General features: G+C 72.3%; 46 protein-coding genes and 1 tRNA gene (2 of these 47 cut by a window edge). 23 read left to right on the top strand and 24 right to left on the bottom strand.

Annotation, left to right across the window (positions count from 1 at the left end; all coding sequences use genetic code 11):
* From ACG83_RS06555 to ACG83_RS45250, 3 genes are all read right to left on the bottom strand, one after another.
* Nucleotides 1–530: the 5' portion of a sigma-70 family RNA polymerase sigma factor gene (locus tag ACG83_RS06555; protein ID WP_235497699.1), read on the bottom strand. 283 nt of this gene lie to the left of the window's left edge; 530 of the gene's 813 nt are visible here — the first part of the coding sequence; the start codon lies at nt 528–530; its stop codon lies beyond the left edge, outside the window.
* A 222-nt stretch (nt 531–752) separates the two neighbouring features.
* The gene (locus ACG83_RS06560; RefSeq protein WP_235497701.1) at nt 753–1514 is read right to left on the bottom strand and encodes an alpha/beta family hydrolase; all 762 of its coding nucleotides are present in this window, start codon (nt 1512–1514) and stop codon (nt 753–755) included.
* The gene (locus tag ACG83_RS45250; protein WP_158230848.1) at nt 1511–1666 is read right to left on the bottom strand and encodes a hypothetical protein; all 156 of its coding nucleotides are present in this window, start codon (nt 1664–1666) and stop codon (nt 1511–1513) included. The genes ACG83_RS06560 and ACG83_RS45250 overlap by 4 nt, the downstream gene beginning before the upstream one ends.
* Nucleotides 1667–1794: 128 nt before the next feature.
* Here ACG83_RS45250 and ACG83_RS06570 point away from each other — a divergent pair, with 128 nt between their 5' ends.
* From ACG83_RS06570 to ACG83_RS06595, 6 genes are all read left to right on the top strand, one after another.
* Nucleotides 1795–2607, top strand: a complete 813-nt coding sequence (locus ACG83_RS06570; RefSeq protein ID WP_054565132.1) for a methyltransferase domain-containing protein — start codon at nt 1795–1797, stop codon at nt 2605–2607.
* A 26-nt stretch (nt 2608–2633) separates the two neighbouring features.
* Nucleotides 2634–4001 carry a 3-phosphoshikimate 1-carboxyvinyltransferase gene (gene aroA, locus ACG83_RS06575; protein ID WP_054565133.1) on the top strand — a complete coding sequence of 456 codons (1368 nt, stop codon included), beginning with the start codon at nt 2634–2636 and terminating at the stop codon, nt 3999–4001.
* A gap of 4 nt (nt 4002–4005) precedes the next feature.
* Nucleotides 4006–5073, top strand: coding sequence for a ribosome small subunit-dependent GTPase A (gene rsgA, locus ACG83_RS06580; RefSeq protein ID WP_054565134.1), 1068 nt, complete (start codon nt 4006–4008; stop codon nt 5071–5073).
* A 320-nt stretch (nt 5074–5393) separates the two neighbouring features.
* Entirely contained in the window at nt 5394–6173 is a 780-nt protein-coding gene (locus ACG83_RS06585; RefSeq protein ID WP_054565135.1) for a hypothetical protein, read from the top strand.
* A 9-nt stretch (nt 6174–6182) separates the two neighbouring features.
* Nucleotides 6183–7025, top strand: coding sequence for a histidinol-phosphatase (gene hisN / locus ACG83_RS06590; protein WP_054565136.1), 843 nt, complete (start codon nt 6183–6185; stop codon nt 7023–7025).
* A gap of 96 nt (nt 7026–7121) precedes the next feature.
* Nucleotides 7122–7880: a glycerophosphodiester phosphodiesterase gene (locus ACG83_RS06595; RefSeq protein WP_054565137.1), complete on the top strand. Its 759-nt coding sequence runs from the start codon at nt 7122–7124 to the stop codon at nt 7878–7880.
* 439 nt (nt 7881–8319) lie between these two features.
* Here ACG83_RS06595 and ACG83_RS45760 read toward each other — a convergent pair whose 3' ends face one another.
* The 3 genes from ACG83_RS45760 to ACG83_RS06610 form a co-directional block, all read right to left on the bottom strand.
* Nucleotides 8320–8517: a hypothetical protein gene (locus ACG83_RS45760; protein ID WP_006544926.1), complete on the bottom strand. Its 198-nt coding sequence runs from the start codon at nt 8515–8517 to the stop codon at nt 8320–8322.
* 447 nt (nt 8518–8964) lie between these two features.
* The gene (locus ACG83_RS06605) at nt 8965–10098 is read right to left on the bottom strand and encodes an alpha/beta fold hydrolase (protein WP_054565138.1); all 1134 of its coding nucleotides are present in this window, start codon (nt 10096–10098) and stop codon (nt 8965–8967) included.
* Nucleotides 10099–10131: 33 nt separating this feature from the next.
* Entirely contained in the window at nt 10132–11631 is a 1500-nt protein-coding gene (locus ACG83_RS06610; protein ID WP_054565139.1) for a gamma-aminobutyraldehyde dehydrogenase, read from the bottom strand.
* Nucleotides 11632–11949: 318 nt separating this feature from the next.
* Here ACG83_RS06610 and ACG83_RS06615 point away from each other — a divergent pair, with 318 nt between their 5' ends.
* Entirely contained in the window at nt 11950–13392 is a 1443-nt protein-coding gene (locus ACG83_RS06615) for an FAD-binding oxidoreductase (protein WP_054565140.1), read from the top strand.
* 111 nt (nt 13393–13503) lie between these two features.
* On the opposite strand, the gene ACG83_RS06620 is transcribed toward ACG83_RS06615, so the two are convergent.
* Entirely contained in the window at nt 13504–14907 is a 1404-nt protein-coding gene (locus ACG83_RS06620; protein ID WP_054565141.1) for an aspartate aminotransferase family protein, read from the bottom strand.
* 190 nt (nt 14908–15097) lie between these two features.
* Here ACG83_RS06620 and ACG83_RS06625 point away from each other — a divergent pair, with 190 nt between their 5' ends.
* From ACG83_RS06625 to ACG83_RS06635, 3 genes are all read left to right on the top strand, one after another.
* Nucleotides 15098–15586, top strand: coding sequence for an Lrp/AsnC family transcriptional regulator (locus tag ACG83_RS06625; RefSeq protein ID WP_006544921.1), 489 nt, complete (start codon nt 15098–15100; stop codon nt 15584–15586).
* Between the two features lie 113 nt (nt 15587–15699).
* A complete protein-coding gene (locus ACG83_RS06630) occupies nt 15700–15960 on the top strand; it encodes a hypothetical protein (protein WP_054565142.1) in 261 nt (86 codons plus the stop codon).
* Nucleotides 15961–16322: 362 nt separating this feature from the next.
* Nucleotides 16323–18347, top strand: coding sequence for an ABC transporter ATP-binding protein (locus tag ACG83_RS06635; protein WP_054565143.1), 2025 nt, complete (start codon nt 16323–16325; stop codon nt 18345–18347).
* 46 nt (nt 18348–18393) lie between these two features.
* On the opposite strand, the gene ACG83_RS06640 is transcribed toward ACG83_RS06635, so the two are convergent.
* Together ACG83_RS06640 and ACG83_RS06645 are read right to left on the bottom strand one after the other, a co-directional pair.
* Nucleotides 18394–18467 (bottom strand) — tRNA-Met (locus tag ACG83_RS06640).
* A gap of 272 nt (nt 18468–18739) precedes the next feature.
* Complete coding sequence (locus tag ACG83_RS06645) at nt 18740–21742, bottom strand: UPF0182 family protein (RefSeq protein ID WP_054565144.1); 3003 nt, start codon at nt 21740–21742, stop codon at nt 18740–18742.
* Nucleotides 21743–21832: 90 nt separating this feature from the next.
* Between ACG83_RS06645 and ACG83_RS06650 the strand changes: the two genes are divergently transcribed.
* A complete protein-coding gene (locus tag ACG83_RS06650) occupies nt 21833–22339 on the top strand; it encodes a PPA1309 family protein (protein WP_054565145.1) in 507 nt (168 codons plus the stop codon).
* 151 nt (nt 22340–22490) lie between these two features.
* Here the strand turns inward: ACG83_RS06650 and ACG83_RS06655 are convergent, their stop codons facing one another.
* From ACG83_RS06655 to ACG83_RS06665, 3 genes are all read right to left on the bottom strand, one after another.
* Nucleotides 22491–23540: a PDZ domain-containing protein gene (locus tag ACG83_RS06655; protein WP_054565146.1), complete on the bottom strand. Its 1050-nt coding sequence runs from the start codon at nt 23538–23540 to the stop codon at nt 22491–22493.
* Between the two features lie 254 nt (nt 23541–23794).
* Nucleotides 23795–24091: a hypothetical protein gene (locus ACG83_RS06660; protein ID WP_054565147.1), complete on the bottom strand. Its 297-nt coding sequence runs from the start codon at nt 24089–24091 to the stop codon at nt 23795–23797.
* A gap of 59 nt (nt 24092–24150) precedes the next feature.
* Entirely contained in the window at nt 24151–24621 is a 471-nt protein-coding gene (locus ACG83_RS06665) for a molybdenum cofactor biosynthesis protein MoaE (RefSeq protein WP_054565148.1), read from the bottom strand.
* A 99-nt stretch (nt 24622–24720) separates the two neighbouring features.
* On the opposite strand from ACG83_RS06665, the gene ACG83_RS06670 reads away from it, so the two are divergent.
* The 3 genes from ACG83_RS06670 (at nt 24721) to ACG83_RS06680 (ending at nt 30017) form a co-directional block, all read left to right on the top strand.
* Nucleotides 24721–26079 (top strand): zinc-dependent metalloprotease, encoded by a 1359-nt coding sequence (locus ACG83_RS06670; RefSeq protein ID WP_054565149.1) that lies wholly within the window; start codon nt 24721–24723, stop codon nt 26077–26079.
* 1132 nt (nt 26080–27211) lie between these two features.
* Entirely contained in the window at nt 27212–28402 is a 1191-nt protein-coding gene (locus ACG83_RS06675) for a ThiF family adenylyltransferase (RefSeq protein WP_054565150.1), read from the top strand.
* Nucleotides 28403–28457: 55 nt separating this feature from the next.
* Nucleotides 28458–30017: an AarF/ABC1/UbiB kinase family protein gene (locus ACG83_RS06680; RefSeq protein ID WP_054565151.1), complete on the top strand. Its 1560-nt coding sequence runs from the start codon at nt 28458–28460 to the stop codon at nt 30015–30017.
* Nucleotides 30018–30092: 75 nt separating this feature from the next.
* Here the strand turns inward: ACG83_RS06680 and ACG83_RS06685 are convergent, their stop codons facing one another.
* Both ACG83_RS06685 and ACG83_RS06690 read right to left on the bottom strand, forming a co-directional pair.
* Nucleotides 30093–30386 (bottom strand): WhiB family transcriptional regulator, encoded by a 294-nt coding sequence (locus ACG83_RS06685; protein WP_035954849.1) that lies wholly within the window; start codon nt 30384–30386, stop codon nt 30093–30095.
* A gap of 690 nt (nt 30387–31076) precedes the next feature.
* Entirely contained in the window at nt 31077–33347 is a 2271-nt protein-coding gene (locus ACG83_RS06690) for an ATP-dependent DNA helicase UvrD2 (RefSeq protein ID WP_054565152.1), read from the bottom strand.
* Nucleotides 33348–33674: 327 nt separating this feature from the next.
* Here ACG83_RS06690 and ACG83_RS06695 point away from each other — a divergent pair, with 327 nt between their 5' ends.
* Together ACG83_RS06695 and ACG83_RS46505 are read left to right on the top strand one after the other, a co-directional pair.
* A complete protein-coding gene (locus ACG83_RS06695) occupies nt 33675–33914 on the top strand; it encodes a mycoredoxin (protein WP_006544268.1) in 240 nt (79 codons plus the stop codon).
* Nucleotides 33915–34027: 113 nt separating this feature from the next.
* On the top strand, nt 34028–35515 hold the full coding sequence (locus ACG83_RS46505; RefSeq protein WP_054565153.1) for an ANTAR domain-containing protein: 1488 nt from the start codon (nt 34028–34030) through the stop codon (nt 35513–35515).
* Nucleotides 35516–35539: 24 nt separating this feature from the next.
* On the opposite strand, the gene ACG83_RS06705 is transcribed toward ACG83_RS46505, so the two are convergent.
* The 3 genes from ACG83_RS06705 to ACG83_RS06715 all read right to left on the bottom strand — a co-directional run bounded on the left by ACG83_RS06705 (nt 35540) and on the right by ACG83_RS06715 (nt 38830).
* A complete protein-coding gene (locus ACG83_RS06705; protein WP_054565154.1) occupies nt 35540–36955 on the bottom strand; it encodes a pitrilysin family protein in 1416 nt (471 codons plus the stop codon).
* Between the two features lie 20 nt (nt 36956–36975).
* Nucleotides 36976–38274, bottom strand: coding sequence for a pitrilysin family protein (locus ACG83_RS06710; protein WP_054565155.1), 1299 nt, complete (start codon nt 38272–38274; stop codon nt 36976–36978).
* Between the two features lie 292 nt (nt 38275–38566).
* Nucleotides 38567–38830 (bottom strand): hypothetical protein, encoded by a 264-nt coding sequence (locus ACG83_RS06715; RefSeq protein ID WP_054565156.1) that lies wholly within the window; start codon nt 38828–38830, stop codon nt 38567–38569.
* 161 nt (nt 38831–38991) lie between these two features.
* Here ACG83_RS06715 and ACG83_RS06720 point away from each other — a divergent pair, with 161 nt between their 5' ends.
* Together ACG83_RS06720 and ACG83_RS06725 are read left to right on the top strand one after the other, a co-directional pair.
* Nucleotides 38992–40239 carry a CdaR family transcriptional regulator gene (locus ACG83_RS06720; protein ID WP_054565157.1) on the top strand — a complete coding sequence of 416 codons (1248 nt, stop codon included), beginning with the start codon at nt 38992–38994 and terminating at the stop codon, nt 40237–40239.
* A gap of 57 nt (nt 40240–40296) precedes the next feature.
* The gene (locus ACG83_RS06725) at nt 40297–41076 is read left to right on the top strand and encodes an endonuclease/exonuclease/phosphatase family protein (RefSeq protein ID WP_054565476.1); all 780 of its coding nucleotides are present in this window, start codon (nt 40297–40299) and stop codon (nt 41074–41076) included.
* Between the two features lie 10 nt (nt 41077–41086).
* On the opposite strand, the gene ACG83_RS06730 is transcribed toward ACG83_RS06725, so the two are convergent.
* Complete coding sequence (locus ACG83_RS06730) at nt 41087–44518, bottom strand: ATP-dependent DNA helicase (protein ID WP_063792982.1); 3432 nt, start codon at nt 44516–44518, stop codon at nt 41087–41089.
* Nucleotides 44515–48054, bottom strand: a complete 3540-nt coding sequence (locus tag ACG83_RS06735) for an ATP-dependent DNA helicase (protein WP_063792983.1) — start codon at nt 48052–48054, stop codon at nt 44515–44517. The genes ACG83_RS06730 and ACG83_RS06735 overlap by 4 nt, the downstream gene beginning before the upstream one ends.
* A 187-nt stretch (nt 48055–48241) precedes the next feature.
* Between ACG83_RS06735 and ACG83_RS06740 the strand changes: the two genes are divergently transcribed.
* Nucleotides 48242–49177: an SDR family NAD(P)-dependent oxidoreductase gene (locus ACG83_RS06740; RefSeq protein WP_083473080.1), complete on the top strand. Its 936-nt coding sequence runs from the start codon at nt 48242–48244 to the stop codon at nt 49175–49177.
* Here the strand turns inward: ACG83_RS06740 and ACG83_RS06745 are convergent.
* From ACG83_RS06745 to ACG83_RS06755, 3 genes are all read right to left on the bottom strand, one after another.
* Nucleotides 49144–49539 (bottom strand): MGMT family protein, encoded by a 396-nt coding sequence (locus ACG83_RS06745; RefSeq protein WP_054565159.1) that lies wholly within the window; start codon nt 49537–49539, stop codon nt 49144–49146. The two genes, ACG83_RS06740 and ACG83_RS06745, sit on opposite strands and share 34 nt — an antisense overlap.
* Before the next feature lie 112 nt (nt 49540–49651).
* On the bottom strand, nt 49652–50824 hold the full coding sequence (gene moeZ / locus ACG83_RS06750) for an adenylyltransferase/sulfurtransferase MoeZ (RefSeq protein ID WP_054565160.1): 1173 nt from the start codon (nt 50822–50824) through the stop codon (nt 49652–49654).
* A gap of 357 nt (nt 50825–51181) precedes the next feature.
* Nucleotides 51182–52243 carry a Ku protein gene (locus ACG83_RS06755; protein ID WP_054565161.1) on the bottom strand — a complete coding sequence of 354 codons (1062 nt, stop codon included), beginning with the start codon at nt 52241–52243 and terminating at the stop codon, nt 51182–51184.
* Between the two features lie 262 nt (nt 52244–52505).
* Between ACG83_RS06755 and ACG83_RS06760 the strand changes: the two genes are divergently transcribed.
* From ACG83_RS06760 to ACG83_RS06770, 3 genes are all read left to right on the top strand, one after another.
* Nucleotides 52506–52706 carry a hypothetical protein gene (locus tag ACG83_RS06760; protein WP_054565162.1) on the top strand — a complete coding sequence of 67 codons (201 nt, stop codon included), beginning with the start codon at nt 52506–52508 and terminating at the stop codon, nt 52704–52706.
* A gap of 154 nt (nt 52707–52860) precedes the next feature.
* Nucleotides 52861–53562: a TetR/AcrR family transcriptional regulator gene (locus ACG83_RS06765; RefSeq protein ID WP_054565163.1), complete on the top strand. Its 702-nt coding sequence runs from the start codon at nt 52861–52863 to the stop codon at nt 53560–53562.
* Nucleotides 53563–53801: 239 nt separating this feature from the next.
* Nucleotides 53802–54029, top strand: coding sequence for a DUF3107 domain-containing protein (locus ACG83_RS06770; RefSeq protein ID WP_006543213.1), 228 nt, complete (start codon nt 53802–53804; stop codon nt 54027–54029).
* Nucleotides 54030–54256: 227 nt separating this feature from the next.
* On the opposite strand, the gene ACG83_RS06775 is transcribed toward ACG83_RS06770, so the two are convergent.
* Nucleotides 54257–54976, bottom strand: coding sequence for a ferritin-like fold-containing protein (locus ACG83_RS06775; protein ID WP_054565479.1), 720 nt, complete (start codon nt 54974–54976; stop codon nt 54257–54259).
* Nucleotides 54977–55720: 744 nt separating this feature from the next.
* Here ACG83_RS06775 and ACG83_RS06780 point away from each other — a divergent pair.
* On the top strand, nt 55721–57454 hold the full coding sequence (locus tag ACG83_RS06780; protein ID WP_347280161.1) for a DEAD/DEAH box helicase: 1734 nt from the start codon (nt 55721–55723) through the stop codon (nt 57452–57454).
* A 142-nt stretch (nt 57455–57596) separates the two neighbouring features.
* Here the strand turns inward: ACG83_RS06780 and ACG83_RS06785 are convergent, their stop codons facing one another.
* Nucleotides 57597–57671, bottom strand: partial view of a hypothetical protein gene (locus ACG83_RS06785; RefSeq protein WP_054565164.1) — the 3' portion only. The gene runs 366 nt beyond the window's last position; only the last 75 of its 441 coding nucleotides appear in the window; the start codon falls outside the window, past its right edge; its stop codon occupies nt 57597–57599.

The following is a 57671-nucleotide window of genomic DNA, read 5'->3' on the forward strand; positions in this document are numbered from 1 at the left end:
CCGGTCGACGTGTGTGACTCGGCCTCGGCGAGCTGCCAGTCCTCGACCTGCTCGGTCGGACTCTGCAACGGCTGGCGCTGGCGCTTCCGGTAGGTGTTGATGAAGGTGTTCGTCAGGATGCGGTACAGCCAGGCCTTGAGGTTGGTGCCCTCCTGGAACTGGTGAAACGCCGCGAACGCCTTGACGAAGGTCTCCTGGACGAGATCCTCCGCGTCCGCGGGGTTGCGCGTCATCCGCAACGCGGCCGCGTAAAGCTGGTCGAGGAACGGCAGCGCATCCCGCTCAAAGCGAGCGCCGCGTGCCTCGGCTGTCTCGTCGCCGGTCTCGTCGACCAGGATCACTCCTTCACCGTGCCCGGGACCAGTCACCGGCCCACCGACGACTGCCCGGACCGCCCAACTCTCCGCGCCGGACGATACCCCTGCCACGGACCATGCGCGTGGCGGCGCCGCGGCGTTACCTCCGTGCCCCGGGCGCGTCGCACGACATTCCGTCGGCGGCGCAGCCGAAACAATGTGGTGGGACCTCATCGAACCTCCACGACGCGGCCACCGTGGGAGACGCACCACCTCGGTGCCCCTCGCCCGGTGCCTGCCTCTTGCCCTTCCACTCCGGCAAACCAGCGAACGCCGGTCCCAATTCCCGGTTCCAGCGACGCGAACCTGGGTACCAGAGGTGGACGTGAGCACACATCCGGGGCGCGCCACGCTCTCCTGCGGGCCGCCACGGCCTTCGGCCCTTCCGGGGCCGTCTCAGACCTCGGCATCGGTGCCACCGCCGGCACCGCCAACGCCACCAGAGCCACCGCCGGCAGCAGTGGCCTCGACGCCGGCAGCGCCGGCCAGCTGCCCGAGCAGCCAGGACGAACCGAGATCCGCGGCCTCGTCGGCCACCTCGCCCACCGTCCTCGCGTCACGGACCCGAACCCGGAACGAGTGGTCGGCGCCAGCCACGATCCGCACCTCGACCTGTCGGGACGGGTCGGCCGCCGGGGTTCCGAAGGCGTCACGTTCACCCTGGATCACCAGCACCGGCACACCGGCGTCGGCCAGCTCCGGCTCGCGCGAGGGCCGCCCACCCGGCGGCTGCAGCGGGAAGCCCAGCGCCAGCACCGCGCGGGCCCCGACCGTGCGGGCACAGCGGACCGCCACCCGGGACCCCATCGACGCGCCGGCGAGCCCGAGGAACGCCGGGGAGCCCAGGGCCGCCACCGCGGCCGTGAGGACCCCGTCCAGCCGGCTCGGGCGGTCCGGCGCGCGGCGACCGGCCACCCGGTAGGGCATCTCCAGCGTGGCTACCCGTGTTCCGGCCGCCGCCAGGCGGCCGGCGAGCGCGGTCAGCACCGGCGTGTCGGTGCCGCTGCCAGCGCCGTGCAGCAGCACCACGGTCGCTCCGGGGGGTGCGGCGACACCCGCGAACGTGGCGCCGGCCTGGGCAGACACCGGATCCCCGTCCAGCGGAGCGGGAACTACCCGCAGGCGTCCACCGTCGACAGAGATGAGTTCCCCGATCACCGCGAGCGCTCCGCCGGGCTGGCGTCAGTCACCGGCCTGCCGGCCACCGGCCCGCCGGTCACTGGCCTGCCGGTCGTGGCCCGCGCCGGGCGGGCCTTCGCGGCGAGCGGGGAAACGGCGAACAGGGGAACCGGAACGTGCACGAACGGCACGCGGGTCTCCCTGTTGCCCGAGCCGGTATGGAAGGACACTGCGTGGTCGGCCCGAACATCTGTCAGAATTTCACCTTGCGTGTGTGACATGCCTCGCATCATTGCCCCTCGAAGGGTAGGAACGGTCCATGCTGTCTGGCGCCGACGCCGACGCTCACTCGTCCCGGGCGAACACGAACACGCTGGTCTGTGAGGCCCCGGCCAACAGTGACGACCCCTACTGGGCCTTCTACGAGGAAGTCGCCTCGGCCCAGCTGCGGGAATGGCTGCCCACCGGGCCGGTCCGCGTCCTCGACGTCTCCGGACCGCGTGCCAGGTTCGCACGCCAGATGGCCGCCGCGGGTCACGAGGTGGTGCGGGTGGTCAGCAGCCTGACCATTGACGACGCACCGGGTGCGAGCGACCCGGCGCCCGGCTCCGGCCCCGGCCGGCTGCAGCGGGTCGTCGGTGACGCGCGCTCGCTCGACTGGTTCCGGCCCGGGTCCTTCGACGCCGTCCTCGCCGAGGCACGCGCCCTGTCGTTCTGCCTGGCGACGGAGACGACCCTCGAGGAGATCTACCAGATGCTGCGGCCAGGTGGCCGTCTGCTGCTCTGTGTCGACTCGCTGCTGCTGGGCCTTGCCCGGCTCGCCGAGCAGCACCGGTGGGCGGAGCTTTCGGACGTGCCCCGCGCGGATGTCGTCCTGGTTCCGGCCGAGGACGGCAGCATCACCCGCTGCTTCTGGCCCGAGGAGCTGCGTGCCCTGCTGACCAGCGCCGGGCTGGAGGTCGACTGGATCCGCCCGCGCACCGTGCTCTCGGCCGAGGCGGTCCGCCGGGCCGTCGCCGAGGACGTCTCCTGCTTCCCCACCCTGGTCCGTACCGAGGTCGAGCTGGCCGCCGAGCGCGAGGGCGAGTCGATCGGCATTCATCTGATCGCCTCGGCCCGCCGGCCTGACTGACGGCCGGAATCCGGCATGCTGGCACCGTGACCACCACCACCCGCGAGCAGCGCGAGCAACACGACCCGTGGCCGGCGCCGGTAGCGACCGGGCCGGTCAGCGCAACCGTCGCGGTACCCGGCTCCAAATCCGGCACCAACCGCGCGCTGGTCCTGGCCGCCCTCGCGGACGGGGTCTCCCGGCTGCGTGGTCCGCTCCGCTCGCGGGACACGCTGCTGATGGCGGCCGCACTGCGCAACCTGGGCGCGCAGGTGACGGACCCGCCCGCCACCGACCCCGGTCCGGGCGGCGCCGACCTCGTCGTCACCGGCCCCGTCGGGGCGATCCACGGTGGGCTGGCCTCGATCGACTGCGGCAACGCCGGCACCGTCGCGCGCTTCACGCCGGCACTGGCCACCCTGGCCAAGGGCGACGTCCACTTCGACGGCGACCCACGCATGCGGGAGCGCCCGCTGACCCCGCTGCTGGCCGCGCTGCGGGAGCTCGGCGCGCGGATCGACGGTGATCGGATGCCGTTCACGGTGCGGGGCGGCGGCGGCATCGCCGGTGGCGCTGTGACGGTGGACGCGTCGACGTCAAGCCAGCTGGTGTCCGGGCTGCTGCTCGCGGCGTCCCGGTTCGAGCGCGGCGCGACCGTGACGCACGCGGGGCACCGGCTGCCGTCGGGCCCCTACCTGGACATGACGGTCGCCGACCTGCGCGCGGCCGGGGTGACGGTGCACGTCGACGTCCCCGGGCCGGGCGACCGGCCGGCGGGTACCGCCGGCGCGGCGTCTATCAGGCGTTGGCGAGTGGAGCCCGGCGGCCCCGCGCCGCTGGACCGGGTCATCGAGCCCGATCTGAACAGCGCGACCGCCTTCCTCGCCGCCGCGGTCGCCACCGGCGGCCAGGTCACGATCCCGGGCTGGCCCGCCCACACCGAGCAGCCCGGGCGTCTCTTGCCCGAGCTGCTGGTGGCCATGGGTGCCGCGGCGGAGCTGCGCCCGGAAGGGCTGCGGGTCACCGGCGGCGGGCGGATCACCGGTATCGACGCCGACCTCTCCGACTTCGGGGAGGCCGCCCCGGTGCTGACAGGCCTCGCGGTGCTGGCGGATTCCCCGTCCCGGCTGCGTGGCATCGCCCACCTGCGCCTGCAGGAGACGGACCGGCTCGCCGCGCTGGCCAGCGAGCTGGGCAAGCTCGGCGCACGGATCGCCGTCACCGACGACGGCCTGCGGATCGATCCGGTGCCGCTGCACGGTGCGCGCCTCGACCCGCACGCCGACCACCGGCTGGCGATGACCTTCGCCGTCGTCGGCCTCGCGGTGCCCGGGGTCACCATCGACGACATCGCCACGACCGGCAAGACAGTCCCCGATTTCGCCCGGATGTGGACCTCGATGCTGGCCGGCTGACACCGTGGCACGCGAACTGGACGAGGACGACGTCCGCACCCGACCCGGCCGGGGCTCCCGGCCGCGGACCCGGATCCGGCCCGAGCACGCCGACGCGACCCGGGCCGTCGTGGTCGCGGTCGACCGTGGGCGCTACACCTGCCGGCCGGGCGGCACGGGCGCGTCAGGAGCGACCGGGGCGTCACGTGGCAAGGCCGGCCGGCCGGGCGGGCGGGCTGGTGCAGGCGAGGCCGACGGGGCGGGCGCCGAGCTGGTCGCCGCCGTGCGCGGCGGGTCGATGCGCCGGACCTCCGTCGTCGTCGGCGACCAGGTCGAGCTCGTCGGTGACCTGTCGGGGCGGCCCGGTTCCCTGGCCCGCATCGTGCGCCGCGAGGAACGAAGCAGCCTGCTGCGCCGGACCGCGGACGACGCCGACCCCGTCGAGCGGCCCATCGTCGCGAACGCGGATCTGCTCGTCATCGTCTGTGCCCTGACCGACCCGCCGCCCCGCACCGGTCTGATCGACCGGTGCCTGGTGGCCGCGTACGACGGCGGGTTGACACCGGTGCTGTGCCTGACCAAGACGGACCTCGCGGATCCCGGCCCGGTGCGGGAGTCCTATGAGCCGCTCGGGCTACCGGTGGTCACCACCCGTCCGGGCGGTGACCTGGACCCGCTGCTCGCCCTCCTGCACGAGGCCACCAGCGTCTTCTTCGGCCACAGCGGGGTCGGGAAGTCGACACTGGTGAACCGACTCGTCCCGAACGCCGACCGGGCCATCGGCGTGGTCAACGCGGTCACCGGCCGCGGCCGCCACACCTCCTCGGCCGCGGTGGCGCTCGCCCTGCCCACCGGGGGGACGGTGGTCGACACTCCCGGGATCCGCTCGTTCGGGCTGGGTGCCGTCCAGCCCGAACGGGTCCTGCTGGCCTTCGACGATCTGGCCGCCGCGACGGTCGACTGTGAGCCCGGGTGCGACCACCTGACCGCTCCGGACTGCGGGCTCGACGCGGCCGTCCAGGCCGGTCGGGTCGACCCCGTACGGGTGGCCAGCCTGCGGCGGCTGCTCGCCACCCGCGTCACGCCCGGCTGACCCGGGGGCACGTGCCCGGCACCGAGTGCCGATGTCCGGTGCCCAATGTCCGATGCCCAATGTCCGATGCCCAGTGCCCAGTGCCCGGTGCCGACCCCGGGCATCGGCACTGGTGCTGGTGCCGACGCCCGCGCCGGCACCGGTCCCAGGGCGGCCGGCCCGGACAACCGAGGCAACGGTGCCGCACAACCACTGGCGTCCCAGAACTGCGCGCGGTCGCGCAGGGCTAGCTTCAACCATGTGATCAACAAACCCTGATCCCGATCGGGTGATCATGCTAACGGGGCACCTAGTCTCGGGCTGTGATTGATCAAGGGACGGTGCCGCGCGCGAGCGAGTTCGCCCGCGTAGCCCGCCGCCGGCGCCGGCAGCCGGTGGAGGCCGAACGCGAGATCCTGCGGGCCGCGACGGAGATGATCGGATCCGCCGAGACCAACGTGCCGATCACCGTGGCCGCGCTGATGGCACGGACGGGGCTGGGGCGGTCGGCGTTCTATGCCTACTTCCGCGACCTTCCCGATCTGCTGCGCCGGCTGCTCCACGAGATAGAGGGCGAGCTCTCGGCGACGTCGTCCGCCTGGTTCGACGGCAACGGCGACCCGGCCGAGGACTGCCGGCGTTCCGCGCAGACCCTGGTCGACGTCTACCAGCGGCACGGGCTCATCCTCAGCGCCATCGCGGACGCCGCCGCGGCGGACCCCGACCTCGCGGCCCGCTACCAGCAGGCGACGGTGGACGGATTCGCCGCCGCCGTGGCCGAGCGGGTCGACCGGGAACGCACCCGCGGCGCGGTTCCCGGCGACCAGCACCCGCAGAGCCCACGGGCGCTGATGGCGATGACCGATACATATCTGCGCGAAACGCTCGGCCGCCATCCGCGGGCGGATCCCGCCGTCGTAGTGAGAACGCTCACGCTGGTGTGGTCCCAGGCCCTCTACGGGCGGACACCTGCCGACCCGGCGGAGCCGCCGACCCGCACGGCGACACCAGATAACAGCGGGCCAGCGGCCCCTGACGATGTGCCCGCGGCCCGAGACGGCCGGATCGAGGCCGCACGCCCGGTGGGCGCAGGGCTGATCCCGCGACGTCGAAACTCGTAGTCTTCCCTCGTGACTCCGTCAAACCCGAGCCCCGTCAGCGCCAACCCGGCCGGGGCGGTCGACCCCACCGGCTGGCTGGCCGACGACCTCGCGCTCGCACTGAGCCTCGCCGACGCCGCCGACCGGATCACCCTCTCCCGTTTCCAGGCGGTGGACCTCCACGTCGAGTCGAAGCCCGACAACACCCCGGTCTCCGACGCGGACACCGCCGTCGAGTCCATGATCCGTGAGCGCCTCGCCGTCGCGCGGCCCGGCGACGGCGTGCTCGGCGAGGAGGAGGGCCTCGTCGGTGAGAACACGCGCCGGCGCTGGATTCTCGACCCCGTCGACGGCACCAAGAACTTCGTCCGCGGGGTGCCCGTATGGGGAACCCTGCTCGGTCTCGAGGTCGACGGCGAGATGGTCGTCGGTGTCGCGAGCGCACCGGCGATGAGCCGGCGCTGGTGGGCCGCCCAGGGCATGGGCGCCTTCACCCGGAACGCCACCGGTGACACCCGCGCCCTGCGGGTCTCCTCCGTCGCCCGGTTGTCCGACGCGTTCCTCTCGTTCGCCTCGATCGAGGGCTGGCGGACGGCCGACCGGCTGCCGGAGTTCCTCAGCCTCGCCGAGCAGGTCTGGCGCAGCCGGGCCTACGGCGACTTCTGGTCGCACATGATGGTCGCCGAGGGCGCCGTCGACCTCGCCTGCGAGCCCGAGGTCTCGCTGTGGGACCTCGCCGCCCTCCAGATCATCGTCGAGGAGGCCGGCGGGCGCTTCACCGACCTGCGCGGGCAGCGCGGGCCGTCCCACGGCACGATCCTCACCACGAACGGCCACCTGCACGACCTCGCCCTGAAGCACTTCACCAGCTGAGCCGCCGGTGACGCGCCCGACGCACCTGACGCGACCTGCCCGGACCTCGGCCCGCCCGGTGCGGCTCCGGGTGGTCGGCGTGCGGCCGGCACCATCATGGTGATCGGCTTCGCGCACCGCGGCGCGCCGGCTCTCTGCCAGCGGGAGAACGCCCTGCCGGCTTTCCGGCGCGCGCTGGCGGCGGGTGCGAACGGCCTGGAGTCGGACGTCTGGCTGACCGCCGACGGCGTCCCGGTGCTGCGGCACGATGCGACGCTGGGCCCGGCCTGGCTCCCGTGGCGGCGGCGGGTGGCGGAGCTGCGCCGGGCCGACCTGCCGAGGTGGATGCCCACCCTCGCCGAGCTCTACCAGGACGCCGGCCGGCCCTTCGAGCTCAGCCTGGACCTGAAGGGCCGCCCCGCGGGGATGTCCACGACGGCGGCCGCCGAAGCGGTTCTCGCCGTCGTCCGGGCCGAGGGCGGCCAGGCCGCCCTGCGGCGGCTGTGGCTGTGTGGCCCGCTGTCCGACCTACGGGCGTGGCGGCGGCTCGACGGCGATGTCAGGTTGGTGAACTCCACCTCGGCCGCGGAGGTGGCCGCGAACGGCGGTGCCGCCGCGTATGCCCGCGTCCTGCGGGACGCCGGCGTGGACACCCTGAATCTGCGCACGCGGGAGTGGACGCCGGCCCGGGCCGGCGTCGTGGCCGACCTGCACGCGGCCGGAATCCTTGCATTCGGGTGGGACGCACAGTCCACGGCGACGCTGCGGCGGTTGCTCGGCTACGGTCTCGACGGCCTCTACTCGGACCATCTGCACCGGCTGGTCGCGGTGACCGCCACGCCGAGGCCACGGCGACCACTTACCTCGGACGGCTGACCACTTACCTCTGATGGCTGACGGCCGGTCCTTGAGGGCTGCCCGGTTCCGGACAGCCACCGGGCACGGATACCTAACGGGAATCCGATCATCCGGAACCGCTCGCCCGCAATAAGTGACACACACGAGAACAAAGAGTCACCCGATTGGGGGTGACTCACAGGCCGAATGTGACTGTACCACTACTAGGACGATTGACCTGACCGCCCCAATTCAGTGAAGTTCTCAGAGTCAGCCAGAGCGGAAGACCACACATCGTGGCCAAGACGTACGCGATGAGGCGCCGACAGCAGACACGCTCGGACGCTTTGTTGACACGGTCGGCAACCGGAACCACAGGCCCCTGCCCGACTCGAAGGATCTCGACGACTCCGAACACCCGGAAGCATGCCCACAGCACCGGGCCCGCGACTCCACGAACGCCGGGATGAAGGACTAGTCAGTCTTTGACGGCGACGTCGAGCATCTTCGCGGGAAAACCTGTCCGTTCCGCGACGTTCTCGATGGAGTACCCCTGCTCGACGAGGTCACGAGCCTGTTCGAGGGTCCAGCCCCGACCGGGGTCGACCCGACGGACGACCACCTCACTCGCCTGATGATGTTCCTGCGGCCAGCTCAGTCGCGCACGGCGTGCCAACGGTCGACCTCCGAGGTTTTGACGGGCATTAGCGTTACCAGCCAAGGATAAGCCAGAAACGCGCCTTCCCGCTCCATGAACTTCGCGATAGCGGCCACGCCAGAGTAATGCGCAACCGTCACGGGGACACCCCCGTGTCCCCCACCACCTCCACACCATCATCTGGTCGCCGGACGGAGCCACCCGTCGGCACCGAAGCAGCCGCGTTACTTCGACCGAGGTCGGCATGGCGGGATGTCGGTTGGACATGTCCACTTAACTTGCCCGGCCGGTACTTGTCGGGCGAGTTGTTGTCCGGTAATGTCCACGGCTCGCCTGAGACAGATGAGGACAAGTACACCCGGCACGTTGCTTCGCCGAGGCATCTCGCGCCCAGATCCCGCCGCCGCGGCATGAGCGCCCATCGCACCGTACCCCGCTGCGAACGGCGCCCGGCGGTTACGAAGGTCATCCGCCGCCGACAGCGGTACCTCCGCCAGCGGGAGCCGGTCGCACCCCTGGCGGGGGTGCCAACGGCTGCGGCCGGCCCGCACCGCGGTGACCGCCCGCACCGCGGCGGCCGACGCCCTCACCACGGCCCCCGCCCTCACCACGCCTGTCTTCAGCGCGCTCGCCCTCACCGCGCTCGCCCTCACCGCCCTCACCGCGCTCGCCACCCGAGCCGTGGGAGCGCAGCAACGCGCGCCACTGTCGATCCGAGTGACTGGCCGGCCGGGTGGTGGCCAGAAAATCCTCCAGAACAGCTTGAAATCGGACCGGATCCGAGTGGTGCGGATAATGTCCGGCGTCTGGAAAGATCTCCAGGCGGCTTCCCGGCATGGCCGCGTGCGCGATCCTGGCGTGTTCCACCGGGATGACACCGTCGTGCTCACCCCACACGATCAGCGAGGGCATACCCGCAGCGAGATAGCACCGGTCGAGCATGGTGATCGCCTGTCCCCTGCCGTCCACGGCGGAACGCAGGGTGCGCAGGAACGCCTGCCGGGCCGTCGACACCTGCAGCGAGGCGAAGACCCGCATCAGATCGTCCGCGTCCCGGCCCACATCGGTGTGCAGCAGCCGCAGCGCGCCCACGACCATCGGGCTGACCCCACGGACCGGCGCACTGGCCAACAGCGACAGCACATGACCCGAGCCCGGGACCGTCGCGGCCCGCAGGAGCGGGTGCAGGTCCGGCCCGACACCTCCGGCCGAGACCAGGACGAGCCGTTCGCAGCGGGCCGGGAACTGGTAGGCGAACTGCATCGCCACTCCCCCGCCCAGCGAATGGCCGACGACGGTCACGCGCTCGATGCCCAGGACGGTGAGCAGGTCCCGCATCCCGCACGCATAGCCCGCGACCGAGTAGTCACCCCGAGGCTTGTCCGAAAGGCCGTGCCCGAGCAGGTCCGGGGCTATCACCGTGTGGCTCCGTGCCAGCTCCGGGATCAGGTCACGCCAGGTTCCCGAGTTGTCCCCGATACCGTGGATCAGCAGGAGTGCCGGGCCCCGGCCCGCCCGCAGATAGGCGCGCCGATATCCGTGCACGGTCACGAAGCGGCTGCGTAGATCCTTCCCGGCTCCTGGGCTCCGCGTGACCACCCGCCGCTCTTCCCGACTTCCGGCCACCGACCGTCACCGCCGCCCGCCCTGGAATGCGAAGTTGTGCATGACGTGCTTGATACGGGTGTAGTCCTCGAGCCCGTAGACGGACAGATCCTTTCCATATCCACTCTTCTTGAACCCTCCATGCGGCATCTCCGCGACGATCGGAATGTGCGTGTTCACCCACACGCAGCCGAAGTCGAGCCGCCGGGTGACACGCATCGCGCGCGAGTGGTCAGCTGTCCAGACGCTGGACGCAAGTCCGTACTCCACGCCGTTCGCCCAGGTCACAGCCTCGTCCTCGGACGAGAACGTCTGGACTGTCACCACGGGGCCGAACACCTCCTGCTGGACCAGCTCGTCCTCCTGGCGCAGCCCCGCGATGACGGTGGCCGGGTAGAAGTACCCGGGCCGGTCATCGGTCGTCCCGCCGGCGAGCAGGCGGGCGTGCTCCGGCCTGCGCTCGACGAACCCGCTGACCCGCTCGAGCTGGCCGGCACTGTTGAGGGGCCCGAAGTCGGCGTCGGCGTCGGCGCCTGAGCCAGCGCGAGCGCCAGCGCTGGTGCCGGGGGGCGCTCCCGGCTGGCGGGGCGGGCCGGTGACGGTCACGCGCGCGGCCTCGGCGAGCGCGTTCGCCAGTTCGTCGGCTATGCCTGGCCCGGCCAGCACCCGGGTGGCCGCCGTGCAGTCCTGCCCCGCGTTGAAGTACGCGGCACCGGCGATGGCGGGCGCCACCTCCGCCGGGTCGACGTCGTCGAAGACGATCACCGGCGCCTTGCCGCCGAGCTCCAGATGCACCCGCTTGAGGGAGTCCGCCGCCGCCCGGGCGATCTCCATCCCGGCCCGGACGCTGCCGGTCACCGAAGCCATCGCGGGACCGGGATGGGCGACCATCGCACGCCCGGTATCACGATCACCACAGACCACATTGAGCACACCCGGTGGCAGGAACTCCGCGGCGATCTCGGCCAGCAGCAGCGAGCTGGCCGGCGTGGTCTCCGCCGGTTTGAGCACGACCGTGTTCCCGGCGGCCAGTGCGGGCGCGATCTTCCAGACCGCCATCATCAACGGGTAGTTCCACGGCGTGACCTGAGCACAGACCCCCACCGGCTCACGCCGGACGTAACTGGTGTGGTCCGCCAGGTACTCCCCGGCGGCACGTCCCTCCAGCAGCCGGGCGGCGCCGGCGAAGAACCGGATCTGGTCGGCCGACGGCGCGATCTCCTCATCCAGGGTGAGCTGAAGCGGTTTCCCGGTGTTCGCGCACTCCACCGCGGCGATCTGGTCCGCCCGGCTCTCGACGGCGTCCGCCAGCCGCAGCAACGCACGGGACCGCTCGCCCGGGGTGGTGTACCGCCATTCCTCGAAGGCCTCCGCCGCGGCGCGTACGGCCGTGTCGACGTCCACCTCCGCGGAGATCGGCGCGTGGGCGAGGATCTCACCGGTGGAGGGATCCAGTACCGGCATTGTCCGGCCATCCCGCGACGGCACCGACTTCCCGCCGACGAAGTTGTTCAGCGTCCGGTCCATCCGCCTTCTCCCTCTGCTGGCGTTCAGTGCGCGCTTCCTCGGGTCCAAGGCCCCTACCCATCGGACCCGATGGTTCCACGAACCTTTCGACGCGGATAGCGTGCCGGGCCGACTCCTCGACAATCGAAACCTTCGTTTATGGGCGTTTTGGAAGTCGCTCAGAAACCCGCTGTCGGCCCCGGCATCGGGTGGATGCGACCCTGATGCGGGTCCCGGGACGGATGCGGGGCCCGGGGACCGGGGACCGCGGTGGTTGCGGTCGCGCGCCTGGACCGGCAGCCACGACGACCGGCACGTCCCAGCGGAGGCACGGACACCGTGAGCGACAGCGACACCCGCCCGTTCGAGACCGGATCAGGCGAGAACGGGCCAGGCGAGACCGGATCGGACGAGACCGGATCGGACGACGCCCGACCAGGCGACAGCGGCGCGGACCGCGCGTTGGTGAGCCCGACCGGCTGGTCGCTATGGGCCGGCGCCCCGGACGAGCCGGGCCGCCCGCTCGGTCCCCGCGCCCGCGGCGCGCTCACCGCCGACGTCTGCGTGGTGGGTGCTGGTTACACCGGCCTTTGGACCGCCTACCACCTCGCCCGCACCCATCCGGCGCTGCGGGTGGTCGTCGTCGAGAAGGAGACCGTCGGCTTCGGCGCGTCCGGGCGCAACGGGGGCTGGTGCTCGGCGCTGTTCCCGACCGCCGCGCTCGCCGCGCAGATGCGTCCCGCGCTGGCGGCGACCATCGACGAGATCGGGGCGATCGCCCGCGAGGAGGGCATCGACTGCGACTTCGTCAAGGCCGGGACGCTGCGCGTGGCCACCACGCCGGCCCAGGCGACCCGCCTGCGCCGCACCGCCGGCACCGAGTGGCTGGACGCGAACGAGGTCGCCGGGATCGTCCGGGTCGCCGGGGCCGAGGGCGGCGTGCTCGACCCCGACTGCGCGGTGCTGCATCCGGGCCGCCTCGTGCGCGGGCTCGCGGCCGCCGCCGAGCGCCGCGGGGTCACGGTGTTCGAACGCAGCCCGGCCCGCCGCATCGTTCCGGGGCGGGTGGTCCTCGACGGCGGGGTCGTGCGCGCCGACGTCATCGTGCGCGCCACCGAGGGCTACACCGCCACGTTGCCGGGGCTGCGCCGCGAGGTCGTGCCGATCTACTCCCTGGTCGTGGCGACCGAGCCGCTGGGCCCCGCGACGTGGGACGAGATCGGCTGGGAGCGCAGGGTGGCGGTGACCGACGACCGACACATGATCATCTATGCGCAGCGCACCGCCGACGGACGGATCGTGCTCGGCGGCGAGGGCACGCCGTACCACTTCGGCTCCCGGATCAACCCGTCCTTCGACGTCGAGCCGGCCATCTTCGACCAGCTGCGGCAGACCCTCGCCACGTTGTTCCCAACCGCGGCGACGGCTCGGATCACGCACCGCTGGGGCGGGCCGCTGGGCGTGCCCCGCGACTGGACGCCATCGGTCCACCTGGACCGCGCGACGGGGCTGGCACACGCCGGCGGCTACGTCGGGGACGGGGTGGCGGCGAGCGCGCTGGCCGGCCAGACCCTGGCCGAGCTGATCACCGGGCGCAGCTCGGAGCGGACCGGCCTGCCCTGGGTGCGCGGCGAACGGCGGCGCTGGGAGCCGGAGCCGCTGCGATGGCTCGGCATCACCGGCGGCACCCGGCTGGCCCGCGCGGTCGACGCCAGGGAGAACCGCACCGGTCGGCCGTCCCGGCTCGGTTCCGTCCTGGCGGCGCTCACCGGGGGCCACTGACCGCGGGAGGCCGTACGGGCCGCTGCATGTGACGCGGCGCTGCCGGCAGCGGCTGCCAGCGGCACTGTCAGCGGCCCGCAGCCAGCGGCACTGTCAGCGGCGGCGGCACTGTCAGCGGCGGGCGAGGTCTCCCGCCATCGCGTCCAGGCTGTCCAGGTAGCGGTCGACGTCCGCGTCGGTGTGCTGCACGGACAACGTCCACTCCTCCTCGCGGCCGGGAGCCATCAGCACCGCCCGGTTGGCGTTGTAGAGCCAGGCGAGCTCCGGGAGGGCCGCGTTCTGGTGCGCCATGAACGAGGTGTAGTCGCGGATCGGGGCGTCGGTGAAGTGGACGCAGCCCTTGGAGCTGATCCCGACCGGGTAACCAGCCAGGCCATGCCGGGCCAGGATGTCGCGGCAGCCCGCCATCAGCCGGTCGTTGAGCCGGTCCAGGTGGGCGTATGCCTCGGGGGTCAGCACCTCCAGCAGGTTCGCGCGCGCCGCCGCCATCGCCAGGGGGTTCCCGTTGTAGGTACCGACCTGCTTCACCTTGTCCGAGGCGACCACCGCCATCAGCTCCTCGGTGGCGCCGATGGCACCGGTCGGCAGCCCGCCGCCGAGCGCCTTGGCGAGGGTCACCATGTCCGGGAGCACGCCGAACCGCTCGACCGCGCCGCCGGCGGCGACGCACAGGCCGGTCTTGACCTCGTCGAAGATCAGCACGATGCCGTGCCTGCGGGTGATCTCACGGACGGCCTGCAGATACCCGGGCTCGGGCAGCACGACTCCCAGGTTCATCATGGCCGCCTCCATGATCACACAGGCGGGCTTGCGGCCCTCGGCCTCGAGCGCCTCGATCCGTCGCTGCATCGCGGCGGCGTCGTTGAACGGCACCGCCACGGTGAGGTCGACGACGGCCTGCGGGATCCCGGCGCCGTAGCTGAGGGAGTTCATCCGGTCGGGCGGGCCGATGTCGTCGTACGGCGCGCCGATGGAGACCATCACGTAGTCGTGGTGCCCATGGTAGGAGCCGAAGATCTTCATGATGGGGTCGCGGCCGGTCACCCCGCGGGCGATCCGGATCGCGTCCATGGTCGCCTCGGAGCCGGAGTTGACGAAACGCCACTGCGGCAGGCCGAAGCGGCGGGCCAGTTCCTCGCTGACCACCACGGAGTCCTCGGTCGGCATGGCGAAGTGTGATCCGAGCGGGATCCGTTCGCTCACGGCCCGCACGATCGCCGGGTGCGCGTGGCCCTGCACCATCGAGCCGTACCCGTTGTGGAAGTCGGAGTACTCGTTGCCGTCGACGTCCCACACCCGCGAGCCACTGCCGCGGGTGAGATAGATCGGCCAGGGCTCGCGGGCCTGGTAGGACGACGGGACCCCGCCGGTCATCGTCCGCGCCGCCCGGATGTGCAGGGCCCGCGACCCCTGCGTACGGCTCTCCAGCGCGCGTTCCTCGCGCGCCATCAGGCCGGCGATCGTCTCGGCGGAAACGTCGGGACCAGAAGACAGGGTCGTCGCGTCCGGAACCATCACCGCGCCCTCCTCTGCTGTCGCCTACTGAAATCGTAGACCCAGGATGGCGTTTACAATGGAATCGGTGGAAAGCAAGGGTTGTGAAGACCGCATCCCTATTGGTGCCACGACCGCAATACGATGACGCACAGCGAGTAACCACCCCACGATCGACGTCCGTCGGACGAACCATCCAGGAGGATGTCGCGTGCAGCCACGCCGGTCGCCCGGTCAGCGCCAGGCAGCCGAGCCGCTGCTGGATGACATCAACAAGGCGATCATCGAGCAGCTCCAGCAGGACGGGCGGCGCTCCTACGCCTCGATGGCCGCCAGCGTCGGCCTCTCGGAGGCGGCGGTACGCCAGCGCGTCCAGCGCCTCCTCGACGCCGGCGTCATGCAGATCGTCGCGGTGACCGATCCGCTGCGCGTCGGCTTCCGCCGTGAGGCCATGGTCGGCGTCCGGGTCTCCGGCGACACCCGCGAGGTCGCCGACGCGCTCGCCCAGCTGCCCGAGGTCGACTACGTCGTGCTCACCGCGGGCACCTTCGACATCCTGGTCGAGCTGGTGGCCGAGGACGACGAGCACCTGCTGTCCCTGATCAACGATCAGATCCGGGCACTGCCGCAGGTCAGGGAGACGGAGACGTTCGTCTACCTGCGCCTGGTCAAGCAGACCTACTCCTGGGGCGCCCGCTGACGGCGGGGCGTCGACAAAACGACAAGAACCACCCGCGAGCAACCATGAAGAGCCAACGGGAGTCCAACCCTTCACGAGAACTGGTTGCTTCCGGCTCGATCGAAGAGGAGACCATGGCGCTCGTCCACCATGACCCGCGGGACGGCATCCTGATCACGAAGATCGGGCAGGCGGAGATCACTGTCCGGCCTGAGCCTCCCGCCAGCACAGGCGCGGCACCCGTCGTCCTGCTGCGGGTCGACGCCCCGATGCTCGACAGCCTGGCCGCGGCCTATCTCGACCCCGACGAGGCCCGCGCCCTGGCCCGATCACTGCTGTGGGCAGCCGACCAGCTGCGCCCGGCAAGCCCCTGGCGGACGCCCCCACGACCGTGACAGGCGCGCGTCCGACCGGCGCGCCGGTCGGACGCGGTCAGCGATCCAGCCGAGCGGTCAGCCGTCAGCCGTCAGCCGTCAGCCGAACTCGTAGCGGATCGGCAGATGGCTGCGCCCGCCGGCCACGATCAGGGAGTCGTTCCATCGCCGGCCCGCGCGCGCTCGGGCCGGCAAGCCGAGCCGAGCGGGGCGACCGGCCACTGCCAGACGGCAGCCGGGTTCGTTCCTGGAGCGCGATTCTCGCCCGCACGACCCGACTACCGATCTTGACCGGGCATCAGCGCCAGTACGCGGACCTCGCGGAATGTCGTCCCGGTAATTATTCAGATGCGGAGAACCGGTACCCGCGCCACTGTTTCGCAATGGCCGTCACGTCCACACCCCCGCCCGCCGGCGCGGTCGATTCGGCGGGCGCGGCTGGCACCGTCCGTCCGCTGACGCCGGCGGACGGACCACCACCCACCCGTCGTCGCCATCCCGGGCTGCATTCGTTTTTCGCCCATATCCATGGTTATCGCTGGCGCGCGGCGGCGGTTCTGCTCGTGTTCGTTCTGTCGAACGCGCTGCTCGCCGTGGTACCGGCCGTTGTCGGCAGGTTTGTCACGGCCCTCACCGGGACGTCGGTCGACCACTCGACGGCGTTCGGCTGGGCCGCCGTGCTGATCGGCGCCAGCGTGGGCCACGACCTGCTCTACCGCGGCGGCGAGCTGCTGTGGGTGCGGCTGATCCTCCCCCATGGCTACGAGTACGAGGACCTCGTCTTCACCAAGGTGATCAACCAGCCGTATCCCTATTTCGTCGGCACGTTCACCGGCAAGATCAGCAGCTATGTCACGACGCTCGGCCGGGAGTACCGCCAGTTCCTGGACGCGGTGTACTGGCAGTACTGCGAGGAGATCGTCCGGGTCCCGGTACTCGTCGCGATCATGTTCACCGTCAACCTCCCCACCGGCTGTGTGTTCGCCGGCGGCCTACTGTTGATGATCTTCCTCGGCCGGGCGATGGTGGCGCAGGTCGCGGCCCGCGAGCGGACGTCCGCCGACACCTCCTCCGACCTCGAGGGCCATGTCATCGACGTCATCGCGAACTTCGTCGCGGTGAAGTCGTTCGGGCGGGAACGCGCCGAGCACCACGGGGTGCGCACCAGACGGCGCGGGGTCGCCCGGGCCGCGGCGTCCTCCTACCGGTGGAACCTCGTCTACTTCGCGTCGATGAGTCTTGTGGTCCGGTATGTACTCTGGCCGGCGACGGTGCTTTTCAACCTGCACCTGTACCTCGACGGCGAGCTGACCCTCGGCCAGTTCGCGACCTTCCTGGCCGCGCTGATGGCGTTCTCCGACTACATCTGGGCGACGGTGTGGATCGTCTCCCAGATGAACCTGCAGTTCGCCCGGGTCGAGGAGGCCTACCGGTATCTCTTCGGCGACCGCGACATCGTCCGCGAGCGCCGCGAGGATCACGAGGACCCCGCCGGCCGCGCCGGCCGCGAAGACAAGGAAGACCTGGAAGACCTGGAAGACCTGGAAGACCTGGGAGACCACAAGCACCGGGAAGACCACGACGAGCCACAGCGGCCGGCGGCGCCGGTCGCCATGTACACCCGCGTGCTGCGCCTCGACAACCTGTCCTTCGCCTACCCGGACGACCCCGACCGGCCGGTCCTGCGGGGCATCACCCTCGACATCGCCCGCAACGAGAAGATCGGGGTGGTCGGCCAGAGCGGCAGCGGCAAGTCGACCCTGCTGAAGCTGCTGCTCGGCTACTACCCGCTGCCGACCGGCACCCTGCTCCTGGACGGATCACCGATCGACGACCGCCAGCTCGCCCGGCTCATCTCCTACGTGCCGCAGGACGTCACCCTGTTCCACCGCTCGATCCGGGAGAACATCATCTACGGCAACGCCGCCACGGCGAGCCCCGACGAGGTGATGGCGGCGGCGCGTCGAGCCCACGCCCACGAGTTCATCGTCGCCACCAGGGAGGGGTACGAGACCCTGGTGGGCGAACGGGGCATCCGGCTGTCCACCGGGCAGCGACAGCGCATCGCCCTGGCCCGGGCGTTCCTGAACCCGGCGCCGATCCTCGTGCTCGACGAGGCGACCAGCGCGCTGGACAGCGAGAGCGAGCGGCTCGTCCAGGACGCGCTGGAGGACCTGTGGGCCACCCGGACGGTGATCGCCATCGCCCATCGGCTGTCGACCCTGCTGACGATGGACCGGATCGTGGTCCTGGACGGCGGGCGGATCGCGGAGCAGGGCACCCACGACGAGCTGCTCGCGGCGGGCGGGCTGTACAACCACCTGTGGTGCCGGCAGAGCGGCGGGCTGATCGGTTCTCTATCACCTACAGAACCAGTTAGGCAAAACCGGCAAACAACCCACAAATGAAATCTCCCCTCAGAGAACTTTCTCTCTGAGGGGAGATTTCGCTTTGTAGCGGGGGCAGGATTTGAACCTGCGACCTCTGGGTTATGAGCCCAGCGAGCTACCGAGCTGCTCCACCCCGCGTCGGTGTGTCTTTACTATACAGGGACGCTGAGGCTGGATGTCAAATCGGTGGCCCCACCAGTTTTTCCGCCTGCAGCAGAGGAGACTCGGCGCTCCGTGCTCCCCCTGTGTCCGCGGGCCCCGGGCGGTCAGCCGCGGTCGCCGACCCGGACCGCAGCCGGACCGCAGCCGGACCGCAGCCGGACGGATCGTCGGCGTGACCACGACGGCGACGGGCTCCACCGACGTCGCCGTGGCCGCGGGGGCCACGGCGACCGAGGGGCCGCGGGGCCCTAGCCGGGCGAGGGTGAGGGCGACACCGCGGCTGGCGGCGACGACGCGGCACCCGCGCCTGGCGAGGCGCTCGCTCCCGGCGTGGCCGCCCCGCCCGTCGCCCCCGCCGACGGTGCCGACGTGGGCGGGGCGGTGGTCGGCGAGGCCACTGCCCGCAGCCGGTCGAGCGCGGCCTGCAGGTCCTGCTGGGCCTTGCCGTAGGCGGCGAAGTCCGGCGGGCTCTTCGCCAGCGCGTCCTCACCGGCCTGGTAGGCGCGTTCGGCGGCGGCGACGGCGCTCGCCAGATCACCGCCGCCGGGCGTGGTCGTCGTGGTTCCCGGCCCGGCCCCGGAACCCGTTCCGGACTCCCCGGTCGTCGGCGGCGCAGCCGAGGTGCCCGCACCCGCGGCAGCGTCGCCGGCACCGGCGCCGAAGAGGTCGTTCAGCGCGTCGGCCAGCGTCGAGCCGAAGCCGATGCCGTCACCGAAGGCCGCCGCCACGCCCTGCAGGGTCGGGTAGCCGGTCGAGCCCCGGGCCTGCACGTAGTAGGGCTCCACATACAGCAGGCCGTTCGCCACCGGCAGCGTCAGCAGGTTGCCTTCGATCGTCTGCGAGCCCTGGCCGCGCCAGAGGGTCAGCTTGCTGGCGACGTCGGCATTGGCCTCGATGGCGTCATGCACCTGCACCGGCCCGTTGATGGTGGCGCCCCGTGGTAGTTGCAGCAACGTGAACTGCCCGTAGTTGTCCGGGTCCATCGACACCGCCATATACGCGGCGAGCTTGGACGACCGGGCCGAGATCAACGGCGAGGTCAGGTTGTACGACGGCTCGGCCCGGCCGGGGAGCTGGCTGTAGACGTAGAACGGCGGCTGCGGCTTGCCGGTGTCGTCCGGGGACTTCGACACCTCCCAGAAGTCCTCCTGGGAGTAGAAGTCCCGCGCGTTGTCCACGTGGTAGGAGCCGATCAGGTCCCGCTGGACCTTGAACAGGTCCTCCGGGTAGCGCAGGTGCTCCTTGAGGGAGTCGGAGATCTCGCTCTTCGGGCGCACCGTGTCGGGGAAGGCCTTCATCCAGGTCCGCAGCACCGGGTCCTGCTCGTCCCAGGCGTACAGGGTGACCGTCCCGTTGTAGGCGTCCACCGTCGCCTTCACCGAGTTCCGGATGTAGTTCACCTTGTTTTCCGGCTGCTGGGTGCGGTTGCGGCTCTGCGCGGTCACCGAGTCGGCCGTCACGTCGCCGAAGGTCACCCGGGCCGAGTAGGGGTAGGCGTCGGACGTCGTGTAGCCGTCGAGGATCCAGGTGACCCGCCCGTCGACGACCGCCGGGTAGGGGTCGCCGTCGAGGGTGAGCCAGGGTGCCACCTTGCTGACCCGGTCCCGCGGGTTGCGCTCGTAGAGGATGCGCGAGTCGCTGGTGATGTCGCTGGAGAGAACGATGTTCGGCTCCCCGAAGCGGAGCGCGAACAGCGCGCGCCGGAAGCTGGAACCGATCGAGACGCCGCCGTCGCCGTCGTAGCTGGTCGTGAGCTGGGTGTCCCCCGGGCCCGGGCCGTCGATCTCCTGCTGGCGGGTGCCGACGATCGAGTATTCCGGCGACATCTCGCCGAAGTAGATCCGGCTCTCCTTGACGCCGAGGTCGCCGGTCTCCGGCAGGTTGGCCTGGTTGAAGGCGGGGCGCCCGTCGTTGGCGGTGTTGGACGGCGCCGTCACGAAGCCCCGGCCATGGGTGTACGTCAGATGCTCGTTGATCCAGTTGCGCTGGTCGTCGCTCAGGCCGTCCTGGTTGAGCTCACGAACCGACACGACGTAGTCCTGGGTCGTGGTCTTCCCGTCCTCCGTCGTCGTGTAGCGGTCGACGTCGAGCGTCTGCGGGAAGCCGTAGTAGCCGCGCATCTGCTGGAGCTGCTGGAAGGTGGGTGACATCTTGCTCGGATCCAGCAGCCGGATGTTCGGCACCGTTCCGGTGTCGGCGGCGATCTCCTTCGCCGTCGCCTTCGTACTGGCCGGGTAGGAGGCCGGTTCGACGTCCTGGATGCCGTAGGCGGATCTGGTCGCGCCGATGTTGCGGGTGATGTACGGCTCCTCGCGGGAGGCCTCGTTCGGCTTGACCTGGAACTGCTGCACGATCGCCGGGTAGATCCCGCCGATGACCACCGAGGAGAGCACGAGGATGCCGGCGCCGAGCAGAGGAAGCGTCCAGCCCCGCTGGAAGATGTTGTAGATGAACAGCACGGCGCAGGCCAGCGAGATGAACAGCAGGATCAGCTTCGCCGGCAGCACCGCGTGAACGTCGGTGTAGGACGCACCGGTGGCCACACCGCGGGACGAGAACACCAGGCCGAACCGGTCCAGGTAGTAGGCCCACGCCTTGAGCAGGGCGAGCAGCCCGAGCAGCACCGAGATGTGCGCCTTCGCCGCCGGGGCGACCCGGTCCCGGGGGGACTGCAGCCGAATGCCACCGAACAGGTAGTGCGTCAGCACCGCGACCAGCAGCGAAAGCAGCACCGCGGTGAGGAGGAAGGCGAGCAGGAAACGCTGGAACGGATAGGTGAACGTGTAGTAGCTGATGTCCCGGTGGAACTGCGCGTCGACCTCGCCGAACGGCTCGCGGTTGATCCACAGCAGCCAGGTTCGCCACCGGCTGGACGCGGACAGCCCGGCGAGGAGGCCGAACACCGCCGAGACCGCCAGCAGAACGGGGAGCATGTACGGCTCGATCGCCACCCGGTAGCGCTCAAGGCTCTGCTGCTCGGCCGACAGGTCACTCGGCGGACGCAACCTGTAGGCGAGTACTATGTTCGTTCCCACGGCAATGGCCATCACCGCGCCGAAGAGCCCGAACAGAAGTATTCGCGTGAATACCACGGTTTTGAAGACGTTACTGAAGTCCACCGAACGGTAGAACAGAAGGTCGGTGTAGAGGCGGGTCGAAACACCGGCCACGATGATCAGGACCAGGACGACCAGTACCGGCACGAGCACGCGCATCCGTGTCAGTGGCGGCCTGCGACTGGTTCCTGCCACGAGCTCCTCCGTCCGTTCCTGGCACTGCTGCCCGGCCTACCAGGGCAACCTACGCCAGCCGTGTTCGGCTAGATCCGAGAGGATGGGTCGGTGACCACTCCGAGCATCACCGAGTTGACCTCCGTCGTCCTGGAGGTCGAACGACACGTCGCCGAGCTGGGGTGGGACCAGCCGAGCCAGGTCTACGCACTCGCGGACACTTCCGAGCTGCTCATGCGTGAACCTGGCCTGGCCCCCCATATCGGCGACGCTCCACCAGGTTCACTAACGCCGGTGGAGCAGGAACCGCTCCCCCAGGGGCGGCTTGACGAAGTCCTGGCTGGCATCGGCTGGCCGCCGGAGGTCCTCGGCTGCGTCCTCGTCACCGAGCTCGTCGTGCTGCCGCCGAGCGCGGAGGCCGAGGTTCCCTACGACGAGCGCGACATCGAGCACTGGGCCGCCAACCACCCGGAGCGCCAGGACGTCCGCCTGGCGGTCGGTGTCACCAGAGCGGGGATGCACGCCTCCTGCCTGCGGGTACGCGGGGACGACGAGCTGGTCATCGACCCCGATCTGGCAGACAACCTCGTCGACGGGCTGCTGGACACCTTCCGGTAGACGACGCGCGCGGGGGCGCGGCCGGAGGGGGCAGCAGGGCGGGTTCGCGCGGCGTTCCCGCCCATCTGCCGGCTCCTCGCGCCCGCCCGCCAGCCTGCCCTCGGCCACTCGGCCACTCGGCCACTCGGTTTCCCGTCCGCCGGCGTCCCGCCTACTGCTCGGCCGGGCAGGAGGCCACCGCGGTCGAGTCGGGGTCCTTCTGCAGGGTCTTCAGCGCGTCGAGCGCGTCGGACAGGCTTGCCACCTGGACGAGCCGCAGGTCCGGCTTCATCCGGACCGCGTCCACACAGTTCTCCTTCGGCACCAGGAAGACGGAGGCTCCTGCCTGCTCGGCACCGAGGATCTTCTGCTGGATGCCGCCGATGGCGCCGACCTCACCGGTGCTCTCGATGGTGCCGGTACCCGCGATCGTCTTCCCGCCGGTCAGCTCGCCCGGCGTGAGCAGGTCCACGATGCCGAGCGCGAACATCAGGCCCGCGCTGGGACCGCCGATGTCGGAGATCCGGATGCGCACCGTGAACGGGTAGGAGAGCTTCAGGTTCGTCGTCACGCCGATCATCGGGCGCGTGGCGTCGTCGGTGGCGGGCCTCGTCGTGATCTTCGCGGTCGCCGTCCGGCCGTCCCGGCGGTAGGTCACCTCGACGACGTCGCCGGGCTTGCTCCGGCCGACCAGCGCCTTCAGGCTCTCCTGGTCGGTGACCTTCTCTCCACCGACAGCGGTGATGACGTCTCCGGAACGGAGCAGGCCGGAGGCCGGCGAGCCGGACGGCACGTCGTTCACCACGACCTCCCGCCCGGTCGGCTTGATGCCGAGCTCACTGAGCGCCGCCGCGGTGGCCTGGTCCTGGGAGTCGAGCATCGCCTGGGTGTTCTCCTGGCGGATCTCCTCCTGGCTGGTACCCGGCGGGCGCACCAGCTCGCTCGGAACGACCGCGCGGTCGGAGGAGACCCAGTCCTGCAGCGCTCCCAGCAGGTTGAGGCGAGGGGTCTCCTCGACGGTCGTCAGGTCGAGGCTCCCCGAGGTCGGGTAGGTCTCCCGGCCGTCGATCTCGATCAACGGAGCGCCGTCGACCTTGCCGAGCGTGTCCGTCACCGGCCCCGGCGCGAAGGTCACGTACGGGACCGGCAGCCACAGGCCGACCACCGCGAGGATCAGCGTCAGCACCGACGCAACGAAGAGTGTCTGCGTGCGTCGGCCCATTCCCGCAGTCTACGTAGATCGCCGGCACCGGTTCGAAATCCGGTCTCCGACCGCCAGGCCACGCCCTCGAGACGGCCGTTCCCGCGGCCCGGCCAGCCGCACCCGCAGGTAGGCCCTTACCCCGGCCGACGGGGACACCCGCGGAGACAGGCACGGGGACACCCGCGGAGACAGGCGAGGGGCGGTCACCCCCGCACACACGGGGTGTGACCGCCCCTCAACCACGACGCGCAGAGCCGGCAACCTGCCCGAGCTCAGGCAGTTCCTCCTGTTTCGCCCTCGGCGACGGCCCCGACAGCCTCGGCCGGGCCACGATCCGCGGGACGCGCGGCGGGGACCGGAACCGTGACGGGCAGAGTGGTTACCGAGGACGACCCAGAGGTGGTGGAGATCTCGTGGGCAGCCGGGATGGGACGGGCGAGGGCCGCCAGGCTGCGGCGGTAGCCCTCGATGGTGATCATGGCTTCGGAGGTGCGATCAGGTCGGCTGCGCAGCGTGAACCAGGCCAGAGCCAGGAGCACCGCGACTGGTGGGATCAGCAAGAACCACATGGCGGCCTCGACGTCGAGACGGGGAAGGTAGATGACCTACATCTATCCTAGGTGCCCACTCAGCAGGCGCCCACCCATTCGGACGAGCCGTCCGCGAATCCCTGCCGCTTCCAGATCGGCACCTGTTCCTTCACATCGTCGATGAGGCGCCGGCAGGCGCTGAGGGCCTCCGCCCGGTGCGCGGCGCCCGCCGCGACGACGACGGCGATGTCCCCGATCTCGAGGCGGCCCGTCCGGTGCAGCACCGCGATCGCCCGAACTCCGAGGTCAGCGCCCACCTCGGCGGCGACCCGAGCGAGCTCCCGGGCCGCGGTGGGATGTGCGCTGTACTCCAGGTCACCCACCGAGCGGCCGTGGTCGTGATCTCGCACCGTGCCGATGAACAGCCCGATTCCGCCCACCTCCGGCAGCCGCACCGCGGCGAGACATTCATCCACAGACAGTGGGTTTTCCCGCATCTCGGCGAGAACCACGACGCCGGATGACGCACCGTCGACAACGGGAACTGGATCCGAGAAGGTAACATCCACCCCCCGACGGTAACGTCCCACCGGCTCCGTTTCACCGGGCGGCGGGAAAACGCACTACCGTGGGTTCATGTCCCCACGGAACGTCCACGGGTCCCCGCGATGAGCGGCGGCCTCCCCTTCGGCTTCGGCCCGACGCCGGGCGGTGACCCGAACCGCCCCTCCGGCAGCGGCGCCCCGTTCTTCGCCGAGCTCGAACGCCTTCTTTCGTGGCAGGGCGGTCCGGTCAACTGGGAGCTCGCACGCCAGGTCGCGGTGCGGACCCTGGGCAGCACCGACCGGGCTGTGCGCCCCGCCGAGGTCGGCGAGGTGGAGAACGCTCTGCGTATCGCCGACGTGTGGCTCGACCCGGTGACCACGCTTCCCTCCGGCGCCACCACGGCCGCCGCATGGTCGCGCGAGAAGTGGATCGAGGCAACCATGCCGGTCTGGCAGACGCTGTGCGACCCGGTCGCGAGCAAGGTCGTCGAGGCCATGCGCACCGGGATCTCGTCCGGCCTGAGCCAGCTCGGCGGCGGCGACCTGCCACCCGAGCTCGCGGGCGCGCTGCCGCCCGGCGTCGACCTCGGCCGGCTGATGGGTGCCGGCGGGCCGGTCATGCAGATGATGAACCAGGTTGGCGGAATGCTCTTCGGGGCCCAGGTGGGCCAGGCCATCGGCTCGCTGGCCACCGAGGTGGTCAGCTCCACCGAGGTCGGCCTGCCACTCGGCCCGGCGGGCACGGCGGCGCTGCTGCCGGCGAACGTGGCGGCCTTCGGGCAGGGCCTCGGCGTGTCGGACGAGGAGGTCCGCATCTACCTCGCGCTGCGCGAGGCGGCCTCGAACCGGCTGTACGCGCACGTCCCGTGGCTGCGCTCGCACGTGCTCGGCGCCGTCGAGGAGTACGCGCGCGGTATCGCCGTCGACCCTGAAGCCGTCGGCCGGGTGATGCGGATGATCGACCCGACCACGCTGATGAACCCCGAACGGCTCACCGAGGCACTCGGTGAGGACGTCTTCGCCGACGCCGACACGCCGGAGCAGAAGGCGGCGCTGGCGCGGCTGGAGCTCATCCTCGCGCTCATCGAGGGCTGGGTGGACCACATTGCGGACACCGCCGCGCGGGAGCACCTGCCCTCCGCGGCGAAGCTGCGCGAGATGGTCCGCAGGCGGCGGGCCGAGGGTGGCCCCGGCGAGCAGATCTTCGCCACCCTGGTCGGGCTTTCGCTGCGGCCCCGCCGGCTGCGCGAGGCCGCAGCGCTCTGGGAGGCACTGGGCGAGGCTCGCGGCCACGACGGGCGGGATGCCGTCTGGGCCCACCCGGACCTGCTGCCGAGCGCCGCCGACCTCACCGACCCCGCCGCTTTCGTCGCCGGCACCACGCCCGGGTCCGAGGTCGACATCATGGCCGAAATCGAGAAACTCAACGGAGGATCTCCGGAGGATGGCACACCGCCAACCTCCGACGACGCCGGATCCTGACCCGCCCACCGGACGCCGTGAGCCGCCACGAGGCCACACGAATTGACCTGCATGGCGAATCGGTCGTAGCTTGACGTCGCGGGCCCTCGGGCATGCGGGGCGCCTCCGGAAGGGGAAGCCGGAGGCTCCACGTTCACCCCGGGGGCCCGTTTACGTTCCACGGAGATCTCCTTCGCGTTCAGCCGAAACGCCGTTCGCGCCCGACGGAGTTCCCGTTTCCGCTCCCGTTCGCGCACCGTCCGCGGTCGCGCGCCGCGGCCTGTGGGCATCGCCGGGAAAATCCGCTGTTCGGGCCACCGCTACTGCCGAGCAAGACCTGCGGATCCTGGTCTCCACCACTTGTCACGGAATCCCGAGAAGCGGCGCATCCGGGACCGCCGACATTGCCCTGGCGGTCCGTGGCCACCCGCCGCACGCCGACCCACCGGGGATCCCGCGCCGCCACACAGCGCCAGCAACTCGCATCAACAGGAAAAAGGGACATAGCGCCACTTGGTAATCCGCAAGAAGTGAGGATCTCGGTTGCTGCAGGCGCCAGAATCCTCACTTCTTACTCAGCAGCGGCGACGGCAGCGGAAGCCCGGGGCTCGAGATTCCGCGGACGGCGGGGCCGCGGGCGCCTTCGACGAGGACTCCGCGACCGGTCGGGCCGAACGGGCACCCACCATCCGCATGGTCCTCCCAGACTCCGTCACCAACACGCTCCGGGCCGCGGGCTACCGCCACAGTCCCGAAGGGCACGCACCTCGCCCATGTGTCGGCCACCGCCCGCGCCTGACCTCCACGGCGGCCTGGCGCGGCACACCCGCCACGCCGACCAGCCTGCCTGGTCCGACACCTCCAGACCAGACGCGATCATGCAAATGCCCTGGCCACACGCCTGAATGGACGTATGGAAAGGGTCGGGGATGCCGTTGGTCCGGATCGGTGATGGAAAAGGCGCAATTTCTACCAGCATTGAACGCTTATCCGAATCACCCTTTCGGGGCCACGGCCCGCCGGGCGGATCCAAACAAAAACGGTCTGTCCACAACCGCGGCGGACAGGCACTCGGAGCGCGTTCCTCATGTCATCGTGAACGGGTCCCACCAGCCGCCGGCCCGAGCTCGCCGGCTGACGCAAGGAGGATCCCGTGCGCCCGGTCCTCAAAGCCGGTCTCCGTCGGCTCTGGCGAGACAGCACCACCCTGCAGATCGGCGTCGATCCCCAGCGCGCCGTCATTCTCACCGATGTCGGGCCGGCCGACCTGTCCGCGCTGAACACGTTGGGATCGCCGGGCCCGGAGCTGGGGCCGGGCGGCGGCGAGGCCCGCGATCCGACCGCCCGCACGATGATCGAGATACTCGCGCAGGCCGGGCTGATCGACGACGCCGCCGACAGCGGGCCGGCGCCCGTCAGCGATGGTGACCACGACCGGTTCGATCCGGACCTGGCCGCGCTCTCGCTGTCGAGCTTCGGCGTGAGGGTGCCCCGGTCGGCGCTGCACCGACGACGCCGGGCCCGGGTGTGCGTGCGGGGTGCCGGGCGGATCGGAGCACAGATCGCGACCCTGCTCGCGGCCGCGGGAGTCGGCCAGATCCTGGTGGACGATCCCGGTGCCACGTCGGCGGCCGACGTCGCGCCCGGTGGGCTGCGGCTCGACGACATCGGCCGACCCCGCTCACTGGCGGCTGATACGGCGGTGCGGCGGGCCACCAGCCGGCGGGATCCGCCATGCCGCCAGCCGACAGGCCGGCCGATGCGCTCCGCGAAGGTCGAGCCGCTCCGCCCCGATCTGGTTCTCCTGGCCCCGGTGGGGCTTCCGGTCGTCCATCCCGACGAGTGCCTGCGTCTGGAGCGGGCCGGCGTCCCTCATCTGCTGGCGGGTGTCCGCGAGACGACGGGGATCATCGGGCCTCTGATCGTGCCGGGCGTCACCTCCTGCCTGCACTGTCAGCACCTGCACCGCGACGCCCGCGACTCCGACTGGCTCATCCTCGCGATGCAGATGATCCGCCCGCCCGAGCACGGCGCAGACCCCTGCGAGATCTCGCTGGCGACCCTGGTCGCCGCGATCACCGCCATGCAGGCGCTCGACTTCCTCGACCTGACCACGGCAGCCAGCGACCGCCCCCGCCCGCTGCCCACAGCCGCCGACGGCACTCTGGAGATCGCCCGAACCGATCTGCGGATCCGGCGCCGCAGCTGGCCACTCCATCCCGAGTGCCCCTGCCGCACCGCACGCGACGCGGCCGGGTCACCACCACAGGAACAAACCATCTCGCCCGAAGTACTCGAGACCGCCATCGACCGCCAGCAGCTCGCCACGGGCAGCACGCGGTGAGGGCGTCTATCGCGAGGTTGACACAACAGCCCGCGGGAAAGGGCACGATGGAGCGGTGTCCGACATCCCGCGGCGGGCGGTCATCCGCACCGCCAAGCTCGCGACCCTCCCGATCGGCATGGCCGGCCGGGCGACCCTCGGCGTCGGAAAACGCCTGGGGGGCAGACCCGCCGAAGCTGTGGCCAGCGAGCTGCAGCAGCGTACGGCCGGGCAGATCTTCCGCGTCCTCGGGGAGCTCAAGGGCGGGGCCATGAAGCTGGGCCAGGCGCTGTCCGTCTTCGAGGCGGCGCTGCCGGAGGAGGTCGCCGGTCCCTACCGGGCGGCCCTCACCAAACTCCAGGAGGCCGCGCCGCCGCTGCCCGCGGCAACCGTGCACGGGGTCCTGAGCGCAGAGCTCGGCCCCGACTGGCGGTCGTTGTTCACCAGCTTCGACGACACACCAGCCGCCGCGGCCAGCATCGGGCAGGTGCACCGCGCGGTGTGGGCGGCGGACGGAACCGACGTCGCCGTGAAGATCCAGTATCCGGGGGCCGGGGACGCGCTGCTGTCCGATCTCAACCAGCTCGGTCGCGCCGCCCGCCTGTTCGGGGCGATCACACCGGGCCTGGACATCAAGCCACTGGTCGCCGAGCTGAAGGCACGTATCACCGAAGAGCTTGACTACCGGCTCGAAGCCGCCTGGCAGCGGGCGTTCGCGCAGGCCTACGCGGGCGATTCGGACATCGTCATCCCCCGCCCCATCGCCGGCGCCGACCGGGTTCTGGTCAGCGAATGGATCGACGGTGTGCCGCTGTCCACCGTGATCGAACGGGGCACACCCGAGGAACGGGACCGGGCCGGGCTGTTGCTCGTGCGTTTTCTCTACTCGTGTCCCGGCCGAGCCGGGCTGCTCCACGCCGACCCACACCCGGGGAACTTCCGGTTGCTTCCCGACGGGCGCCTGGGAGTCCTCGACTTCGGAGCGGTCAACCGCCTGCCCGACGGGCTGCCCGAGCCCATCGGCCGACTGGCCCGGATGGCCCTCGCCGGCAATGCGGAGGCCGTCGCCGAAGGGCTGCTCGTCGAGGGTTTCATCCCGGCCAGTGCCAGCATTCCCGCCGACGACCTGCTGGGCTATCTGGCCCCCATGCTCGCCCCGATCGCGGCGGAGGAGTTCACCTTCTCCCGGGAATGGCTGCGTGGTGAGGCCCTGCGGCTCGGGGACTGGCGGTCTTCGGCAGCCCAGCTCGGCCGCCAGCTCAACCTGCCGCCGCCCTATCTGCTGATCCACCGGGTCACCCTCGGTGCAATCGGCATTCTTTGCCAGCTCGGCAGCACCGGTCCGTTCCGGGCCGAGATGGAGCGCTGGCAGCCGGGCTTCGCACCGCCGCGCACCGCGGCGGCCCGGCACGCCGCGGCTGCCAACCGTCCAGGTCGCCGCCTGCCCAGGCTCGACGTCGAGGACGAGGCGGGTGTCATCCGGGCCCGGCCCGGCCCGGTCGTGCTCGCCCCGGCACAGCGTGGAAGCCGCTCGCGGAGCCGGATCCGCCCACCCGAGCAGGCCGGGTCCGTCGAGCCGAGCCGGCCCCCGCGGCAGCGCCGACCGGCCCGTGAGCCCCAGGCCAACCGCGACTGATCGACACCGACCAGGCCATCAGCACGAAGCGCCCCAAGGTCACTATGTAGCCGTAGCCGCAAGGCCCTTGCTCGGTCAGGCCGCGACGTTCTTGCGCGGCCTCCCCCGAGGACGCTTGCGCGGGACCACGCGGCCGGTCACGACGAGTTCGCCGCCCCAGACACCCCACGGTTCCGCCCGGTCGATCGCGGCGGACAGGCAGGCATGGCGCACGGGGCAGTCCACGCAGACGGACTTGGCGGACTCGACGTCCGCCGGGGATTCGGCGAAGAAAAGCTCGGGGTCCACGTCCCAGCAGGGCAGGACGAGACGCTCCCGCTCGATCCGGGAATCGATCGAGGGGTCGAACACCGGGGTCACCTCCGACATTGGCGGTTCAGTTCCGATCGGTTGCTCGGTCTTGCGTCCATCGACGACGGTCAGGATCAGACCTCCGGAGTGGTAGCTGGCACGCGATTCGACCGGGAGAAACAGAAAGGCCGCGGATCCTGTCGGATCCGCGGCCTCGGAAGTCACTCCGGTTCGGCGCTAGGCCGGGAGTGGATCCGGGACAGGGCCCGACTGATCGAGAAAACGCGTGGCGGCTGTGCCGGCCTGACGTGCTGCTGCGGCGGCGGCTTGATGATCCGAACGACCATTCGTGACGACGGCACCCGTCAGGGCACCCTGAGCCGAGACACGGCTCACCACGAAATCGCCGCCGAGGACACCGCGACCGGCGCAGCGGGAGCCTTTCGGCTCCCGGGCACCGGGCCACGTGACCGTGTCAGCAAGCCGGGCAGCAGGCGTATAGAGGACGCCGGCGATGGGCGGTCGCATACGCGTGCGCACGGAAGCCATGATGATCATTCTCATCGTGACCTCCTTCGCGACTCCGCCGAACCCGACCGGACCGGCTCCTACCCGCAGCGCACTGATCGCGCTCCGGTGTTCACGGACAACGGTAGGAGCAGTCACCGGCGCTGACAACCTATTTTTGGAGTGATCTCACAGACTCGTTCTGCCACAGCAAGGATCGAAGCCACCCCGGCGTGTCACCGTTGGCACCGGTATCAGCACTCAGTGCCGCGATTCACGTGACGCGGTGTCGGCGACCAGCGCGAGGACGTCCTCGCCGTACCGGTCGAGCTTGCTCTGCCCGATGCCGGGCAGCGCCACGAGATCCGCGGCGGTCGCGGGGCGACGCTGGGCGATCAGCCGCAGTGTCGCGTCGGTCAGCACGACGAAGGCAGGCGCTCCCTGCTCCTTCGCCCGCCGCGCCCGCCACGCGCACAACCGCTCGAACAGCTCCGCGTCCACCTGCCCCGGACACGTCTCGCAGCGTCCGATCCGGGCCCGCGCACCGGCCAGCGACCGCCCGCAGACATGGCACTGCACACTCTGCCGACCGCGCGGGCGCCCGGTGCCGCCGCCGACGGACTCCCCGCCCCGCCGCTCCCCCGCGGCCGCGGATCCGTGTCCGGCCCCGCGGCCGGAGCCGGATCCGGCCGCATCACCGGACGCGCGGGTCGCCGCCGTCCGGGAGGAGCCCCGGGTGCCGCCCGCGGTGGCCGCCGCCCGGCGCAGGTCGTCCAGGAACCGTGACGGCCGCCGGGAGCGGCGGGCCCCCTCGGCCCGCGCCAGCGACCACGACAGGGCCAGGTGGACCCGCGCCCGGGTGATGCCCACGTAGAGCAGCCGGCGTTCCTCCGCGATCTGCTCGTCGGACTGCGCGTGCACGATGGGCAGCGTTCCCTCGACCAGGCCGACGAGGAACACCGCGTCCCATTCGAGCCCCTTGGCGGCGTGCAGGGAGGCGAGCGTGACGCCCTGCACCGTCGGGGTGTGCTGGTGTGCGGCGCGTTCGGCCAGGTCCGCGACGAACGCCTCCAGATCGGCGTCGGGGCGGGCGGCCTCAAGGTCGACGGCGAGCCGGTGCAGTGCCGCCAGGTTCTCCCACCGCTCGCGGTCCGCGCCACGCCCCGCGGGAGCGGCGCCCGGCTGCCAGCCCAACGCCCCCAGCCCGTCGGCGACCGCGTCACCGAGCCCGCCGGGGCGGTCCGGCTCCGCCGAACGGACCGCCGCGCGCAGCATCCGCACGGCCGCGGTGACCTCGGGCCGCTCGAAGAACTTCTCACCGCCGCGCAGCAGGTAGGGGATGTCGGCCCGCGCCAGCGCCGTCTCGTACGCCTCGGACTGCGCGTTGATCCGATAGAGCACCGCGATGTCGCTGGCCGCCACACCCGTGGCCAGCAGCCCGCGGATACGCCTGGCGACGCCCGTCGCCTCCTCGGGCTCGCTGTCGGCCTCCAGCCAGGTGGGCGCCGGGCCCGCCGGGCGCATGGCGACGAGCCGCCCCCGGGGCCCGGCCGGCGCCGCAGCCGATCCGGCCAACCCGGTCGACGCCGCCGACCCGGCTGACGCCGCCGACCCGGCTGACGCGGCTGCCGGAGGAGCACCGTCCAGCAGGCCGTTCGCCAGCGCCACCACCTGCGGGGTGGAGCGGTAGTCCCGGACCAGCCGCACGACCGTGGCGGTCGGGAAACGCCGCGGGAAATCCAGCAGGTGGCGCGCGCTGGCCCCGGTGAACGAGTAGATGGTCTGGTGCTCGTCGCCGACGACGCACAGGCTGTCGCGATCGCCCAGCCAGGCATCGAGAACCCGCTGCTGGAGCGGGTTGACGTCCTGGTACTCGTCCACGACGAAGTGGCGGTAGCGGGAGCGCAGCTCGGCCGCGACCCAGCTGTGCTCCTCGATCACGGCCGCGGTCAGCAGCAGGAGGTCGTCGAAGTCGAGGACACCGGCCTCGCCTTTGACGTCCTCGTAGGCCTCGTAGAGGCGGGCCACGACGTCGGGCGCGTACGAGCCCTCCCGCCCGTGCTCGGCGGCGGCGTGGACGTAGTCGGCGGGCGCGATCATCATCGACTTCGCCCATTCGACCTCGGCGGCCAGATCGCGCAGCTCGGCGCGGTCCGGGCGCAGCCGGGCCCGGTTCGCCGCGCGGACGAGCAGCGGAACGCGGCTCTTCTCCAGCCTCGGCAGTGCCACCCCGGCGACCTTCGGCCAGAAGTAGCTCAGGTGCCGCAGCGCGGCCGCGTGGAAGGTGCGGGCCTGGACGCCGTCGGCTCCCATCAGCCGCAGCCGCCCGCGCAGCTCGGCCGCGGCCCGGTTCGTGAAGGTCACCGCGAGGATCTGCCCCGCGCCGACCTCCCGCTGCGTCACCAGGTGCGCGATCCGGTGTGTGATGGTCCGGGTCTTGCCCGTGCCGGCACCCGCGAGAATGCAGACCGGGCCGATCGGCGCGAGCACGGCGGCGAGCTGCTCAGGGTCGAGACCCGCGCCCGGCTCCACACCCGGGTTCGGCTCCGCACCAGCGCCGGCACCCGGTTCCGCGCCGGCACCCGGCTCCGGGCCCGCGCTCGGCTCCGCGCCCGCGCTCGGCTCCGCCTCGGTGGCCTTCTTCCCTCCGGGCCTGCGCGCAGGCGTCGGGGGGCGCGTGGGCGCTGACGCCCCGCGACGGTTCGGGCGAGTGGCTGATCCTGACATCAACCGACACGGTAGTCGCGGCTCGGCCCGACACGCCGGACCGGGAAGCAATGCCGCCACGACCGGGTTATGCGGTTGGTCGGCGATCGGACGACAAAACCTTTACCGGACGGATGCGACGGAGGCCTCGCTGTGATCACGATGTACACCACTCCCTGGTGTGGCTACTGCGTTCGACTGAAGGGCCAGCTCGACCGCGCGGGTGTGGAGTACGTGACGATCGACATCGAGCAGGACCCGACAGCCGAGCAACTCGTCCGCAATGCGAACAACGGCAACGCGACCGTGCCGACCGTGGTCTTCACCGATGGGACGGTGATGACCAACCCGTCCCTCCGCCAGGTCACCGAGAAAGTCGCTTCTGCCGCATAACGGATACGCAGGGCGACAACACTGCGGGAGTTCACGCCTTCCCGACGCGCACACGGCCGGCTCTTGGGACGGTGTCCGTCACTGCCCGTGAACTTTGTGGGAGAGTTCGGCCTGTGTCGTCAGCACCTTCAGGACTCCCGTGGAGCACGGTCGACGCCGCGCTGAGAGCCACGCACGCACTCCACCAGATGGAGCAGGCGTGCCTCATCGCGGTGTCGGGGACCCAGGCCGTCTACCTACGGGTGAGTGGGCCGATCCCCGAGCTGGTTGCCGGGCTGAGAGTTCCGCGTGCCCGGTGTCTACCTGCCCGAATGCTGGATGGGGCCGCCGCCGCGGGGTCCCGGGCCGACCAGGACCCGGCCCTGGCCGACACCGTCGAGGTGGAGCGGTTCGGCGTCCACAGCCACGTCTCGATGCCTCTCGTCGGGCCGGACGGCGCGGTGCTCGGCATCATCACCGGTCTCGACCGGTCATCGATCGCCATCTCGCCGGAATCACTCGGAGTACTGCGGGCAATCGCGGACAGTCTGGGAGCGTCAGACGCGCTACGGGACCAACTGACCCGCGAGGCCCGCTTCGAGGTTGCTGCCAGTAACGGCTCCGAGGGTGCCCAGCCCAGCGTGAGTGCCCAGCCCGGCACAAGCGCCGTGCCTGCGGCTGTCACCGCGCCCGGAAACGGCGAAGCGTCCGGAACGGGCGACACACGAGGAACCGGCGATGTTCCCGGAGGCGGCCAGCCGCCGACGGCACCCGGCGAGGCCGGGCCCGGGCAGGGCGCCCAGCCAGGCCCCGGTACGGGCCGGGACGGACCACATCCCGGGCACCCTGAGCCGTCGCCGGAATCAGCGGCGGGCAACGGGCCCCGGGTGACCCCCGAGGTTCTCGCCCGCGCCCCGCGCCCCGGCCCCGCCGCCCGGCCGGGCGCCCCGCGACCCGCGCCGCCGAAGTCGGGGCCGCCACGCCCGGGCGTGGCTCGCGGCCCGGGCGGAACGGCCGGCCCGGGCAGCAGGACTGGATCCGGCGCCTCGGACATGCGGCTGCGGCGGGCATCGGCCGGCTGGATCGTGGAAGGCCCGGGACCCGAGGTCCGGCCAGTAGGCGATCTCGTCTCCGCGATGGTCCTGGCCGACCTGCTCGCCGAGGATCTCAGCCCGCCGGGCCGGCCCCGACGGGCCGACCGCGATCTCAGCGAGACCGAGCAGCTGCGCCTGTCAGTGATCCAGCTCGAGCACGCGCTGGCCTCCCGGGTCATCGTCGAGCAGGCGATCGGGGTGCTGGCCGAGCGCAACCACATCAAGCCCAGGGATGCCTTCGAGCGGCTGCGACGCACCGCCCGAGGCATGGGCAGACGGGTGCACGACCTGGCCCGGCAGGTGGTCGAGTCGGTGGGCGACCCGCGGATCACCCTGCCGGGCGAGCTCGGCCGCGGCGGTGCCACCGGGTCTGGTCCCGGTCCCGGGCCGACGCCCGGCAGCCCGGGCAGCCCCGGAGCCGGTCCCGCCCCTGGCTCCGGTGCCGGACCCGGCCCTGGCAGCCCGAGCGGTTCCGGTGGCGGTCCGCCCCGCCCCAGCCCGCCCCGCGCCGCGCCCAGCCGCCGCTGACCTCACCGGCCCTGCCCCCGCGGGTCAGGCGGACTCGACGACGCCAAGCTCGACGTCGCCGAGCACCCGCACCGCTTCGGTGATCTTCGACGCGTCGCCCACGAGAACGGTCACCAGCCCGGTCGGCGCCAGCAGCTCCGCCGAGACGGCCTGGACCGCCTCCGCGGTGACCTCGGTCAGCGCCTGTGGATGGTCCCGCAGGTACTCCACGCCGACGCCCGCACCCGACAGCCCGGACAGCGTCCCGGCGAGCCCGGCCGCGGTGGCGCCCGACAGCGCGAGCGTGCCGATGAGGTACTGACGGGCGGCGTCCAGCTCCTCCGCGGTGGGTGGCAGCAGCGCCATCCGGCCGAGCTCGTAGTAGATCTCCAGCAGCGCCGGCCCGGTCACGTCGGTGGAGACCTCCGCGCCGACGGTGAACCGGGAGCCCGCCTGGTAGTGCTCGACCGAGCTGCGCGGCGAGTAGGTGTACCCCTTGTCCTCACGGATGTTGGAGACGAGCCGCGAGCTGAAGTAGCCACCGAAGATCGTGCTGGCGAGCCGCAGCGCCGGATGCGCCTGCGCGGCGCGGTTCAGCGCCCGCCCGCCAAGCCGGATGTTCGTCTGCACCGCACCCGGCCGGTCGACGATCACGATTCGGCCCGGCGTCGGCACCGGCGCGGGCGGGTGCCCCGCGGCGGCGGTGCCCTGCCACGCTCCGAGGGTCGCCTCGACGGCGTCCAGCGCCTGCTGGGGATCGACGTCCCCCACGATGGTGAGGATCGCGCCGCCGGGGCAGACCCCGGTGGCGTGCAGGGACCGCACGCGCTCGACACCGACCTCGGCGAGCCGCGCCGGCGGGTTGATGGCGCTGCCGTAGACGTGGTCGCCGAACATCCGGCGCAGCAGCGCCTCGCGAGCGATCACCGACGGCTGGCTGAACGCGGTCGTCGTCTCCTCGACGACCCGCTCACGCTCGCCGTCGAACTCGTCCTCCGGGTAGCTCGCCGAGGTCAGGACGTCGGCGATCAGCGCGAGCAGCGGCTCCAGGCTGGTGGCGAGCGCGGAGCTGACGATGGCCAGCCGGTCGGCGTCGACACCGGCCCGCAGCGAGCCGCCCAGGGCCTGCACCGCCGTCGCCAGCCCGACCCGGTCGTACCGGCCCGAACCGGTGAGGATGGTCTCCGCCAGCAGCTCGGCCTCGGCCTGGTAGGCCGCGCCCGCGCCGGCGAACGGAATCCGCAGCCGCAGCTCCACCAGCGGGACGCTCGCCCGGGCGACCACGTCGACCCGCAGGCCGTTGGCCAGGGTGCGCCCGACGACGGCCGGCAGCTCGTTCTGCACGGTGGGCGCGACCGCGGGGATCACCGAGCCGGCAGCGGATCCGGCGGCGCTCTCGCCGGTCACGGCCTCGCCGGTCTGGGGCTGGTCGTCCGTCCCGGTCTGGGCGGTCGTTGTCACCGTGCCTCCTTGTGCCGCGCTCACGCGGCGCCTGCCCGCAGCTCCAGCACCGCGCGGCCCTGCGCCCGCAGCGCGCCGGCGGCGGCCGCGACAGCCTCGCCGGTGACCTCCGCGAGCAGCCCGGGCAGCTCGTTGAGCAGTTCGGGACGACCGCGGTGCAGCTCGAAGGTGGCGATCTTCAGGGCGCGACCGAGCGCGTCGTCGGACTCCCGCAAGATGCCGGCGGCGACCTGGGCCCGCACCCGCTCGAGCTCGCCGGGCTCAAGCCCGTTCTCGGCGATGCGGTCGAGCTCCTCGTCGACGGCGGCGAGCACCCCGTCGGCGCTGGAGTCGCCGGCGTGGCGGGCCTCCAGCGTGAGCAGCAGCGGGTCCCGCTGGTCGAACGGGTCCCCGAAGGTACCGACGTAGGTGCTGATCGCCGTCACCGAACGGTCCTTCTGGACGAGCCGCCGTTCCAGCCGGCTCGCGTCGCCCGTCGTGAGCACGTCGGTCAGCAGGTGGGTCGCGAGGAACGCCGGCAGGTCCTGGTCGGGATCGGGCACCCGGTAGCCGACCGCGAGCGCCGGCCGAGGCGCCAGCCGGTCGGTGAGCACCTCGCGGCGCTCCTCGGCCCGCACGGGCTCGGCGAAGCTGCGCCGCGGCGGCACCGCCCGGGCCGGGATCACCCCGAAGTACCGCTCGACGAGCTCCAGGGCCCGGTCGGGGTCGAACTCGCCGACGATGGTCAGGATCGCGTTGCCCGGCGCGTAGAACTTCTCCCAGAAGTCCGCGGCGTCGTCGAGGCTCGCGGCCTCCAGCTCCGAGAAGTCGCCGTACCCGTTGTGGGCGTTGGGGAAGGTGTCGAACGCGACCGGGGGAAGCGTGATCCAGGGGAACCCGCCGTAGGGCCGGTTCAGCACGTTGACCCGGATCTCCTCCTGGACCACGGCGATCTGGTTGTCCAGGTTCTCCCGGGTGATCCTCGGCGCGCGCATCCGGTCCGCCTCGAGGAACAGCGCCCGCTCCAACGCGCCCGAGGGCAGCAGCTCGAAGTAGTCCGTGTGGTCGGGGTGCGTCGAGCCGTTGAAGATGCCCCCGGCGGCCTGCACGTACTTGGGATGCTCAGCCTTGCCCACGTGCTCGCTGCCCTGGAACATCAGGTGCTCGAACAGGTGGGCGAACCCGGTGCGGCCCTCCGGCTCCGAGCGGAAGCCGACGTCGTAGTGGACCGCGACGGCCACCACGGGGGCGGTGCGGTCCGGGGCGAGCAGGACCCGCAGCCCGTTGGCGAGCGTCACCCGCCGCAACGGGTAGGAGGGGGACGGCAGGGCGGCCCTCACCGCGCTGGGCGGGGGCGGACCGGCGGTCGAAGGCGAGGACACATCGCCACGCTACTGCCCGCGCCGGTTGGGCGGCCACGTTCGGCAGCATCACCTCAGCCGCACCGTCCCCGGGCGGAGACGAGAAGACTACGAAAGGACGATTCGCGGCAGGTACGGGACGACCACGCCGTGGCATGGCCACGCCGTGACATCGCCAGGCTGTGCCATCGCCGTGCTGTGACGTCGCCGTGCTGTGACGTCGCTGCTCCGTGGCACGGCCGCTCACCCGGCTGCCCACCCGGCCGCGCCGTCAGCGCGGGTGCCGGGCCCCTGCCGCCGAGACCAGGAAGACGAGCAGCGCGGCGATGGCCACCTGCAGCACCAGTGTGAGCAGCCAGCCCGCGTCGACACCGGAGGCGACCACCAGGCCCAGCGCGGCGCCGAGCAGGCCGATGAGCACCGTCATCAGGCAGCCGATCGGCGCCCGGCGGCGCGCCGGGACCACGAGCCGGCCGAGCAGGCCGATCACACAGCCAGTGATCAGTGCACTGATGATGCCGGTCGGTGTCTCCACGACGTCATTCTCGCTCCCGCGACGCGCCCGCCACACCCCGCCGCCGCCCCTTACACCACCCCCGTGCCGACCGACCCTCCCCACAGGCCGGACGTCCCGGCAGGCGGGCTTCCCGGCGGGCCGGCCAGCCGGGGCCGCGGGACGCAGGCGAGACTGTCCGAGTGGGAAAGTTTCCGCCCGGGCTGAGTGAATCCCTCGCCCATGGGCTGGAACAGCTGGGCGAGGAGATCATCGCGGCGATCGCAGCCGAGGTCCCCGCCTACGCCCGTCCGCTGGAAGGCTCGTTCGGGCGGGGCGTGCGCCGCGGCGTCGAGGAGGCCCTCGCCCGGTTCCTCGCGCTCGTCGAGGCCGGGCCGGGCGCCGCCGGTGACCTGGCCACCAGCCGGGACGTCTACGTCCGGCTGGGGCGCGGCGAGGTGCGCGCCGGGCGTTCCCTGGACAACCTGCTCAGCGCCTATCGGGTCGGTGCCCGGATCTCCTGGCGCCGGCTCGGGGAGGCCGCCCGCCACGCCGGCCTCGACGCCGGCGGCCTCGTGGCGCTCGCCGAGATGATGTTCGCCTACATCGACGGGATCTCGGCCGCGTCCGCGGACGGCTACGCGCTCGCCCAGTTCGAGGTCGCCGGCGAGCGCGAGCGCCTGTGGGACCGGCTGGGCGAGATGCTGCTCTCCGGCACGGACGCGGCGACCATCGAGCACGCCGCCAGCACCGGCGCGGTCCGGCTGCCCGAGCGGATGGCGGCCGTCCTGGTTCCCGAGGGGCCCGACGAGCAGCTGCCCTCACGACTGTCCACCGGCTGCCCGCGGACCAGCCACGGGTCCGACTTCTGGCTGTTCCTGGGAGACGCCCAGGAACCGTCCCGGCGGCTGTGGCTGGCCGAGCGGCTCGCCGGGGCCGGGGCGGTGGTCGGACCGTGCGTCGCCTGGCAGCAGATCACGACCAGCGTGGAGCGGGCCAGCTTCGCCCGGGCGGCACTGCTCGCCGGGCGGCTGCCCGCCGCGGCCGGGCCGGAGCCGCTGTTCACCGACGACCACCTCGCCGACCTGGTGCTGGCCCGCGACCCGGGCCTGCTCGATGATCTGGCCCGGCGCCGACTCGGGCCACTCGCCGCGCTCCCCGAACGCACCCGCTCCCGCCTCGCGGAGACCCTCCTGTGCTGGCTGGCCCTGCACGGCCAGCGCCGGCTGGTGGCCGAACGGCTGCATATTCACCCGCAGACCGTCCGCTACCGGGTGGGACAGCTGCGGGAGCTGTTCGGTACCACCCTGGACGACCCCGAGGCACGGTTCGAGCTGGAGCTGCTCCTGCGGGCGACCATCGGGCTGCGGCCGGGCGGCCCCGCGGAGCCACCCGGCTCCGAGAACACCCCCGGCACCGGGCCCGGCCCGGGGATCAGTCCCGGTCCCTGACGGGTGTCCCGCCGGTTCGGGGCGGCTGACACCGGCGAGCGCGCTACGGTCGGTGTTGTGCGGGTCGGGTCCTTCAACGCGATGCACGGGCTGTCCCTCGCGGACGGCCGGGTGGAGGCGGAGCGCTTCACCACCGCGGTCGCGGACCTGGACTGCGACGTGCTGGGCCTGCAGGAGATGGACCTCGCACAGCCACGGTCCGGCGGCGGTGACCAGGCCGCCACCGCGGCGACGGCGCTGGGGGCCTCCGACGGCGGCTGGCGGTTCGCCCCCACCGTCTACGGAACCCCCGGGCACCGCTGGCGCCCCGCGGACGGCCGGCGTGCCGAGAACGAGCCCGCCTACGGCATCGCGCTGGTCAGCCGCCTGCCGGTGCGCCGCTGGTGGGTGGTTCCGCTGGGCCGGTCGCCGGTCCGCTCCCCGGTCCTGGTTCCGGGGACGTCCCGGCGGGTGCGGATGATCCTGCTCGACGACGAGCCACGGGTGGCGCTGGCCGCCGTCGTCGAGACCGCGAGCGGACCGCTCACCGTGGTGACCACCCATCTCTCCTTCGCGCCGGGCTGGAACGCCTGGCAGCTGCGCAGGCTGGTCGGGCGGCTGCGCGAGGTCGACGGACCCGTCCTGATGCTCGGTGACCTGAACCTGCCGGGCCGGCTGCCGACCTGGTTCACCGGCTGGCGCCGCCTCGCCGCCCACCGCACCTACCCGGCGCACGCGCCCCGGGTGCAGCTCGACCACATCCTGGCCCGCGGCCCGGTCGGTACCGTCGCCGCCAGCGAGGCGCGCCGCACCGCGGTCTCCGACCACCTCGCCCTGCTGGTCGACATCCGCCGCTGACCGCGGGCCGCTACTTACCGGGCTGCCTGAGTCTGCCTGCCACGGCGGCAGCGGGCTCGGTGGCAGCGGGATTCGCCAGGATCGCGACGATCTCGTCCTCGGACAGCAGCGGCGGACGGACCACCTGCCCGGAGGCGACGTAGAAGTAGGCCGCGTCGACGTCGGGCACCGCCACCCCGCGGACCTTCGCCCAGGCGACCCGGTAGACGGCGAGCTGGACCGGATCGGCCGGCTCCGAGCCCGTCTTCCAGTCGACGACCTCCCAGCGGCCGCCGCCGAGGTCGTAGACGGCGTCGATGCGGCCGCGCACCGCCCGCCCGCCGATCATCACCTCGAACGGCTCCTCCAGGGCGAACGGGCGGCGGGAGCCGTACGGGCCCGCCAGGAACGCGTCCTGCAGCGCGGCCAGATCCGGGCCGCTCAGACGCTGGCCGGCCATCGCCTCGGCACCGGCCGCGTCCACCACGTCGTCGAGGTCGATCAGCGGCCGCTGCTCGAACAGCTCCTCCACCCAGGTGTGGAACCGGGTGCCTCGGCGGGCCTGCGGCACCGGGCGCCGCGGCAGCGGACGGGCCAGCTCACGGGCGAACTCGGCCGGATCGGCACGCAGCCGCACGATGTCGGACGCGGTCAGGCTGGTCGGCATCGCCACGTCCCGGAAGGGCGCCCGGGCCGAGCGTTCCTCGGCCAGCAGCAGCGCCGCCTCACGGTCCAGCTCGGCGAGCAGCGCCCGTTCCCGGGCGGTCATCCCGGCCAGCTCGTCGACGGGTGGCGCCTGCCCGGCACCCAGCAGGGCGAACGCCTGCTCGACAGCCGCCGCGGCCTCCCGCCGCCGCGCGTAGGCGACCGGCTCGTAGGGCATCGGCCAGCTGAACTCCGCCGGCACGGCCAGGTCGGGGTTACGGCCCGGAGCCGGTTCCGGCGCCCAGACGGCCACCTGTCCGTGGCCCGCGGCGGCGTGCTCACGCAGCTCGGTGAGGAACACCGAGGGGCCACGCCGGGTGCGTTGGGTCGGCCCCCACCAGTGCCCGCTGCCCAGCAGCACCGACTTCGCCCGGGTGAACGCGACGTAGGCCAGTCGCCGCTCCTCCCGTTCCTGGTAGGCCCGGCAGTCGTCGGTGAAGGTCGCGAGCTCCGCCTTCGAGTCGCTGACGGCATAGGTGGGCAGCTCGGCCGCATCGCCGCGCAGCGGTGTGGGCAGCACACCGGTCGACGTCGTCCACCGGTCCCGCACGGTCAGGTCGGGAAAGACCCCCCGGCTCAGGTCCGGAACGGCCACGACCTCCCATTCGAGGCCCTTCGCCCGGTGCACGGTCATCAGCGCGACCGCGTCCGCGCCGCTCGGACCGGTGATGTCCAGGCCGCGCTCGTGCTCCCTGGCCGCCCGCAGGTAGGCGAGGAAGGAGGCGAGCGAGTTCGGCCCGTCCGGGTCGTCGAAGTCGGCGGCGGCGTCGAGGAAGGCCGCCAGGTTCTCCCGCCGGCGGGCCGCGACCGCCTTCGGGCTTGCGGAGATCTCCACATCGAGCCCGATGGTGGCGATCACCCGGTGCAGCAGGTCGAGCAGCCCGTCCCCGACGTGGACGCGCAGCGCGGCCAGCTCCGCACCGAGCTCGATCACCCGCTCCCGGCCGGCCGCGGAGATCTCCGGCCCCGGATCGGTGAGGGCGTCCGCGAGCGCGACGACATCGCAGGGGTCGATGCCGGCGACCGCCTCGGCCAGCGGGTCCGCGGCCGCCGGCCCGGCCCCGGCGTCCCCGCCGGCCGCGGCAGCCGCGGCCCCGTCCCTGGCGGCGTCGGCGGACAGCAGCTGCCGCGCCCGCCGGCCGAGCGCCGCCAGGTCCCGTGGACCGAGGCGCAGCCGCGGGCCGGTGAGCAGCCGCACCAGCGCCGCGTTCGCGATCGGGGACTCCAGCACCTCCAGGACGGTGACGACGTCCGCGATCTCAGGAAGATCCAGCAGCCCGGCCAGGCCGACCACCTCGACCGGCAGCCCGGCGGTGGTCAGCGCCGTGTGCAGGGCCCGGACGTCGGACCGGGCCCGCACCAGCACCGCCATGCTGCCGGGCCGCTCCCCCGCGGCGACCAGCTCCGCCAGCCGTTCGGCGACCCACGCGACCTCCTGCGCCCAGGTCTCGTGCAGCGCCACCAGGGTGCGCCCGGCGGCGACGACGTCCGCCCGGGGCCGCAGCTCGACGACATGGTGGCGGGCCCGCAGCGGCGCGGCCACGTCGTTGGCCAGCGCAAGCAGCCGGCCGCCGCTGCGCTGGTTCACCGACAGCCGGTACCGGGCGGCCGGCGTGCCGTCGGCGCGGGGGAAGTGCTCGGGGAAGTTGTCGAGGTTCGCGACCGAGGCACCCCGCCAGCCGTAGATCGCCTGGCAGGGGTCGCCGACCGCGGTGACGGGATGCCCGGCGCCGAACAGCCCGGCCAGCATCGTCCGCTGCGCGACGGAGGTGTCCTGGTACTCGTCGAGCAGCACCACCCCGGCCCGGCCGCGTTCGGCGACCGCCACCTCCGGGTACCGACCGGCCAGCCGGGCGGCGAAGGTGACCTGGTCACCGAAGTCGAGGACGTCGCGGGCCCGCCGGGCCACCCGGTAGTCGGCGACGAGCGCGGCGAGCTCGCGCCGGCCCCGCGCGGTCGCCGCGATCCGGCGCAGTTCCTTGCGCAGCGTCTTCGTGCCCGAACGGCGGGCCGCGTCCGCCAGCGCGGCGAGGGCCTGGTCGAACAGCCTGGCGTCGAACGCCATCAGGTCGTCCGCCGCGACGAGATGCTCGCTCATCTCGCCGTCCAGCGCGACGAGGTCCGCCACCAGGGCGGAAATCGATCGGGTGAGCGCCTCGACTCGGCCGCCGTGCGTGCGCACGACCCGGGCCGCGAGCTGGTACCGCGCGGCGGCGACGAGCATCCTCGTGTCCGGTTCGAGGCCGAGCCGCAGTGCGTGCTCGCCGACCAGCCGACCGGCGTAGGCGTGGTACGTGCTGATCGTCGGCTCGTCCGCGGCGCCGGCACCGGAACCGGGTCGGTCGCCATCGCCCTCTCCCGGCTGGCCCTCGCTCTGGCCCGAGCCCGGGCCCCGGCCGGCGTCGGCAGCCCGGCGCAGCGCCAGCCGGACCCGCCCGGCCAGCTCCGCCGCCGCCTTGTTGGTGAAGGTGAGGCCGAGCACCCGCCCCGGCTCCACCTGGCGGGTGGCCACCAGCCACACCACCCGGGCGGCCATGACGGACGTCTTGCCCGAACCGGCACCGGCGATCACCACCGCGGGCTCCAGCGGCGCGGTCGCGGCGGCGAGCTGCTCGTCGGTGTACGGGACACCGAGCAGGTCACGGAGTTCCTCGGGCTCCAGCCGGGGGCCACGGGGCTCGTCGTCGCCACCGGCGCCGGCCGCCGGGCCGAAGCCGGGCAGCGCCTGCTGCGGGCCGGAGCCGGCGAGGCTGGTCAATCGATCACCTGTTCCCCCTCCGGCCGGGCCGGGCAGGATCGACGAAACGAACACATCGTGCACGCATCGCCCGGTGTCGGCCGGAACGACTCGCTGGTGACTGTCCGGACCGCGTCCTCCATCAGATCGTCGATCCACACCCGCCCGTCGGTGGGCAGCGCCTCCTGGGCCTGCACCTCGGGTGGCGCCGGCTGCTCGTCCGGCAGCCGGGGGCCGAGGCTCTCGCCACCGGCGTCACGCCGCAGATGAACCAGCTCGGCACCGCCCGGAACCGCCGGCGGGCGGGAGCCGGCCGGAGAATCCGGGTCGGACACGGAACCGGAGTCAGGTGCGGAACCGGAGTCAGGTGCGGAGCCCGTGTCAGGCACGGAGCCTGGGTCAGGCGCCGCGCGGGAACCGGCCGCGGCCTCGTCCAGGACCCGGTCCAGCGCGCCCTCGCGCACGGCGAGCTGGTAGCTGCCGAGCTGGGCATGGGTCTGCAGATCGCGCCGGCTCGGCGCCGCGCGCCCGGTCTTGAAGTCGACGACGTGCACCCGGCCGTCGTCGTCGAGCTCGACCCGGTCGATGAAGCCACGCAGCCGGACGACCCGGCCGGCGACCTCGATGTCACACGCGAAGCGCACCTCGGAGGCCACAACCTCACGCCGCCGAGCGGCGTGCCAGTCCAGGAACCGGCGCAGCGCCTCGCGCGCCGCCGACCGTTCCTGCTCAGAACGCCAGCGCGAGTCGAACTCCAGCTGGCGCCACACGAGGTCGAGCCGGGCGTCGAGGGCGTCCATCCGGGCGGGGGTGCGCCCGCTCGACACCTCGTCGGCGAGCGCGTGCACGACCTTGCCGAAGCCCTGCGCCGCCGACGCCGGCTCGGCGGCCTGCGCCTCGTGTTCGAGGAACCAGCGCAGGCCGCAGGTCGCCAGGCCGGACAGCGACGAGCCCGACAGCGCGATCGGACCGTCCGGCGCGACGACCGGCACCGACGAGCTGGTGACATCCACCAGGCCCCACCAGCGGTTCGGATGGGCCGCGGGCACCAGCGCCCGGCCGGCACCGTCGCCGGCCGCCGCGAGCGCCGCGAGCCGGACGGCGGCCGCCGAGCGCATCGCCGCCGAGGCGTCCGGGTCGACGGTCAGCCGCCGCAGCGCGGCGACCAGCCCGACCAGGGTGAGCGGCCGCACCGAGCGGGATCGCACCTTCTCCACCTGGACGCCCAGCTCGTCGAGGAACCTGCTGGGCTGCTCCCCGTCGTCGTCGGCGCCGTCCACCGCGGTGACCACGAGACGCCGCCGCGCCCGGGTGAGCGCCACGTAGAACAGCCGCCGCTCGTCGGCGAGCAGCTCGTCGCGGGTGCGGGGCGGCCGGATCCCATCTCCGCCCCGGTGTGGTGCGTCCAGCTGTTCGGCGCCGAGCAGGCTGTGCCGCTGGCGCAGATCGGGCCAGACGCCGTCCTGCACCCCGCAGACGACGACGACCTGCCATTCCAGCCCTTTGGAGCGGTGCGCGGTGAGCAGCCGGACGGTGGCCGGGCGACCGGCCCTGGTCTCGGTGTCCGGGGCGATCTGCTGGTGGGTGAGCTCGCTGACCACCGATGCCACGCCGAACCCGGGCCCGCGGCGCTCGCCGAGGCGTTCGACCGCGTCGAAGAGCGCGACGACCGCGTCGAGGTCACGGTCCGCCGACCGGCCGGCGGCCCCGCCCGCGGCGGAGGCCCGTTCCAGCCTGGGTCCCCAGCCGCTCGCCGACCAGAGGGTCCACAGCGCGTCCTCGGGGGCGCCGCCGCGGCGCAGCTCCGCCCGCACCGTCCGCAGCAGCTGCCCGAGCCGGTGGACCGGCGCCGCCAGCTCGTCCGGGACCATCAGAAGCATCCGCCGCGGATCGGCGACCGCGGCCCGCAGCAGTTCGGCGGACGAGGCGGGCGTTCCCGGCATCCGGGCCGCACCCGCGGGCTCATCCCCGTCGTCAGGCGACGGGACGTCGTCCTGGGCCGGTGCGTCGTCGCCTGATCCGTCGTCGGCTGCCGCGTCGTCGGCTGCCACGTCGTCGGCTGCCGCGTCGTCGGCTGCCGCGTCGTCGGCTGCCACGTCCTGGGCCGGTACGTCGTCCTGGGCCGGGCCGTCGGTCCGGGCCGGTGAGACCGCCGTGGCCGCGTCGAGGGCCCGCAGCTCACGGCCGAGCGCGCGCAGGCCGGCCGGGTCGGCCCCGCCCAGCGGTGAGGTGAGCAGCGCGCGCGCCGTCTCCGGGGTGAGGTGGCGGGACGGGTCGTCCGCGCACCGCAGCGCCGTCAGCAGCAGCTCGGCGGCCGGCTCCCGCGCCACGGGCAGCTCGCCACCGCCGACACTCACCGGGACCCCGGACGCCGTCAGTACCCGGCGCAGCACGCCGAGGCCCGCCGTCGAGCGGACCAGGACAGCCATGTCGGCCCAGCCGACCCCGTTCTCCAGGTGCTCGCGGCGCAGCAGGTCGGCGATGGCCTCGGCCTCGGCACCGGCCGTCGGATACGTGCGGACCGAGACCTGGCCGGGCCCCGCCACGCCGTCCGCCGGGACGAGATCCCGATGCGCGCGGACATACCGGACGGGCAGACCGGCCGACGGGAGCCGGGCCGCCACCCGCCGGCTCGCGGCGAGCGGGGCCGGGGCCATCCGGCGGCACCGGCGCAGCGCGGTGACCGGTGCCGGTGATCCGTCCCGGCTCGGGAAGCGGGCCGGGAAGTCGAGCAGGCCCCGCACCTGGGCCCCGCGGAACGCGTAGATCGCCTGGTCGGGGTCGCCGAAGACCACCAGGTCCCCGCCGCCACCGGCGACCGCGGCGAGCAGCCGCTCCTGCGCCGGGTCGGTGTCCTGGTACTCGTCGACGAAGACCGCCTGGTAGCGCTGGCGCAGGCTCGCGAGCACCGGCTGTTGCGCGGTGAGGTTGGCCGCGCTGTGCACGAGGTCGGCGTAGTCGATCGCGCCCTCGGCGCCGAGGGCGTCGAGATAGTCGCCGTAGAACTCGGCGACGGCCTTCCAGTCGGTGCGCCCGACCCGCCGGGCGATCCGGGCCAGTGCCGGCGGGTCGACGCCGATCTCCCTGGCCCGGGCCATCAGCATCCGGACCTCCTCGGCGAAACCGCGGGTGCCCAGCGCCCCGGCCAGGGCATCGGGCCAGGCCGGACGGCCGAGCTCACGGGACCCTTCGAGCAGGTCGCGCAGGCGGGCGTCCTGCTCCGGGCCGGACAGCAGCCGCGGCCCCCCGGACGCGGTGTCTGCCCCGTACACCCTCAGCAGCGCCAGGCACCAGGCGTGGAACGTCCACGCCGCCGGGCCGACGGCCCCCGCCCCGAGCCGAACGGCGAGCCGCTCGCGCAGGTGACGGGCCGCCCGCCGGCTGAACGTGAGGACCAGCAGCGACGCGGGATCAGCGCCCGCCTCAACCCGCCGGGCCACCGCCTCGACGAGCGTTGTGGTCTTTCCCGTGCCCGGCCCGGCCAGGACCAGAAGTGGGCCTCCGGCGTGTCCGACCACCTCGGCCTGCGCAGCATCCAACACGATGGGTGACACCATCGGTGCGGGCGGTGCCACCAGGCGAAACGGTCGCCGCAGCGGCTGGCGGGCGGTAGACGGAACACGGACCACACAGCACAGCTCATCACGACAGCCCGTCAAGATCGTCAACGCCTGGCGTAGGCGATCGACGCTGCGCCGCACGGAGTCTCGTAGGACCGACGCAGGACCCTTGGAGCAGCACAAGATGAACACGAATTGCACCAAAGGTGTCGGTATGGGTGCAGCACACGGACAGTCCGTGGCACCGTCAGTCGTTATGAGCAATACCAGGATCCAGCCTGATCAAGGCGTCCGTTCCGGGCCCGGCGCCCTGCCCGTGGACGACCCCGAGCCGGAATCCGCACCAGGTCCCAGGCCGGGAACCGGACCTGCTCCGGGCACGGAGCGCGGAGATCTGGCCGGCCGGGTCGCATTCGTCACCGGCGCGGGATCCGGCATCGGCGCCGCCTGCGCGCGCCGGCTCTCCGCCGCCGGCGCCTACGTGGTCCTCGCCGACCGGGACGGCGACGCGGCGAAGGAGGTCGCCGCGCAGATCGAGGCGGCCGGCGGCGACACGCTGGTGACCGTCGTCGACGTCACCGATCCCGAGGCGGTGGCGGGAGCCGTGCAGACCGCGTTCGAGCTGCAGGGGCGGCTGGACCTGGCGGTCAACAACGCCGGGGTGGTGACCGACCGGGCGCCGCTGGAGGACGTCCCGCTGGCCGACTGGGACAAGGTGATCGCCGTGAACCTGTCCGGAGTCTTCTACAGCATGCGGGCGGAGATCCCGGCGATGCTCGCCAGCGGCGGCGGCTCGATCGTGAACATGGCGTCCGTCCTGGGCACCGTCGGCCTGCCCGGCACACCCGCGTACGTCGCCGCGAAGCACGGCGTGATCGGCCTGACCAAGGCCGCCGCGCTGGACAACGCGACCCGGGGCATCCGCGTCAACGCGGTGGCTCCGGGCTTCATCGACACCGCGATGGTCCGCGGGCAGCGCGGCGCGCGTTTCTTCCAGCCGACCAACCGGCTGGGCACCGCCGACGAGGTGGCCGAGGTCGTGAACTTCCTGCTCTCGGACCGGGCCTCACTGGTGACCGGCAGCGTCTACTCCGCGGACGGCGGGTTCACCGCCCGCTGAGACCCGGTCCTGCCGAGATCCGGTCCCGCCGAGGATCCGTCCCAGCGGGCCGACCGCAGATCGACGCGGTCACCGGCGGGCCGCAGCGGGGTGCCGTCCGCGCGCAGCCGGCGCAGGGCCTCCACCGGCGCGGCCGGGTTCGGCTCCCCGGAGGACCTGATCACCCGATGCCACGGGACGTCCTCCTCGCCGCCGTGGCGCGCGAGCACCGCGCCGACGGTCCGCCCGCTGCCGGCGCCGACGTACTCCGCGATGTCGCCGTAGGTCATCACCTTGCCGACGGGGATGCTGGCGACCACGTCGAGCACCGCGACGGCATAGGGGGTCAGGCCGGGCCCGCCCAGAAGCCTGTGTTCGGGCACCGGCCCGGCCTCCCGATCGAATGTGTCACGAGCTGCTCAGGAGCGGCGACGGCATCGCGCCGGGACCGACGTCGTCGGGGCCTGCACCCCGACGACGTCCGGCGCCGCTGCGCTAGTAGACGGGCAGCGTCTTGTCCACCTGGGTCGCCCAGGCGGTCACCCCGCCCTGGACGTGCACCGCGGACGAGAAACCGGCGGCCTTGAGGGTCGCCAGCGCCTCGGCGGAGCGCACCCCGCTCTTGCAGTAGACGACGACCCGCCGGTCCTGCGGCAGCTCCGCCAGGTGCGCCGGCAGGTCACCCTTGGGGATCAGCCGCGCGCCGGGGATCCGCACGATCTCCCACTCCGCGGGCTCCCGGACGTCGACGAGCTCGATCGGCTCCCCGCCGTCCAGGATGCCCTTGAGCTCGGCCGCGGTGATCGTCGAGCCGGAGGCGGCCTGCTGGGCCTCCTCCGAGACGACGCCGCAGAACGCCTCGTAGTCGATGAGCTCCGTGATGGAGGGGTTCTTTCCGCACAGCGGGCACTCCGGGTCCTTGCGGACCTTGATGGAGCGGTAGGTCATCTCCAGGGCGTCGTAGACCATCAGCCGGCCGACGAGCGGCTCGCCGATCCCGGTCAGCAGCTTGATGGCCTCCGTGGTCTGGATCGACCCGATCGACGCGCACAGCACGCCGAGCACACCGCCCTCCGCGCACGACGGCACCATGCCGGGCGGCGGCGGCTCCGGGTAGAGGCAGCGGTAGCAGGGGCCGTGCTCGGCCCAGAAGACACTCGCCTGGCCGTCGAACCGGTAGATGGAACCCCAGACGTACGGCTTGCCGAGCAGCACGCAGGCGTCGTTGACCAGGTAGCGGGTCGCGAAGTTGTCCGTGCCGTCGACGATCAGGTCGTACTGGCTGAAGATCTCCTTGACGTTGGAGGTGTCCAGCCTGGTCTCGTGGATCACGACGTTCACGTACGGGTTGATCTCACGAACGGCGTCCCGCGCGGACTCGGCCTTGCTCCGGCCGACGTCGGACTGCCCATGGATGATCTGCCGCTGCAGGTTCGACTCGTCCACGACGTCGAACTCCACAATGCCCAACGTGCCGACACCGGCCGCGGCCAGGTACATCAGTGTCGGCGAGCCCAGGCCACCCGCGCCCACGGCGAGCACCCGGGCGTTCCTGAGCCGCTTCTGCCCGTCCATCGCGACGTCCGGAATGATCAGATGCCGCGAGTACCTGCGGACCTCGTCGACGGTCAGCCCCTCGGCGGGGGAGACCAGGGGCGGTAGTGACACGTTGCTCCTCGCCTTCTCAGTGGGCCGTTCCATCTCACGTCCCAGGGCCGGGGAAGCCGAGGGCCCGGGTCGACGATGGAAGACGCCCAGTGTTCCCACCCGACGATGCCACAGCCGCCGGTGCCGGCAGCCGCGATCGACGGTTCGCGTGCCCTCCCGCACGACCACGCCCGCAGGCGGGTCGCCCGGAATTCTCCACCATGGTGCAGCGCATCCCCCGGCTCCGCTGTTCCCGATGTCGCACATCACCGGGAAGTGGCTCGCGCGACAGCGGACCGGCCCGCGGCAAGGCACACACCAGGCGGAACGGGACGGCCGAACGGACGGCCGAGGGCGCGGGACACCCAGCGGGGGCGGTCAGGCGGAACGGCGCGTCGGCCCGCGGTCGGTGTCCTCCTGGGCAGCGTCGCGGGTGCGCCGCCGTGTTCCCACGGTGGCCTTCGCGCCCGTCGTGGTCTTGGCGCCCGTCGTGGTCTTCCCGGTTCCCTCCGTCACCTTCGTGACCTTCGCCGTCTTCGCGGTTCCCGTTGTGGCCTTCCCACCGGTCGGGCTCTTCGTGCCCGCCTTCGCGCCCGGGCTCTTCTGTGCCCCACGTGCCCGCGCCGTCGCCCCGTCGAGCGCACCGGATTCGGCGCCGTCCCCGCGCCCCTCCCGGGCCGCCTCGATGCTCGCCCGCAACGCCGCCATGAGGTCACCCGCGGGTGCCCCCGCGGCCTCGCCGGTGGCGGGGGCGACGACCTCCCGCCCGGCGATCTTGGCATCGATCACGGCCTGCAGGGCCTCGCGGTAGCCGTCGGAGAACTTCGTCGGGTCGAAATCCGCGGCCAGGGTCTCGATCAACGAGCCCGCCATGGCCAGCTCCTGCGAACGGACGTCGACCTCCTCGGCCAGGAAGTCGAAGTCCGGTTCGCGCACCTCGTCCGGCCAGAGCATCGTCTCCAGGACGAACACCTCGTCGCGGACCCGCAGGGTGGCGAGCTGCTCACGCTGGCGCAGCGCGACCTTCACCAGCGCGACCCGCCCGGAGCCGGCAAGCGCGTCCCGCAGCAGCACGTAGGGCTTCAGACCCGGGCGGTCCGGCTCCAGGTAGTAGCTCTTCGCGAAGTAGATCGGATCGACCTGGTCGAGAGGCACGAACTCCAGCACATCGATCGAGCGGGACGTCGTCAGCGGCAGGCTCGCGAAGTCCTCGTCGGTGAGCACCACCGTCTCACCGTCGGGCAGCTCGTAGCCCTTGGCGATGTCCGCGTAGGGAACCTCCTCGCCATCGCTCTCGGCCACCCGGCGATACCGGATTCGCACCCCGTCCGAGCGTCTGACCTGGTGGAACGAAACATCCCGCTCCTGGGTCGCCGAATAGAGCCGGACCGGGATCGACACCAGACCGAAGGAGATCGCACCCTTCCAGATCGAACGCATGTTCACTCCCCAACTCGAGTCAACACAATGGTGTGCCACTGGAAGACCACCGGAAAGTCGATCCGGGTCGCGTGCGGACCAGTCCAACCAGCGCCGAGTCGGGTGCGTCGATGGCGGGTATCGGTGCCAGGCGGCCGGAATGCCGCACCGGAGGTGACGAGCGGCCCTGGCAGGCGGCGAGCAGCGAGCCACCCGGCGGAGCCGAGCCACCTCCGGCGGCAGCGGCAAGCGATGCAGCGGCAAGCGATGAGGGGAGCGCCTGATGAGTTCACCGACCGAGCAGCTTCTGGAGGTCCCGGACGCCGATGCCGCCGAGCAGTCCCGCGAGCTACGCCCAGCGGATGGCGCGGACACTCCGACGGCCGACGGGCCCCGGGTGACCCGCCCCGCCGAGGCCGACGAGTTCGACACCGTCGAGCAGAACCTCGTCGTCGACCAGGACGACGAGGAGGAATACCGCTAGGCCGGTCGAGCCGGTCGAGCCGGTCATCCAGGGCCGAGGGCGCCAACGCGGGTACTGTTGGCGAGATGTCGACGTGGCTGGGCACCGACGGCCACCGTGTAGTCGGCGAACGGTGTGGTCGACCAACGTCGGTGATCAGTCAGGAGGTGCGCGGGTGACAGCCGAGCCTGCGGCGCCACAGTCGCGTCCGGGTCGCACCCCCCGGCTTCCCCGAAGCGCGCGCCGGTTCCAGCTCCTGGGCGCGGCCCGGGAGGTGTTCGTCGCCCACGGGTACCACGCCGCGGCGATGGATGAGATCGCCGAGCGGGCCGGGGTCAGCAAGCCCGTTCTCTACCAGCATTTTCCCGGCAAGCTCGACCTTTACCTGGCACTGGTCGACGAGCACACGGAACGGCTGGTCTCGGCGGTGCGCGCCGCGCTGGCCTCTACGACTGACAACCACGTGCGCGTCGAGCGGTCCGTCCGGGCCTATTTCGACTTCGTCAACGACCCCAGCGGTGCGCACCAGCTCGTCCTGGAGTCGGACCTGCGCAGCGAGCCCGCCGTCCGGCAGCGGGTGGAGGACAGCTTCGCGCAGTGCGTGCGCGCGATCGCGGCGACCATCGTCGTGGACACCGGCCTCACCCAGGACGAGGCCGATCTGCTGGCGGTCGGGCTGGTCGGCCAGGCCGAGTCGGGCGCACGCTGGTGGCTGCAGCGCGGCGCCACGATCCCCAAGGAACGCGCCGTGGAGCAGCTGGTGGAGCTGGCCTGGCGGGGAATCGCCGGCTACCCCCGCCAGACGCCCTACGGCGAGGCGGGCGAGACCCCCGTCGAGACCACGCCGGTCGAGGTCGAGGCAGCCGAGCCGGCCTGATCGCGCGGGATGCGCCGACCACACGGGACGCTCCGACCACACGGGATGATCCTGCGCGCCGCGGCGACCGGCCGCGTTCGGCGTGTGCCCGGAGCCGGCGTGTGCCCGGAGCGAACAGCGGGCCACCAAGCCCGCCCGGCGGCCCGTAGGCCATAGTGTGGGCGCTGATCGTCCCGTCGGCGGCGCTCGCCGTCACGGAGAACGCCCCCAGCCAAACTCGACCACGCGGAGGTCATCGAGTGGAGGTCAAGATCGGGATCAAGCACGTCGCCCGCGAGCTGGTACTGGAGAGCACCCAGTCACCAGAGGCGGTCGCGTCGCTGATCAGCGAGGCGGTCGGTGGCAAGACCGGACTTCTCACCCTCGTGGACGAGAAGGGGCGCCGGGTCGTCGTCCCGGTGGACGCGCTCGCCTACGTCGAGATCGCGGAGTCCGAGGCCCGCCGGGTCGGTTTCGGCACCAGCTGACAAGCTGAACGGGTGCCGGCTGGCCCGCTGGAGAAGCGGGCACCAGCCGGCACCGGCACCGTGTGGTCAGAGGTTCGGGTGGTCCCGAGGACAGGGCCCCCGCCCAGCCCGCACCGCGCGTTCGAAGGTCGAAGAGTTGAGGATGTTGGTCGTTCTGGCGACCAACATCCTCAGATCCTGCCCGGCAGCGGCCGGAAGCCGGCGCGCTTCCGCCGGAAGCCGGCGCTTCAGGCGGAGAGGCCGAGGGCGGCCATGCGCTGGCGGTGTGCTGCCATGATGCGGTTGAAGATCTCGGCGATCTCCTCCAGATCTCCCACACCGGCGAGCAGGCCGGTGAGCGCGTCCCGGTCGGCCGCGACCCGCTGCGCCTGGGTCAGTGCCTCCCCGACCAGGCGACGGGCCCACAGCGCGAGCCGGCCCGCCATCACCGGGTTGCTGGCGATGGCGGCACGTACCCGTTCGACGGCGAAGGCCGCATGGCCGGTGTCGGCGAGCACGCTCAGGACCAGCGACCGTGGCTCGGGCTCGAGCCGACCGGCGATCTCCCGGTAGAAATCGGCGGCGATGTTGTCCCCGACGTAGGCCTTTACGAGGCTCTCCAGCCAGTCCGACGGCGCGGTGAGGTTGTGGAACGCCGTCAGCGCGGACACGAACGGTGCCATCGCCTGCTCGAGGTCCACCCCGAGCCGATGGAGCTCGTTCCCGATGGCCTCGAAATGCGCGAACTCGGCCGCCGCCATCCGACCGAGCTCGATCTTGTCGGCCAGCGTCGGAGCCATGCGGGCGTCCGTCGCCATCCGCTCGAACGCGGTCAGCTCACCGAAGGCGAGCAGGCCCAGCAGGTCGACCAGAGCAGGGTCCGCGCCTCCCGGCGCGACCGGCTCGCCGGCGGGCCCAGGCGAGTCGGCGGTAGGAGTTCCGAGGTGGGTCTGCGAAGTCTGGGCCACGGCGTGATTCTGGCACTTCCCGGCGATCGCGCCGGTGCGCACGTGCGGGCTGGACGTCCCGCGTGACGGGCGAGCACCACGTGCGCCAACATGCGCCCACGTGCCCGCATGTGCCCCGGCCACGTGACCGCGGCCCGGCGGGCCGGTGGGTCGGTGGGCCGCCCTCACGTCCCCTCGGCCAGGTTGACCTGCCAAACCGACCGTAATGTCGCATTTCGATCGTCATGAGCTGATGTGTCGTTGGCATGAAGGTGGGATGTCGGCAGGCCGACGACAGAAGTCCCGCGAGGTGTCGGGCACGTTGCCGAGCAGGGGGTGGCGACAGCGGAACCGGTGCCGCGTGGCGTCTGTGGGCACGAATTCCGACGACGGCCAGCGCCGCCACGCACAGATCAGCGAACAGACAGAACGAGAACATTGCAATATCACACCCACGCAGGGCGGGACCCGGGTTATCCTTGGCTCAGCCGGTGGTCATCACACCACCCAGCCATCAGGCCGCTGTTCGACTGACGCCGCCCCGGGAATCGGGCCGCTGGCGCCGCGCGGCATATCGCGAGCGGGTTCAGCGTAGGACACCGCTCAGAGCAGACCAGGAGCGTCCCGCTGTCCGTCACAAACACACCATCGTCCGACATCGAAGCCACCAGCAACACCGAGCCCACCGGTAACACCGAGCCCACAGCCAGCGCAGAGCTCGCCACCAGCACAGAGCCCACCAGCGAAGCCGCAGCAGCCGCCGCCGTGGGTGACGTCCCCGCGCAGGAGCGACCCGAGGCCCCGTTGTTCGCCGAGATCGGCGTCCGGCCCGAGACCGTCGCCGCGCTCGCGGAGGTCGGCATCGTCCGGCCGTTCGCGATCCAGGAACTCACGCTCCCGCTGGCGCTCGCCCGCACCGACATCATCGGCCAGGCACGGACCGGAACAGGCAAGACCCTCGCCTTCGGCATCCCCGTCGTCCAGGTCGTGCAGGCCCAGGACGAAGGCGCCGACGGCCACCCGCAGGCCCTCGTCGTCGTCCCGACCCGCGAGCTGTGCGTCCAGGTCACGGCGGACATCGCCCGCGCCGGCCTCGGCCGCGGGCTGCGCGTGCTGTCGGTCTACGGCGGCCGCGCCTACGAGCCCCAGCTCAGCGCCCTGCGCGCCGGCGTGGACATCGTCGTCGGCACACCGGGCCGGCTGCTCGACCTCGCCCGTCAGAAGGCGCTCGACCTCTCCCAGGTGCGCACCCTCATCCTCGACGAGGCCGACGAGATGCTCGACCTCGGCTTCCTGCCGGACGTCGAGCGCATCATCGCGTTCCTCCCCGAGCAGCGGCACACGATGCTGTTCTCCGCGACGATGCCCGGGCCGGTGATCGGGCTGGCCCGCCGGTTCATGAGCCGGCCGGTGCACGTCCGCGCCGAGCAGCCGGACGAGGGCCGCACCGTACCGAACACCCAGCAGCACGTCTTCCGCGCCCACGCGCTGGACAAGATGGAGGTCCTCGCCCGGGTCCTGCAGGCGACGGACCGGGGCCTGGCCATGGTGTTCGTCCGTACCCGGCGCACCGCGGACAAGGTCGCCGACGACCTGGCCCGCCGGGGCTTCGCCGCGGCGGCCGTCCACGGCGACCTCGGCCAGGGCCAGCGTGAGCAGGCCCTGCGCGCGTTCCGCGGCGGCAAGGTCGACGTGCTGGTCGCCACCGATGTGGCGGCCCGCGGGATCGACGTCGGTGGCGTCACCCACGTGGTGAACTACCAGTGCCCCGAGGACGAGAACGTCTACCTGCACCGGATCGGCCGGACCGGCCGCGCCGGCGGCAGCGGCGTCGCGATCACCTTCGTGGACTGGGACGACCTGCCCCGGTGGACGTTGGTCAACAAGGCACTCGCACTGCCGTTCCAGGAGCCGCTGGAGACCTACTCCACCTCGCCGCACCTTTTCGAGCTGCTGGCCATCCCGGCCGACGTGAAGGGTTCGCTGCCGCACTCCGCGCGCACCCGGGCAGGGCTGGCCGCGGAGGAGGTCGAGGATCTCGGCGGCGGCGGCCGGCGCGGTACCCGCCAGCGCACCCGTGAGCGTGACCAGGAGGAGAAGGCCGTTCGCCCGGCGCGTACCCGGGTGCGGCAGCGCACCCGCGGTGCGGGCGCGGCTGCGGCCGCCACCGGGCTGACCGTCGCCGGCGAGGCCGACGCCGTCGAGGGCACCGATCCGGCCCCCGTGAGCGACGTCGACGTCGACACCAACGGTGCCGGGCTCGCCGGTCGGGCGGCGACCGTCACCGCGGTCCGGGTCCTGGGCGGCGACAGCGAGGACGGTGCCGGCGAGCTGACCGCCACCGACTCCACCGACGAGCCCGCGCGGCGGCGTCGGCGACGCCGTGGTGGCCGGGGCCGCGGCACCGGCAGCGTTCGCGACGCCGGGGCCGAGTCGGGCGGCGACGGCGACGAGGACTCCGCCGCGGAAACCCACGCCCGCCGCGCCGAGTCAGCCTGAGGCGGGTCGCGTCAGCCTCAGGTAGGTCGAATCGGTCTGTCGAAATCGGTGTCGAAATCGGTCTGTCGGAGCGTCTGAGGCAGGTCGAGACAAGCCAGGGTCGAGACAGGTCAGGGTCGAGACGGGTCAGGGTCGAGACGGGTCAGGGTCGGGTGCGCAGCGCCAGCCTGACCCAGCTCGGCCGCCCGCAGGCCGGGCAGCGCAGCAGCGACGGATG

Source organism: Frankia sp. R43 (assembly GCF_001306465.1).
Taxonomy (GTDB): Bacteria; Actinomycetota; Actinomycetes; order Frankiales; family Frankiaceae; genus Parafrankia; species Parafrankia irregularis.

Excerpts from the sequence above, each read along its gene's own strand:
- ACG83_RS06570 (WP_054565132.1), top strand. The coding sequence starts at position 1,795 with ATGCTGTCTGGCGCCGACGCCGACGCTCACTCGTCCCGGGCGAACACG.
- ACG83_RS06595 (WP_054565137.1), top strand. The coding sequence starts at position 7,122 with ATGGTGATCGGCTTCGCGCACCGCGGCGCGCCGGCTCTCTGCCAGCGG.
- ACG83_RS06610 (WP_054565139.1), bottom strand. The coding sequence starts at position 11,631 with ATGGACCGGACGCTGAACAACTTCGTCGGCGGGAAGTCGGTGCCGTCG.
- ACG83_RS06620 (WP_054565141.1), bottom strand. The coding sequence starts at position 14,907 with ATGGTTCCGGACGCGACGACCCTGTCTTCTGGTCCCGACGTTTCCGCC.
- ACG83_RS06630 (WP_054565142.1), top strand. The coding sequence starts at position 15,700 with ATGGCGCTCGTCCACCATGACCCGCGGGACGGCATCCTGATCACGAAG.
- ACG83_RS06635 (WP_054565143.1), top strand. The coding sequence starts at position 16,323 with ATGGCCGTCACGTCCACACCCCCGCCCGCCGGCGCGGTCGATTCGGCG.
- ACG83_RS06655 (WP_054565146.1), bottom strand. The coding sequence starts at position 23,540 with ATGGGCCGACGCACGCAGACACTCTTCGTTGCGTCGGTGCTGACGCTG.
- ACG83_RS06660 (WP_054565147.1), bottom strand. The coding sequence starts at position 24,091 with ATGTGGTTCTTGCTGATCCCACCAGTCGCGGTGCTCCTGGCTCTGGCC.
- ACG83_RS06670 (WP_054565149.1), top strand. The coding sequence starts at position 24,721 with ATGAGCGGCGGCCTCCCCTTCGGCTTCGGCCCGACGCCGGGCGGTGAC.
- ACG83_RS06685 (WP_035954849.1), bottom strand. The coding sequence starts at position 30,386 with ATGTCGGAGGTGACCCCGGTGTTCGACCCCTCGATCGATTCCCGGATC.
- ACG83_RS06735 (WP_063792983.1), bottom strand. The coding sequence starts at position 48,054 with ATGGTGTCACCCATCGTGTTGGATGCTGCGCAGGCCGAGGTGGTCGGA.
- ACG83_RS06740 (WP_083473080.1), top strand. The coding sequence starts at position 48,242 with ATGAACACGAATTGCACCAAAGGTGTCGGTATGGGTGCAGCACACGGA.
- ACG83_RS06755 (WP_054565161.1), bottom strand. The coding sequence starts at position 52,243 with ATGCGTTCGATCTGGAAGGGTGCGATCTCCTTCGGTCTGGTGTCGATC.
- ACG83_RS06760 (WP_054565162.1), top strand. The coding sequence starts at position 52,506 with ATGAGTTCACCGACCGAGCAGCTTCTGGAGGTCCCGGACGCCGATGCC.